The following is a 53,756-nucleotide window of genomic DNA, read 5'->3' as shown; positions in this document are numbered from 1 at the left end:
CTTCGGCGCGGTCTTGCCGGTGAGCGCGTCGAACACCCGCAGGAAGATGTTACGCATGTCGTCGGTCTCCATCAGGATCTCGTGGTAGGCGCCGGGCACGGTGATCAGGCGCCCCTGGGGCAGGTTGCGGGCCGCCGCCGCCTGGGCGGCGTTGTCGACCAGCTTGTCCTCGGCGGCCGAGACGATCTCGACCGGGATGGTCACGCCGCGCAGCCGCTCGGGCCGGGCGAGGAAGGCGGTGGCCGACAGCGCGAAGTCGAGCCAGCCCCACGTCGGCCCGCCCAGGGCCAGGTCGTTGTTGGCCTTCAACTGCGCGTGGTAGCGGGCGAAGCGCCGCGGATCGTGGGTGAGGGGGTTGCCCTCGAAGGTGTCATCGAACGGCGCGCCCGCCTGGCCCAGCATGTAGCGCCCGGCGCGGCCGAACATCAGCGACAGCCGGGTCAGCATCGCCGCCGTCGCGATCGAGTGCTTGCCGAACTGCAGGCCCAGCATCGGCGCCGACAGGCACGCGCCCGAGAACCGCCGCTCGCCGTTGGCCAGCGCCAGCAGGGTCAGGCAACCGCCCATGGAATGGCCCACCGCGATCCACGGCTTCGGCAGCCGGTCCTCGTGGCTGTCGAGCAGGCGGCGGTAATCCTCGAGGAACGGCCTGTAGCCCCGGGCGTGGCCCTTCAGCCGGTCGGCGAGCTCCCGCTGCGACAGCCCCTGCCCGCGCCAGTCGTGCGCCAGGACGACGAAGCCGCGATCCAGGACGTCGCGGATGGTCTCGTAGTATTTCTCGATCGGCTCGGTTCGCCCCCCGGACAGTACGACCGACCCGCGAGCCCGGCCCGGCGGGCGGAACACCGCGGCGCGCAGCTTCGCGCCGCCCTGGCCCACGAACCAGCCCGCCTCGCCGCCGGGCGGGACGGGGGCTTCGGGAATGTCGAGGAGGGGGGCGGGTTCGAACATCGGGAGGCTCTAGACCGCCCGCTCGAAGAGGGCCTGGATCTCGGACGTCAGGCTCATGGCGAGCCCCATGTCCGAGAGCTTCATGCGCCCCGTCATCACCGCGCTCATGGGGTTGAGCTCGCCCTTGCCCAGCTTCACGAGGTCGGCGCGGCTGATGCGGACGGTCAGGTCCGCGGGCGCGGCCGCGTTGGTCACGGTTGCGCCGGCCACGTGGATGTAGCCCTCGCCCTTCAGGTCGAGCGTGACGGAGCGGGAGAGCCCGTCCCCGGACTCCGCGGCGCGGCGGATCCTGTCGGTCAGCTCCTCAAGAGTGGCCATGTCCCCATCGGCTCTCGTGAATCAGGCGAGCTTCGCCGCACGCGTCCCGCGTGTAAACACGTCGTGACCGCCGTCAGTCCGGTTTGACGAACTTCAGCGTCATTCGGTCGCTCTCGCCGATGGCGTCGTACTTCGTGTGGTCGAAGCCCGGGTCGAACGCCGCGCCGCGCGGCGACGAACGGCGCACCGGCGGCAGGGTCCATACGCCGAACGGGTGGTCGCGGGTGTCCTTCGGGTTGGCGTTGATCTCGCTGGTCGCGGCCAGCCGGAAACCCGCCTCCTGCGCCAGCCGGATGGCGTAGGCCTGGTCGACATAGCCGTCCTCGGCCAGCAGGTCGGGCACGCCGCCCGGCGCGGCGCGATGTTCCTCGACACCCAGCACGCCGCCGGGCTTCAGCGCCAGGAAGGCGTCGCGGAACGCCTTCTCCGCGATCCCCGCCGCCATCCAGTTGTGCAGGTTGCGCAGGAAGAGGACGAGGTCGGCGCCGCCCGCCGGCGCGACCGGCCCGCTGGTCGGGCCGAAGGCGGTGAGTTCGATCTTGCCGTAGAGCTTCTCGTCGGCGAAGTGGGTCCGGAACGCCTGCACCACGTCGCGCGCGGAGGCGTCGGCGGCGTCGCCCAGTTGCATGTGCGCGGCATAGAGCCGGCCGTTCGTCGCGGCCAGGAACGGCGCCAGGATCTCGGTGTACCAGCCGGCGCCCGGCCAGAACTCGACCACGGTCGCACCGGGCTTCAGGCCCCAGAACGCCAAGCTCTCGGCAGGGTGACGGAAGCGGTCGCGCGCCCGGTCGGCGGGCGGGCGCCAGGGCCCTGCGACCGCGGCGGCGATCGTGTTCGGCGGCGCGGGCTTCGCGGGCCTGTCCTGGCAGCCGGCCACGGCGACGGCGCCCGTGATGAGCGTGCGGCGGGAGACGGTGATCATGGGCGCGCGAACCCCTCTCGCGAACACCCCCCGCGGCAGGGCTAACCGCTGAGGCCACCCGCGTCAAAGCCCGGAACGCCGCAGGCGTCGTCCGTTTGAACCGCGGAGATCGCGCGCCTCAGCCGGCCTTCACGAAGGTCAGCGTCATGCGGTCGGACTCGCCGATGGCGTCGTACCTGGCGCGGTCGAAGTTGGGATCGGCGGGCTGGCCGCCGGGCGCGCTCTGGCGCGACGGCGGCAGGGTCCACACGCCGAACGGATGGTCCTTGGTGTCCTTCGGGTTGGCGTTGATCTCGGACGTGGAGGCCAGCCGGAAGCCCGCCTTCTCGGCCGCCGCGATCACCGTCGCCGTCGCGACGTAGCCGTTGCTCACGCCCGGCAGTTCGGGCTTCGGGTCCGAGCGGTGCTCCTCGACGGCCAGGACGCCGCCGGGCTTCAGCACGGCGTGGGCGTCCTTCAGCACCTTGTCGAGCATGTTCTGCATCAGGAAGTTGTGGATGTTGCGGGCGGTGATCACGAGGTCGGCGGAGTTCGGGTCGCCCAGGGGGCCGGACCGGGCGCCGAAGTCCACGTACCGGATCGGCCCGTACCGGCCTTCGTCGGCGTACTTCGCCTCGAACGCCGCGCGGCCGCGCCTTGCGCCGTCCGACAGGCTCGGGTTGGCGAGGTCGGCGGCGGTGGCGACATAGGTCCCGCCCGTGGCCTTGGCGTAGGGCGCCAGGATCTCGGTCCAGTAGCCGCCGCCGGGCGAAATCTCGATCACCGTCTGCCGGGGCTTCAGGCCCCAGAAGGTGAGTGTCTCCACCGGCCTGCGGGCTGCGTCGCGGGCCTTGTTCTCGGGCGCGCGCTGGGCGCCCGCCACCACCGACTGCAACTGCGCGTCGAAGGCATGGGCCGGGAGACCGACGGCGACGATCGCGAGGGCGGCGAGGCCGGCCGAGGCGAGGCGGATCATGGGCTTTCCTCCTGGGTGGGCCGGGAACGCTAGGCTGCGCAAACGTCGCGGGATAGCCCTTGAACGCCCGGATCCCGCCACTAACTGATCGGGCGGAGGCGCCGGATGTCCGGGCCTCCTTGGGCTGCCGGCGACGCCGATCTCGGGTCGTCACAGGTCCAACGCAAACAACGCAACCTTGCTTTGCAAGAAGGATGTGAACCCATGCGTACGATCGATTTCGCTCCCCTCTATCGCTCCGTCGTCGGCTTCGACCGCCTGGCGAACCTGCTGGAAACCGCCGCCGCCGATGGCGCCGCGGGCTATCCGCCCTACAACATCGAACGCACCGACGAGAACGCCTACCGCATCGACATCGCGGTGGCCGGCTTCCGTCCGGACGAGCTGAACGTCGAGGTGAAGGAGAACCTCCTCACCGTGACCGGCCGCAAGGCCGCCAACGACGAAGCCCGGAAGTACCTCCACCGCGGCCTGGCCGAGCGCAACTTCGAGCGCCGGTTCCAGCTCGCCGACTATGTGATCGTCACCGACGCGAACCTCTCCGACGGCCTCCTGTCGATCTCGCTGAAGCGCGAGCTCCCCGAGGCCCTGAAGCCCCGCACGGTCGCGATCACCACCGGTGCGCAGAGCACCCTGATCGAAGGCGAAAAGGCCGCGTAGAGCCCTACCTTCCCCGTTCGCGGGGAAGGGGGACCGCGCCCCGCAGAGGGCGTGGTGGAAGGGGCGTGATCATGCTCGGTGCGTGCTTTCGCCCCCTCCCCCGCTCCGCAGGGAGGCAGTGAACCGAGGCGGCGCCCCTTCGCGGGGGCGCCGCCTTCTTCATTTGGGGAAGCTGGCGCCGCGGGTGTCGGCGTCCCGCAGGATGGCGCCGGCGATCTCGGCCCGGTCGAACTTCGCGTAGCGCAGCCGCGCGCCCGTCAGGTCGGCGGGCGTCGAACGGTCCGCCCCGAAGGCCAGGGGCGAGAGGACGGCGTCGGTCAGGTCGGCGCGGGTCAGGTCCGCGCGCATCAGGCGGACACCGCGCAGATCGGCGCCGCGCAGGATCGCGCCCCGCAGATCGCAGCCTTCCAGGTTGGCGCCCTGGAACTGGACGCCGGTGAGGTCGAGGCCGGCGAGGTTCGCGCCCCGGGCGCTGACGGCCGTGAGGCGCAGGCCCTTCAGGGCGTCGCCGGCGGGGCGCAGGTCGGCCTCGTCCAGGCGCGCCGGCCCGCCCTCGGCGCCGCCGGACGTCACCCAGGCCGAGTGGGCGCGGGCCTGTTCGACCAGCCTGACCGAGCGGGCGATGGCGTCGCGGGTCGGCGGCTCGGCCGCGCCGGCCAGCCTGGCGCCGTGGGTCCGGGCGCCGGCGAGCGCGCCGTCGGCGAGGTCGGCGCCGTCGAACCCGGCGTCCTCCAGCAATGCGCCCGACATCGCCGCGCCGGCCATCAGCGCGCCCGTGAAGTTCGCGCCCTTCAGGTTGGCGTCCCGCATCCGCGCGCCCTTCAGCGAGGCGTCGGAGAAGTCGGCGGCCGCAGCATAGAGTCCGTCGAGCTGCGCGCGGTCGAGCGTCGCGCCGGAGAGGTTCGCCCCGTCGATCTCGCCGCTGCGGCGTTCCTCGACCATGGACGGGAACCCCTTGGTCGGGTGCGGGCGGCCGATGACGCCCGGGCGGAAATCGGCCTCGGTGAGGTCGGCGCCGGCAAGATTGGCGGCCTGCAGGCAGGCGCCGCGCAGGTCGGCCTTGCGCAGGTCGGCGCCGCGGAGGTTCGCGCCGCGCAGGTCGCAGCCCGCCAGGATCGCGCCCGCGAGGTCCGCGCCGGCCAGCTCGGCGCCGTCGAACACCGAGCCGGTGAAGTCTGCGCCCGCCAACTGGCGGCCCGCCAGGTTCAGGCCCGAGAAGTCCACGAACGGCAGCGAGGCGCGCTTGCCGCCCCTGCCCGCGAGATGGCGCGCATGGCCGTCGAGCAGGATGGCGAGTTCGCCCTCGGAGAGCTTTCGGCGGCCCGGGAGGAACGGCGCCTTCGACGACGCCTGGAGCCGGACCATCCGCGTCAGATCACGTCGTCGAGGCCGCGGGCCCCTTGGCGGTGGGAGACCCGGCTGAAGTCGGCCTGCTTCAGCATCGCGCCCGTGAAGTTCGAGCGGCTGACGTCGGCGTCGGCGAAGACGGCGTGGCGCAGGTCGGCGTTGCTGAGGTCGGCGCCCTTCACCTGCGCGCCGGTCAGGTTGCACGGCAGGACGCGGTCGGCGCCCAGCAGCAGCGGACCCATCTGGGCCTCGCGCAGGTCGGCGCCCGAGAGCTTCGCGCCCACCAGGCGCGCGCCGCGCAGGTCGGCCCGGCGCAGGACGCAGTTGCGCAGGTCCGCGCCTTCCAGATGCGCGCCCTGGAGCTGCACGCCCTCCATGTCGAGGCCGTAGAAGGTCGCGCCCTTGGCCGAAAGGGCGGTCAGGTTGTAGCCGCGGATCGAGCCCAGGGCCCGCAGGTCGGCGTTGTCGAAGGACGAGGGCTTGCCCTCGCCGCCGCCGGTCTCGCACCAGCGCGCGTGGTCCCTGATCATCTGGTCGTAGGGCAGGTCCGAGAGCGCGCGGCCGGCCGGCTCGTCCGTCAGCGCGCCCGTCAGGTTCGCGTCCGAGACGTTCCAGGCCACGGTCCGCGCGCCCACCAGGATCGCGTCGCGCAGGTCGGCCCCGGCGAGGTCCGCGCCCGACAGGTCGGCGCCCGAGAGGTTCGCACCGGCCAGCGACGCCTGCTTCAGGTTGGCGCGGATCAGCTTCGCGTCCTTCAGGATCGCGTCGGTGAAGTCGGCCCGCACCGCGATGGCCCCGGACAGGCGCGAGCGTTCGAGGTTGGCGCCGGCCAGGGTCGCGCCCTGCAGTTCGCCGAGGTTGGGCGCGCCCGCCTCCAGCTTGCGGAAGCCGAACTGGCGGTCGGCGGCGGCCAGCGTGCCTTCGCGCAGGTCGGCCTCGAAGAGGTCGGCGCCGGTCAGGTTGACGTTGCGCATGCTGGCGCCGCGCAAGTCGGCGCGCCGCAGCGAGGCCTCGCGCATGTCGGCGCTGGTCAGGTCGGCGCAGAAGAGGGTGGCGTTGTCGAGGCGCGCGCCCTTGAAGTCGCAGTCGCTCAGCAGCGCGCCGGTGAAGTCGGCGTCGCAGAGGTTGCGGCCGTGCAGGTCGGTCCCGCTCAGGTCCTTGAACGCGAAGACCGCGCGCGCGCCGCCGGGCTTCGAGCTCCACAGGCGGTCATGCTTGGCGCAGATGACGTCGACCTCGGCCTGGGTCAGGCGGGCCTGGACGAGGGAACGGGTGCTGGCGGCGGCTTGGGTCGACATCGTCCGGCAGGTTTTGGGAAAAGAACCTGTGAACCATGTTAGGGCCGGTCGATTAACGGAGGCTTTCCAAGGGCCTGGCCGGCGCGTACCCGCCCAGGAGCGCGGCGGCCTCCCGGGCCATCAACCCCTGGTCTACGGTGACGCCGGCATCGCTCAACCGCTGCGCGCCGTGACCGCCGGCGAAGACCGACGGGTCGGCGCATGCGAAGACCACGCGGGCCACGCCGGCGTCGGCCAGCCGCGTGCTGCACGGGACGCCGCCGGCCGACCGCCGGGCGCAGGGTTCCAGGGTCACGTAGGCGACGCCGCCGCGCGCCCGCCCGCCGGCCCGGGCCAGCGCCACCTCCTCGGCGTGGGGGCGTCCGCCCTCGCCGGTGACGCCCTCGCCCACCACCTCGCCGCCGTTCACGATCACGCAGCCGACGGACGGGTTCTCGGCTGTCAGGCCGACGTGGGTGGCGGCGAGCGCGATGGCGCGGCGCATGGCGTCTTCATCGGTCATGCGCCGCAACATGAGGCCTGCGGCGCGGGAGGTGAAGTCCGCCGCGACATCGCGCGGAAGGCGTCGGCCGTTCAAGACGTGTCGGCGACTGCAAGAGCGGAAAGAAGCCCGCCAGCGGAGGACACGCCCCCGGTCGGCGTTCAGAGGGGCGGGACCGCGGTGGCCCTTTCGGCGTCGAGGTAGCGCGCGGCCGTCGGCTTCAGGTTCGCGTCCAGCTCGATGACCAGCGGATTGCCGGTGGGGATCTCGACGCCCACGATGTCGTCGTCCGACACGCCGAACAGCAGCTTCACGATGGCGCGCAGCGAGTTGCCGTGCGCGGCCACCAGCAGCGTCTCGCCCGCCTTCAGGCGCGGCGCGATGTCGGCGTTCCAGTAGGGCTCGACCCGCACCAGCGTCGTGGCCAAGCTCTCGGTCGAGGGCAGGTCCAGGCCCGCATAGCGGCGGTCCTTCGAGAAATCGAACGCGCCGCCGGGCGCCATCTCGGGCGGCGGGATGTCGTAGCTGCGCCGCCAGACCTTCACCTGGTCGGCGCCGTGCCGGGCGGCCGTCTCGGTCTTGTTGAGGCCGGTCAGGCCGCCGTAGTGGCGCTCGTTCAGCCGCCAGTCCTTCACCTCGGGCACATAGGCCTGGCCGGCGGCGTGCAGCGCCAGCCACGAGGTGCGGATCGCGCGCGTCAGCACCGAGGTGAACACCCGGTCGATGGCGATTCCGGCGGCCTTGATCAGCTCGCCGCCCTTCTTCGCCTCGGCCTCGCCCTGGGCGGTCAGGTCGACGTCCACCCAGCCGGTGAAGCGGTCCTCCAGGTTCCACTGGCTCTGGCCATGGCGCAGCAGGATCAGGGTCGGCAAGGCGGCGGCTCCTCTGGTCGGGAGCGTCGGGCTAGGGCGCCGGGGCCTACCCCGTCAACCCGGCGCGGGCTATAGCGGGGCGATGTTCGACCGCTTCTACCTGGGCCTGCTCGTCGTCGGCGCGATCGCCGCGGTGGCGCTGGCGCTCGTCTGGCCGCAGGGGCTGGGCGACCGCTCGCCGGCGCCGTTCGGGCACGAGCCGGTCCAGCGCACCGCTGAGATGCAGGCCAGGATGCGCGCCGAGACCGAGGCGGCGCAGAAGCGCGTCGACCAGGCGCGGCAGGCCGTCCGCTCGATCCAGAACCAGGCGATCGCGCCGTCCCAATGACGACCAGGGACACCATCGCCGTCGGCCGCCGCGTGCTGGAGACGGAAGCCGAGGCGCTGGGCCGGCTGGCCGCGGAGCTGGGCGAGAGCTTCGCGCAGGCCGTCGAGGCGCTGTTCACGGCGAAAGGCCGGATCGTCTGCACGGGCATCGGCAAGTCGGGCCACGTCGCGCGCAAGATCGCCGCGACGCTCGCCTCCACCGGCTCGGCGGCCATGTTCGTCCACCCCAGCGAAGCCAGCCACGGCGACCTCGGCATGATCGGCCAGGACGACGTGATCCTGGCGCTCTCGAAGACCGGCGAGACCCGGGAGCTGGCCGACGTCATCGCCTATGCGGCGCGCTTCCATATCCCGCTGATCGGCATGACCGCGGGGCCGGAGAGCGCGCTGGGCCTGGCCGCCGACATCGTCCTGCAACTGCCCGACGCGCCCGAGGCCGCCGACGCGGTGAACGCGCCCACCACCTCGACCACGCTGCAGATGGCGCTGGGCGACGCGCTGGCCGTGGCGCTGCTGGAGCGGCGCGGGTTCCAGCCCAAGGACTTCAGGGTCTTCCACCCCGGCGGCAAGCTGGGCGCCTTGCTGCGCACCGCCGCCGACCTGATGCACGGCCGCGAGGAGCTGCCGCTGGTCGCGCCGGAGACGCCGATGCGCGAGGCGCTGCTGGTGATGAGCGAGAAGCGCTGGGGGATCGTCGGCGTGGTCGATCCCAAGGGCGTGCTGCTGGGGGCGATCACCGACGGCGACCTGCGCCGCCACATCGTGGGCCTGCTCGACCACACCGCCGGCGAGGTGATGACGCCCGGCCCCAGGAAGACCGCGCCGCCCGGCATGCTGGCCGGCGAGGCCCTGGCCCTGATGAGCGATCCCGCGCCCGCCGTCACGGTCCTCTTCGTCGTCGAGGCCGGCAAGCCCGTCGGCATCCTCCACGTCCACGACCTGTTGCGCGCCGGGGTGATGTAGCGCCGGCGGGCGAACGCGTTCGCCCGTTAAGCCTTACGAAGTGGCCTGCGACATATTGGCCCGCTAAAGACAGCCCGACACGCGTACCCCCGGAGTTCCGATGCTGCCCGCCCCCCGCGCCGACCTCGTCGCCAACACCTTCGAGTACGAGAACGCCCCGCTGGTGAAGGCCACGGGCTTCCGCGAATACGATGCGCGCTGGCTGTTCGGGCCCGAGATCAACCTGCTGGGCGTCCAGGCGCTGGGCCTGGGCCTGGGCACGCTGATCCACGAGATGGGCCAGACGCGGATCGTCGTCGGCCACGACTTCCGCAGCTACTCGCTCTCCATCAAGCAGGCGCTGACCATCGGCCTCGTGGCGGCCGGCTGCGAGGTGGTGGACATCGGCCTGGCCGTCTCGCCGATGGCCTACTTCGCCCAGTTCGACCTCGACGCGCCGTGCGTCGCCATGGTCACCGCCAGCCACAACGAGAACGGCTGGACGGGGGTGAAGATGGGCGCGCAACGGCCCCTGACCTTCGGCCCCGACGAGATGGGCCGGCTGAAGGAGATCGTGCTGGGCGGCAAGTGGACGCAGCGCCCCGGCGGTTCGCTGGCGCACATCGACGGCGTCGCCGAGCGCTACATCGCCGACGCGGCGGCGCGGGTGAAGCTGACCCGCCCGCTCAAGGTGATCGCCGCCTGCGGCAACGGCACCGCCGGCGCGTTTGCGCCCGAAGGCCTGCGCCGCATGGGCGTGGCCGAGGTCATCGAGATGGACTGCGGCCTCGACTGGACCTTCCCGAAATACAACCCGAACCCCGAGGACCACCACATGCTCTCCGAGATGGCCAAGGCCGTCCGCGAGCATGGCGCCGACCTCTGCCTGGGCTTCGACGGCGACGGCGACCGTTGCGGCGTGGTGGACGACGAGGGCGAGGAGATCTTCGCCGACAAGATCGGCCTGATGCTGGCCCGCGACCTTTCGGCCCTGCACAAGGACGCGACCTTCGTGGTCGACGTGAAGTCCACGGGCCTCTTCGCCACCGACCCGGTGCTGGCGGCCAACGGCGCCAGGACCGTCTACTGGAAGACCGGCCACAGCTACATCAAGCGCAAGACCGCCGAGCTGGGCGCGCTCGCCGGCTTCGAGAAGAGCGGCCACTTCTTCTTCAATCCGCCGATCGGGCGTGGCTACGACGACGGCCTGGTGGCCGCCGCGGCGATCCTGGCGATGCTCGACCGCAACCCTGGCAAGAAGCTCAGCGACCTGAAGAAGGCGCTGCCGGTCGCGTACACCTCGCTGACCATGAGCCCGCACTGCGCCGACGAGGAGAAGTACGGCGTGGTCGACGACGTGGTCGCCGAGTATGTCGCGCTGGCCGAGGCCGGGGGAACGATCCTGGGCCGCAGGATCGTCGACGTGATCACCGTCAACGGCGTGCGCGTGGCGCTGGAGGACGGCTCGTGGGTGCTGGTCCGCGCCTCGTCCAACAAGCCCGAGATCGTGGTCGTCGTGGAGAGCACGCGCTCCGAGGACGACATGCGCGCCCTCTTCCGCGAGGAGGTGAAGCCGCGCCTCGCCAGGCGCCCGCAGGTCGGCAAATACAACCAGGAGATCTGAGCGGTCGCTGGCGCGGCAGGCCTCAGGCTGTCAGGCTCGCGCGTCTCGTTGAAGGCGCTGAAGTCGACCCTGGGCGGGTCCGGACACCCACTGTTGTCATCCCGGTTTCGCCGCAGGCGAAGACCGGGACCCAACCGTCCGGTGCTCTGAGAAGGTAGGTGGCCCGGATGGCGGGGCCGTGCTGGAAACGCGGAGCACCGGAGGGTTGGGTCCCGGTCTTGGGCTTCGCCCAAACCGGGATGACAGCCGGGAGTGAGGAGGCGAAGGGCCGCGTTCCACCCCTTCACCGAACCTTGTCAGTCTCGGCTGCGGGCCCGCTCAGATCGCGGGCTTCACGTCCGTCTTCGTAAAGTCGTCGCCCTTGAACAGCAGGCCGTCGCCCTCGACCTGGGCCAGGGCATAGGCAAAACAGTCGCCGAGATTCAGCGGGCCCCGACCGGTCCCCTTGCCAAAGCGGGCGAACGCCGCGAGCGCCAAGCGGGCAGCCGGTTCGCCGATCTCAGTTACCTCTATCGATAGGTCGGAGAGTAGACGGCGCGCTTCTGCGACGCCGTCTGCACCGCCGAGCGCGTGGGCCCGCGCCGTGACTTCCCAAAGGTTGACGGGAGAAATTCGTCCGCCGGTGCGCTCGAGCAGCGCCTTGAACTCTGCGGCTTCGGCCTCAAGCAACAGGATGGCGAGAACGGCCGACGCATCCACCGCAATCACCGCGGCATCCCGTCCTCGTCATAGAAGTCATCGTCTGTCAGCATACGGCCGCCATGAGCGCGAACGGCGGCTTGAAACCGCGCTATCGTCGCATCAACGTCTCCCGAGCGATCCCGAAGGCGCTCGCATCGCTGTTCCAGCTCAAGCTCCCTTCGCGCCATCTCCGCGACAATGTCGGTGATAGGCCGACCGCGACGGGCTGCAAGTTCGCGGAGATCGCGAACCGCGTCTTTCCGACGAATTTGGATGGGTCGCATCATGATGGGAAGTGCTTATCATGATCCTTCGATGGCTTGCAAATTGCTGACCCGCGCATCGTCTGTGCCGTTGCGGCGCGCCCGCCTTCCGTGGTGAAAGGCGCGGCTTCCAGGGAGTTCTTGCATGCGCGTGGCGATGATCGGGACGGGCTATGTGGGCCTGGTGAGCGGGGCCTGTTTCGCCGATTTCGGGCACACCGTGACCTGCATCGACAAGGACGCGTCCAAGATCGAGCAGCTCGAGGCCGGCGGCATCCCGATCTACGAGCCGGGCCTCGACCAGCTCGTCGCCTCGAACGTGAAGGCCGGCCGACTGTTCTTCGACACCGACGCGCGCCAGGCGATCGCCGAGGCCGACGCGGTGTTCATCGGCGTGGGCACGCCCTCGCGCCGCGGCGACGGCTACGCCGATCTCAGCTACGTCTACGCGGCCGCCGAGGAGATCGCGACGCTGGTGGACGGCTTCACCGTCGTCGTCACCAAGTCGACCGTCCCGGTCGGCACCGGCGACGAGATCGAGAAGATCTTCAAGCGCGTGCGGCCCGACGCCGACGTGGCCGTGGTCTCCAACCCCGAGTTCCTGCGCGAAGGCGCCGCCATCGAGGACTTCAAGCGTCCGGACCGCGTGGTGGTCGGCACGCAGGACGAGCGCGCCCAGGCGGTGATGCGCGAGCTCTACCGCCCGCTCTACCTCAACGAGACGCCGATCCTCTTCACCAGCCGGCGCACCAGCGAGCTGATCAAGTACGCCGCCAACGCCTTCCTGGCGCTGAAGATCACCTACATCAACGAGATGGCCGACCTGTGCGAGGCGGTCGGCGCCGACGTGCAGCAGGTGGCGCGCGGCATCGGCCTGGACGGGCGCATCGGCGGCAAGTTCCTGAACGCCGGCCCCGGCTACGGCGGCTCGTGCTTCCCGAAGGATACGCTGGCCCTGGTCCGCACCGCCCGCGACGCCGGCGCGCCGGTCGAGCTGGTCGAGACCACGGTGAAGGTGAACGACGAGCGCAAGCGCGCCATGGCCCGCAAGGTGCTGAAGGCGGTCGACGGCGACCTCGACGGCAAGACCGTCGGCGTGCTGGGCCTCACCTTCAAGCCCAACACCGACGACATGCGCGACGCGCCGTCGCTGGCCATCATCCCGGCCCTGCAGGACAAGGGCGCCAGGGTGCAGGCCTTCGACCCCGAGGGCCACGAGGCGGTGAAGATGCTGCCGGGCGTCGACTTCAAGGACGACCCCTACGCCGTGGCCGAGGGCGCCGACGTGCTCGTCATCATCACCGAGTGGGACCAGTTCCGCGCGCTCGACCTCGACCGCATCAAGCTCCTGATGAAGAAGCCGGTGCTGGTCGACCTGCGCAACATCTACAAGCCCGCCGACATGACCGCCCGCGGCTTCGACTACTCCAGCGTCGGTCGCTGAGGGCCGTCAGTGGCCGCCCCCGGGCGGGGCGGCGCGCGTGGGCTTCGGCGCGATCCAGATGACGCTGGCGGCGACGGCGAACACGACCGCCGTGGCCAGGAACATGCGGTTCGTGGAGATCATCACCCCCTGTACCTGCACCAGCGACTCGAGCTGGTGCAGGGCCTGGTCGGGCGAGAGGCCACGCGCGGTCATGGCGTCCAGCGCCCGCTGCGGGTCGGGCAGGGCGCCGGCCAGGATGCTGCGCTGGGCCGACGAGGTGTTGTCCCAGGCCGTGGTCATGATCGAGGTGGCGAAGGCCGCCGAGGTGGTGCGCAGGAAGTTCTGGAGGCCGGCCGCGGCCGCCGTCTCCTCGGGCAGCACCGAGGAGAGCGACAAGCTGGTGGTCGGGATGAAGAAGAACGGCATCGCGAAGCCCAGCACGAACTGCGGGATGGCGATGTCCCAGAACGTCGCGTCGGTGGTGTAGAAGGCCCGCCAGAGCGCCACGCCCGCCATCCAGAAGACACCGAACGAGACCAGCAGGCGCGTGTCGTAGCGCCCGACCAGCCGCGCCACGATCGGCGACATGATCACCGCCAGGACGCCGTTCAGGCAGCCCGCATAGCCGGCCCAGGTGGCCGTGTAGCCCATGGTGGTCTGCAGCCAGAGCGGGATCAGCACCACGCTGGCGAAGAAGGCCCCGAACGTCAGGCTGAGCGTCGTGACCCCGATGACGAAGCCCCGGTGGCGGAAGACGCGCAGGTTCACGATCGGGTTCTGCGACGTGAGCTCCCAGATCAGGAAGGCCGCGAAACCGACGACCGCCACGATCGCCAGGCCCACGATGAAGGGCGAGCCGAACCAGTCCAGCTCCTTGCCCTTGTCGAGCATGATCTGCATCGACCCGACCCAGAGCACGAGCAGGCCCAGGCCCACGTAGTCCACCGGCGCGCGCCGCGTCGCCGCCTCCTGGCCGATCAGCATGCGGTAGGCGCCGAAGCCGACGATCGCGGCCACGGGGATGTTGATCAGGAAGATCCAGCTCCAGTGGGCGTTGTCCGAGATCAGGCCGCCCAGGATCGGCCCGGCGATGGGGGCCACGACGGTCGTCATGCTCCAGAGGCCCAGCGCCTGGGGGCCCTTGTCCTTCGGGAAGATGCCGAGCAGCAGCGTCTGCGACATCGGCATGATCGGCCCGCCGCAGAGGCCCTGGCAGATGCGGAACGCCACCAGCATCCCGAAGCTGGGCGCGAGCCCGCAGAGCAGGGAGAAGAGCCCGAACCCCGCCATCCCGGCGGCGAACACCTTCACCGGCCCGAACCGCTGGGCCAGCCACCCGGTCAGCGGCACGGTGATCGCCTCGGCCACCGAGTAGGACGTGATGACCCACGTGCCCTGGCTGGGCGAGACGGCCAGCGCGCCGGCGATGTGCGGCACCGAGACGTTGGCGATGGTGGTGTCCAGCACCACCATGAAGTTGGCGAGCCCCAGGAGGAGCGCCGCCGTCATCAGCCGCGCGCCGGTCAGCGGCGCGGGGCCTTCAGCGGCCGCGGCGGACATGGGCTCAGCCCCCGACGTCGACGTCGGCCGTCATGGAGAGGCCGACCCGCAGCGGATGCTCGGCCAGCTCCTTCGGGTCGAGCGCGATGCGCACCGGCACCCGCTGCACCACCTTGATCCAGTTGCCCGTGGCGTTCTGCGCCGGGATCACCGCGAACGCCGAGCCCGTGCCGCCGGAGAAGCCCACGACCCGGCCGTGGAACTTCACGCCCGAGCCGTAGAGGTCGCTGGTCAGGGTCACCGGCTGGCCGACGCGCACCTTGCGTAGCTGGCCTTCCTTGAAGTTGGCGTCGACGTAGGCGCGCTGGATCGGCACCACGCTCATCAGCGCCGCGCCCGGCTGCACGCGCTGGCCCACCTCGATGGTGTTGCGGGTGACGACGCCGTCGATCGGCGCGCGGATCACGGTGCGCGCGAGGTCCAGCTCGGCCTGGGCCAGCCTGGCGCGGGCGGCGGCGACCTCGGGGTTGCCGGCCACGTCGCTGCCTTCCACCAGCACGCTGGCGGCGCGCTGCTGTTCGCCGGCGGCGGCGGCGTTGGCGCGGGCCTGCGCGAGCCCGGCGCGGGCGGTGCTGAGCTGGGTCTCGGCGGCGGTCAGCTCGTCGCCGGAGACGGCGCCCTGGCCCGCCAGGCCCTTGCGGCGGCCGTACTCCACCTCCGCGCGGCGCAGTTCGGCGGCGGCGCGGGCGATGTCGGCGGCGCGCGCCGTGGTCTGGGCGGCCAGCGCCCGGTCGTTGGCGAAGTACTGGCGCACCTTGCGTTCGGCCTGGTCGCGGTCGGCGCGGGCGCGGGCGACGGCCAGGCGGTAGTCCGCGGGATCGATCACCGCCAGCACCTGGCCCTTCTTCACCATCAGCGTCTCGTGGATCGGGACCTCGGTCAGCGGGCCGCTCACCAGGGCGGTGATCTGGGCGCTGGAGGCCTGGACATAGGCGTCGTCGGTCTCGACGTGCGTGCGCCCGAGCAGCAGCCAGTAGGCGAACCAGATCAGCGCCGCCGCCGCGACCACGAGGGCCAGGATCGTCAGCAGCCGCTTGCGCCGGCCCTGCGGCGGGTTGGGGGGCGTGTCGGCAGAGGCGGTGGCGGTTGAGGGCGGGGCGTCCGCCTGGTCTCGGGCCATGGTCGTAGCTTTCTGAAGGTCAGGCGCGGAAGCCGCCGCCGAGGGCGCGGACGAGGCTGGCGTCGAGGGTGAGCGCGCGGGCCTCGAGCTGGGCGACCGCGCGGCGTTGGGCGATGACCGCGTCCTCGGCGGTCAGCAGCGTGAGGTAGGAGGTGAGGCCGCCTTCGTAGCGCAGGCGCGCCACGCGGTAGGCCCGTTCGCCGGCGTCCAGGGCGTCGCGCGCGGCGGCGAGCCGGGCCTGGAGCGCGCGCTGGCCGCCGGCGGCGTCGGCCACCTGCCGCAGCGCCGTCACCAGCGTCTGGTCGTAGGCGGCCACGGCGGCGTCGTAGTCGGCGCGCGCGCCGCGGTAGGCGCCGGCCAGTCGCCCGCCGTCGAAGATCGGCAGGCTGATCGCCGCGCCCGCCTGGCCGATGTCGGAGCCCGACTTCGTCAGGTTGTCGAGGCCCAGCGCCTGCACGCCGATGAAGGCGGCGAGGTTGATGTTCGGGTAGAAGCCGGCCTTCGCCACGTCGATCCGCCTGCCCGCCGCCTCGGCGCGCAGCCGCGCCGCCTGCAGGTCGGGCCGCCGGCCCAGCAGGTCCGCGGCGAGGTTCGCCGGCAGGCCGAAGCCGCCGGCCGGCGCCGCCTTGGCCCGTCCCAGGGACAGGCCGCGATCGGGTCCCTTGCCAGCCAGGGCCGCCAGTTCGTGGCGCGCCACCACGAGCTGTTCGTCGAGGCCGGCGAGGTCCTGCCGCGCCGCCGCCGCCGCCGCGCGGGCCTGGTCGGCCTCGCCCGGGTTGGCCGCGCCGCCGGCGACGCGGTGGGCGACCAGGTCGGCCGAGGCCTCGCGGTTCTTCAGCGCCGCATCGGCGGCGTCGCGCTCGGCGATCAGGCGGGCGTAGTCGGCGTAGGCCGCGGCGATGGCGGTGGTCAGCGCCAGCCGCGCCTCGGCGGCGTCCATGCGGGCCGCTTCGGCCTCGGAGGTCGCCGCCTTCAGCGCCGCGCGGTTCCGGCCCCACAGGTCGAGGTCGTAGCCGAGGTCCAGCGTGGCGCGGCCGGCGTCGTTGTAGCCGCGCGGGACGAACGGGGCGGGGATGCCGTTGTTGTAGGACTGCTTGGTCTCGCTGGCCTGGGCGGCGGCGGACAGGCCGGGCAGGGTCGGGGCGCGCGACTGCTGGGCCCGCGCCTCGGCGGCGCGCAGGCGGGCGGCGGCCTCGGCCAGGGTGGGCGAGCCGGCCAGCGCCTCGTCCATCAGGGCGTCGAGCTGCGGGTCGCCATAGGCGCTCCACCAGCGGTCGGCGGGCCAGGCCGCGGCCGGGGCGGCGAAGCTCTGCGCGGTGGCGAAGCCCTCGGCGCCGGCGGCCCTGGGCGCGGCGGGAAGCCCGGGGACGGTGGCGCATCCGGCCAGCGCCACCGCGCCGGCCAGAAGGGTGATGATCTTGCGGGTCATGTCCGCGCCTCGGGGGAGGTTGGCTACGGGGATGGTCTCGGCTGCGACGGTCGGGCCTATTGATCTGACCGTACTGTACGGTCATATATTTTCCGCGACTGGACGCCGTCAAGGCGTGGCCCTGGGAAATTCGGATGTCGGCGGCGGCCACCACAACCAAGCGCGCGGATCGGCGGGAGGTCATCCTCGACGTCGCCCGCGACTGTTTCCTGGCCGAGGGCTTCGCCGCCACCTCGATGTCGACCATCGCCGCGCGGCTGGGCGGGTCCAAGGGCACGCTCTACAACTACTTCAGGAGCAAGGAAGACCTGTTCGCCGCCGTGATGCAGCGCACCTGCGGCGAGTTGCAGGAGACCCTGTTCGACATCGGCCCGGACGCCGGCGACACCCGGGCCCGGCTGACCCACCTCGCCCGCGGGTTCCTGGCCCACCTGATGACCGCCGAGACGCGGGCGATCCAGCGGCTGGTCGTCTCGGAGAGCGAGCGTTTCCCCGAACTGGGCCGCGTCTTCTACGAGAGCGGGCCCCAGGTCGTGCTGGGCCGGATCGGCGACTACCTGAGCGAGCGGATGACGGCCGGCGTGCTCCGGCGCACCGACCCGCTGGTGGCCGCCCAGCACTTCAAGGACCTGGCGATCTCGGGGGTCTACTGGCCGCGCATGTGGGGCGTGGCCGCCGACCTCACCCCGCGCGAGGTCGAGGAGCAGGTCGAGCGCGCCGTCGACACCTTCCTGCGCGCCTACAAGCCCTGAACGCCATGGCGCCGCGGCTCTTCCACGTCAGCGAAGAACGGGACATCGCCCGCTTCGCGCCGCGGCCCTCGCCGTCGTCCAATACGACGCTGGGCACGTGCGTGTGGTCGATCTGCGAGGCGCACCTGCCGAACGACCTGCTCCCGCGCGACTGCCCGCGGGTCTGTTTCCGCCGCGGCCCGCAGACCACCGAGGCGGACGCCAGGCGGTTCCTGGGCGGCGCGGAGCACGTGGTCGCCTTCCCGGCGACGTGGCTGGAGGCGGTGCGGCGCGCGCGCCTGGCGCTCTAAGAGATGCCGCCGCAGACGTTCTTCGAGGCCGACGCCGAGGCCGGCTACTGGATTTCGCGCGACGAGGTCCGACCGCTGGGCGTCCGCGTCGTCGACGATGCGCTGGGCGCCCTGGTCGATGCGGGCCTAGAACCCGCTGCCGGCCAGCCGCAGGAAGGTTTCGCCGATGTAGACGGCGCCCGCCCAGAAGGCCGCGCCCATCAGACCTACGAACGCGAGACAGGCGATACAGCGCACGGGCCGCTCCGCCTGCCGCGCGACGCCCGAAAGGGCGAATTCGCGCCGCATGTAACCTCCCAAACCAGTCTTCTCTCTACGAGCCCGCCGGGTCGAGCCGGCGGATTGTGTCGAGCGTGACACAGTAATCATCGTTTGGCGACCCCTTCGGTCGCCGCCGCCGCGACCTGCCGCGTCGCCCGGGCCTTCAGATAGTCGTGAAGCCGGCCGATCTCGGCGTCGGACCAGCCCTTGAAGCGGCGGGGCGCGATGTCGCTCATCAGGCCCGCCTTGCGGTCCCCGGCCGCGACGCCGGTGTGCAGCAGGCGGACGAAGTCCTCCCGGTCATAGGACGCCGCGATGCCGAGATCCGGCGTCTTCAGCACCGACTGCGACCCCTCCAGCGCGAAGCCGTGGCATTCGACGCAGGCGCGGGCGAGAGCGCGGCCGGCGGCGTACTGCGGGCCGAGGTCGGGAAGCTGCCGGTTCTCGTGCGCCTGGATCGCGGCGGCCTCCGAGTGGAACTGGCCCAGCACGATGCCCACGCGAGCGATGGGCCCCAACTTCATGTGCGGCTGCTCGGGCCCGCTCCCGGGCCGGCTGCGCAGATAGGCGATCAGGTCGGCCATCTCGGCGTCCTTCAGGTCGGCGAAGGCGGCCGAAGGCATGATCCACAGCGGCCGGCCGTCGGAGCCCACGCCGTGGCGGATCGCGCGGTCGAGGTCGGCGTCCGACTGGCGGGCCACGGCGCGGGTCAGGTTCGGCGCGTAGAGCGTGGCGAGGTTCGGGATGTCGTCGAACATCCGCCCCTCCAGGTTCGCCCCATGGCAGTCGTTGCAGCCCATGGCGCGGGCGAGCCGCTGACCCCGCGCCACCGCGCCGGGGTCGGTCGCCGCGACCACGCGCGTCGCCGGCTTGGCCTGAGGCCATCGGTACATCGCCTCGCTGGCGGCCATCCCGCCCCCGACCGCCACCGCGGCCACGCCCGCGAGACCGGCCAGGCCGTAGCCCGCCCACTTCAGAACCCGCTTCATCCACACACACCCTCTTGCAGGGGGCGCGGCGTCTCACGCGCCGTCACCCGTTCGGAGGCGGCGGAATTAAGGATCCCGGCAAAGCTCCACAATCCGCGGGTTTGCAGGGCGGGTCTGCGGTTCCGCGGCGCCTCCAGACGGCGGTTTCACGAGTATCCGGGGGGCGCGTTGCGCCTGGGGGCTGTTCGTGGCTGCGGCGGGTCGGTGAGAGCGGCGAAGCCCTCTCCCCCTTGCGGGGAGAGGGTTTGGGAGTGGGGGTGTCGGCGCAGCGATCGAAGGCGAGCACCCCCACCCCTGACCCCTCCCCGCAAGGGGCAGGGGACGCGGTGAGAGATGTCCATGGTTTCGCCGCCTGATTGAGGCGCATGGGCGCCGTCTGACGGACTCCCGGTTCCTGGCAGTCTCTAGGCTGCGGCCTTCTTCACGGCCCCGGCGATCTCCTTGACCAGCTGGTCGACCAGCTTCTCGTCGTCGCCTTCGGCCATGATGCGGATCAGCGGTTCGGTGCCGGAGGCGCGGACCACGAGGCGGCCCGTGCCGTTCAGCCGCTGTTCGGCCGCCGCGAGCACGGCCTTGACCTGGTCGCTCTCCAGCGGCTTGCCGCCGGCGAAGCGCACGTTCTCCAGAAGCTGCGGCACCGGCTCGAACTGGCGGGCCAGCGCGCTCATCGGCTTGTCCCCCTCCTTCAGCACCGCCAGCACCTGCAGCGCGCAGAGCAGGCCGTCGCCGGTGGTGGAGAAGTCGGAGAGGATGATGTGGCCCGACTGTTCGCCGCCGACGTTGTAGCCGGCCTCGCGCATCCGCATCATCACCGCGCGGTCGCCCACCGCGGTCCGCTCCAGCTTGAGCTGGCGCTCGGCCAGGAACCGCTCCAGGCCGAGGTTGGAGTAGACGGTGGCCACGACGCCGCCGCCCCGAAGCCGCTCGCGCCGCGCCCATTCGGCGGCGATCAGCGCCATGATCTGGTCGCCGTCGACGATCTGGCCCTTCTCGTCGCAGATCACCAGGCGGTCGGCGTCGCCGTCCAGCGCGATGCCGATGTCGGCCCGGTACTCCTTCACCGCCTTCTGCATGGCGGCGGGGTGGGTGGAGCCGCACTCCTCGTTGATGTTGGTCCCGTTCGGGGCCACGCCCACCGTGATGACCTCGGCGCCCAGCTCATAGAGGGCGGCGGGGGCCACCTTGTAGGCGGCGCCGTTGGCGCAATCGATCACGATCCGCATGCCCGACAGGTTCAACCGGCGCGGGAAGGTGGCCTTGGCGATCTCGATGTAGCGCGCCTGGCTGTCGTCGATCCGCTGCACGCGGCCCAGCGCGTCGGCGGCGCAGAGGTTCTGCTGCAGCCCCTCGTCCATCCGCGCCTCGATGGCCAGTTCCTGCTCGTCGGACAGCTTGTAGCCGTCGGGCCCGAACAGCTTGATCCCGTTGTCGGTGTAGGCGTTGTGCGAGGCCGAGATCATCACGCCCAGGTCGGCGCGCAAGCTGCGCGTCATCATCGCCACGCCCGGCGTCGGCAGCGGGCCGAACAGGCGCACGTCCATGCCGACCGACGTGAAACCCGCCACCAGCGCCGGCTCGATCATGTAGCCCGAGAGCCGCGTGTCCTTGCCGATCACCACCAGGTGGCGGCGCTCGTCCTTCGACATGAAGAGCTTGCCGGCGGCCATGCCGACCCGGAGCGCCACCTCGGCGGTCATGGGGTGGCGGTTGGCCTCGCCGCGGATGCCGTCGGTGCCGAAGTAGGCGCGTTTGCTCATGTGGAGGGCTCGTCGAAGACCGGAAACGTTCCGAAACAGACTTTTAGTGGGTGGGACCTTAGCTGATGCTAAAGCGCCGCGTGATCCGGCGACCCACCGGATTCGCCTCTATCACAAAGGACGCTCCAGCCACATGTGCGGCATCATCGGCATCGTCGGGACGCAGCCCGTCCAGGATCGGCTGATCGAGAGCCTGAAGCGGCTGGAGTACCGCGGCTACGACTCCGCGGGGATCGCCGGCGTGACGGACGGCAGGGTCGTGCGCCGCCGGGCGGAGGGGAAGATCAAGGCGCTGGAGGAGGTGCTGGCGGCCGATCCGCTCGTGGCCTCCGTCGGCATCGGCCACACCCGCTGGGCCACCCACGGCGCGCCCAGCGTCCGCAACGCCCACCCGCACGCCCAGGGCCGCGTGACCCTGGTCCACAACGGCATCATCGAGAACTTCGCGGAGCTGCGCGAGCGCCTGCAGCACGCCGGCCACAGCTTCGGGAGCGACACCGACACCGAGGTGATCGCCGCCCTGCTCGACAGCGAGCTCGCCACCGGCCGGCCGCCCCTGGAGGCCCTGAAGGCCACCCTGGACCAGCTCACCGGCGCCTATGCGCTCGCCGTGCTGATCGAAGGCGAGGACGCGACGATCCTGGGCGCCCGGCGCGGCAGCCCGCTGGTGGTCGGCTACGGCGAAGGCGAGATGTTCCTGGGCTCGGACGCGCTGGCCGTCGGCCCCTTCACGAACCGGGTCTGCTACCTGGACGAAGGCGACTATGTCGCCATCCGCCACGACGGCGCGGCGATCTTCGACGCCGCCGGCAAGCCCGCCCGCCGCGCGGTCAAGACCGTCGCCGCCTCGGCCGCCCTGGTCGAGAAGGGGAACTACCGCCACTTCATGGAGAAGGAGATCCACGACCAGCCCGAGGGGTGCCAGCGCACCATCGCGGCCTATGTGGACGCCCTGACCTCGGCGACCGCCATCCCCGGCGGGATCGACTTCGCGGGGCTCGACCGCATCCAGATCGTGGCCTGCGGCACCTCCTACATCGCCGGCCTGCTGGGCAAGTACCTGATCGAGCAACTCGCCGACCTGCCCGTGGACGTCGAGATCGCCTCGGAGTTCCGCTACCGGCAGCCGGCGCTGCGGGCGGGCTCGCTGGTGGTCGCCATGTCGCAGTCGGGCGAGACGGCCGACACGCTGGCCGCGCTGCGCTACTGCCAGGCCAGGGGCATGACGAGCGCCGCCATCGTCAACGCGACCGAGTCGACCATGGCCCGCGAGGTCGACGTGGTCTGGCCGATCCACTGCGGCCCCGAGATCGGCGTCGCCTCCACCAAGGCCTTCACCGCCCAGGTCGCGGTGCTGACCGCGCTGGCCGTGGCCGCCGCCCGCGCCCGTGGCCGCATCGACGCGGCGGAGGAGGGCCGCAGCGTCCGCGTCCTGCTGGAAGCGCCGCGCCTGATCGCCGAGTCCATCGAGCTGGAAGAGGCCGTCCGCGCCGTCGCCCAGCAGATCGCCCAGGCCCGCGACGTGCTCTTCCTGGGCCGCGGCCCGATGTATCCGCTGTCGCTCGAAGGCGCGCTGAAGCTGAAGGAGATCAGCTACATCCACGCCGAGGGCTATGCGGCCGGCGAGCTGAAGCACGGCCCCATCGCGCTGGTGGACGACAGGACGCCCATCGTGATCCTGGCGCCCTCGGACAGCTACTTCGAGAAGTCGGCGTCCAACATGAACGAGGTCATGGCCCGCGGCGGCCAGGTGGTGTTCGTCACCGATCCGGAGGGCCAGGAACACGCGCCGGAGGGCGCCCGCGTCGTGGTCACCGCGCCCCGCTGCGACCCGCTGATCGCGCCGCTGGTCTACGCGCCCCCGATCCAGCTCCTCGCCTACCACGTGGCCGTGCTGAAGGGCGCCGACGTCGACCAGCCGCGGAACCTGGCGAAGTCGGTGACGGTGGAATAGCGCATAAAGAAAAACGGCCGCCCCAGGGGCGGCCGCTTTCCCAGCAATCTCGCTGAAGGAGAAGGCTACTTCTTTTCCGGCTCGGCCGGCGGCGTGGCGGCCATCGAGCCTTCGGCGGCCGGAGCGGCGGCGGCGTCAGCAGCCGGAGCCGCGGCGTCGGCGGGCGGGGCGGCCGGCATGGCGTCGGCGGCCGGAGCCGTGGCGGCGTCGGCGGCCGGAGCGGCCGGGGCCTCTTCCTTCTTCTGGCAGGCAGCCAGGCTCAGCGCCATGACACCCGCGGCGGCAACGGTCAGAATGCGAAGCTTCATTGAGTAGGCTCCCCTTGGGGGTGAATCCCCGAGCGGGCAAAGCCTACACAACTTCGTGCGATCTCAAAATCGTGATCGTTGTTCCGGCGCGAAAATTCCTCGGCCTGCCTCGCGGAACGCATTAGGGACGTCGCGACAGTCCGGAGGGCGTGAGCGTATGAGCAGGCGGGTGACCAAGGCGGTGCTGCCGGTGGCGGGGCTCGGGACCCGGGTGCTGCCCGGCGCCAAGACCACGCCCAAGAACCTGCTGAACGTCGTGGACCGACCCATCCTCAGCTACATCGTCGAGGAGGCCCGCGCGGCGGGGATCGAGCACTTCGTCTTCATCGTCGGCCGCGGCCAGGCGGCGATCGAGGACTACTTCGACAGCATTCCCGAGATCGAGCAGACGCTCGAGGCCAAGGGCAAGCTCGACATCCTGGCCGACGTCCGCCGCGACCTGCCCCAGCCCGGCCAGATGAGCTTCATCCGCCAGATGGCGCCGCTGGGCCTGGGCCACGCGGTCTGGTGCGCCCGCCATGTGGTCGGCGACGAGCCCTTCGCGGTGATCCTGCCCGACATGCTGATGAAGGCCGACCCGCCCGCGCTCAGCCAGGCCGTCGCCGCCTACGAGAAGGCCGGCGGCAACATCGTCGTCGTCGAGCCCGCCCCGCCCGGCGAGGCGCACAAGTACGGCATCGTGGCGCTGGACGGCCAGGACGGCCGGCTCAACCGCATGACCGGCATGGTCGAGAAGCCGCCGCCGGGGACCGAGCCCTCGAACCTCTTCATCTCGGGCCGCTACATCCTGCAGCCGGAGATCTTCGGGATCCTGGAGACCCAGGAGCGCGGCGCGGGCGGCGAGATCCAGCTCACCGACGGGATGTTCAACCTGATGAAGTCGCAGGACTTCCACGCCCTGGAGTACGAGGGGACCACCTACGACTGCGGCGACAAGATCGGCCTGCTCCGCGCCAACGTCGCCTTCGCGCTCGCCCGCCCCGACCTCGCCGACGCGGCCCGCAAGGCGATCGGCGAACTGCTCTAGCGCGGTGCGCCTCTTCCTCTTCGGCTACGGCTTCACCGGGCGGGCGCTGGCGCGGCGGCTGGGGGCCGAGGGCTGGAGCACGGCCGCCACCTGGCGCGATCCCGCGACCCGCGACGCCATCGCCGCCGACGGCGCGATCCCGCTGGACCTCGCCGACCGCGACGCGATCACCGAGGTCCTGGGTGAGACCACGGCGCTGCTGGTCACCGCCCCGCCCGGACCGCAGGGCTGCCCCGGCCTGAACAGCCTCGTCGGCCCCCTGGCCGAAGCCGGCGCCTTCCCGGACTGGACCGGCTACCTCTCCACCACCGGCGTTTACGGCGATCGGGGCGGGGGCTGGGTGACCGAGGACAGCCGGCTGGCCGCCCAGTCCGTGGAGGCCGCCCGCCGCGTCGGGGCCGAGCGCGACTGGCTGGAGGTGGGCCGCGGCATGGGCCTGACGGTGGCGCTCTTCCGCCTGCCCGGCATCTACGGCCCGGGACGCTCGGCCCTGGACCGGCTGCGCGCGGGGACCGCCCGGCGCATCGCCGCGCCGGGCCAGGTGTTCTCCCGCATCCATGTGGACGACCTGGCCGCCGGGCTCGCCGCCTCGATCGCCCGCCCCCGCGCCGGCGCCGCCTACAACCTCTGCGACGACGAGCCGACGCCGAACAGCGACGTCATCGCCTGCGCCGCCGGCCTGCTGGGCGTGGCGCCGCCGCCTGAGGTTCCGCTGTCCGACGCCGCCCTGTCCCCCGCCGCCCAACGCTTCTACGCCGAGAGCAAGCGTGTCTCGAACGCCCGCGCCAAGGCCGAACTCGGTTGGCGGCCACGATACCCGACCTACCGCGAGGGCCTGGCGGCGATCCTGGAGGCCGAGCGCGCGGGCGAGTAGGGACACACACCATTTTCCGGCGGCGCCGAGCGCGGGTCGTCCCGCGGGGACGGAGAATGGTGTGTGTCCCGACTTCAGCTCACCTCCTCGACCGCCGCGATGATGCGGGCGATGTCCTGCGGCCGCGAGAGGCGATGGTCGCCGTCCTTGATCAGCGTGAAGACCACGTCGTCGCCCTTCAGGGCATGGGCCAGCTCCAGGGCGTGGCGCCACGGCACATCCGGGTCGGCGCCGCCCTGCAGGATGCGGACGGGCGCCTCGATCGGGATCGGCGCCTCGCCCAGGATCGACCAGCGGGCGCCGTCCTCCAGCAGGGCGCGGGTGATCGGGTAGGGCTCGCCGTATTCGCTGGGCCGCAGCCACACCCCGTCGCGTTCGAGCTGCGCCAGGCCCTCGGGCGGAATCTCCGGCTTCATCAGCGTCTCGGTGAAGTCGGGCGCCGGGGCGATCAGCACCATGGCCTGCACCCGGGGCTTCAGCGCCAGCGCCGCCAGGCAGGCGATCCAGCCGCCCATGGACGAGCCCACCAGCACCAGCGGCCCGGCCGTCAGCTCGTTCAACACCGCGATGGCGTCGTCGCGCCAGCGGGTGATCGTGCCGTCCGCGAAATCGCCGGAGGACGCGCCGTGCCCGAAGTAGTCGAACCGCACGTAGCCCCGGCCATTGGCCGCCGCCCAGTCCGCCAGCGCCTGCGCCTTCGTGCCCGTCATGTCCGACTTGAAGCCGCCCAGCCACACGACCGTGGGGCCCGCGCCCTCCACCATCCGCCATGCCAGCCGCGCCCCGCCTTCGTGGGTCATGGGCGGCCGGTCCAGAAATCCGCTCAGTTCGCTCATGCGCGCCTCTTAGCAGCGGGGGCCAACTCAGTTTAGAGAAGGCGCGTGCCTTTACCCCCCGATTTCACGCTGCTGCAGGTCATCCCCGAACTGGAGACCGGCGGCGCGGAGCAGAGCACCATCGACGTGGCCCAGGCCGTCGTCCGCGCGGGCGGCACGGCCCTCGTCGCCACGCGCGGCGGCCGCATGGTCTCGCGCCTCGAGGCCGACGGCGGCCGCATGGCCCAGATGCCGGTGCAGACCAAGAACCCGCTGGTGATCCTGGGCAACGCCGCGCGGCTGGTGGCGCTGATCCGCCAGGAGAAGGTCTCGGTCGTCCATGCCCGCAGCCGGGCGCCCGCGTTCTCGGCGCTCTGGGCGGCCCAGGCCACCGACACGCCGTTCGTCGCCACCTACCACGGGGTCTACAAGGCCCGCTCGGCGCTCAAGCGCTGGTACAACGCCGTGATGACCCGCGGCGACCTCGTGATCGCCAACTCGGACTACACGCGCGACCACGTGCTGGCCGAGCACCGGATCGACCCGGCGAAGCTGGTCACCATCCCGCGCGGGGTGGACCTGGACCGCTTCGACCCCGCCTTCGTCACCCCCAACCGCGTCGAGGCGCTGCGCCGGGCCTGGGGCGTCGCCGACGACGACCACCGCACGCGCATCCTGCTCGCGGGCCGGCTCACCCGCATCAAGGGCCACCTGCCGATCGTCGAAGCGGCGCGCAGGATGGCCGCGGAGGGCCGCCGCGACGTCCTGATCCTCTTCGCGGGCGACGACCAGGGCCGCACCGGCTACTCGGCCGAGCTGCAGGGCGCGATCGACGCCGCGGGCCTCGCCGACACCATCCGGCTCGTCGGCCATTGCGACGACATGCCCGCCGCCTACCTGCTCGCCGACGTCGCGATCCTGCCGACCAGCGTGCCCGAGAGCTTCGGCCGCGCGGCGGTCGAGCCGCAGGCGATGGGCCGCCCGGTCATCGCCTCGGCCCACGGCGGCGTCACCGAGACCGTGGTCGACGGCGTCACCGGCTGGCTCGCGCCGGTGGACGATCCCGACGCCTGGGCCGCGGCGCTCATCCGCGCCGTCGACCTCGGCCCCGCCAGGCGGACGGAGATGGGCGAGGCGGGCCGCCGGCGCGCGCGCCAGCTCTATTCGGTCGACGCCATGTGCGCCCAGACGCTGGCGGCCTACGAGCAGGTGCTGGAGGCCCGCGCGTGACGCCCCCCGCCACGCCAGGGCCTCGCGGGGCTTGCGATCCTTCGAAGCGCCCGAGAGGCGCGAAGTAGGATGCCCCGTAACGTCGAACGCATCCTGGTGATCAAGCTCTCGGCGCTGGGCGACTTCGTGCTGGCGATGGCCGCCATGAAGAGGATCCGGCAGGCGCACCCGAAGGCGCACATCACGCTCCTGACCACGCCGCCCTTCGAGGCGCTGGCCAGGATCTGCCCCTACTTCAACGCCGTCGACACGGGCGGCCGCCCCGAGGGCTTCCCCGAGTGGATGGCGCTCCGCAAGCGGATCAAGGACGCGGGCTACGACAAGGTCTACGACCTGCAGACCTCGGCCCAGTCGAACCGCATCTTCCAGCTTCTGCGGCCCGCGCCGCCGCCGTGGTCGGGCGTCGCCTTCGGCTGCTCGCTGCCGCACAGGAACCCGCTCCGGAACGGCATGCACACCCTGGAACGCCAGGCCGACCAGCTCATGTACGCCGGCATCTGGGAGGATGCGCCGACCGAGCCGGGCAGCGCGCCGCCGCCCGACCTCTCCTGGATCGCCAGGGCGCGGCCGCCCGAACGTCCGGTGGCGGGCGCCAACAGGCCCCGGCCCTATGTGATCTTCGTCCCCGGCGGCTCGGCGCACCGCATGGACAAGCGCTGGCCGGTGGAGAAGTACTCGGAACTCGCCCGCATCCTCTATGGCCGGGGCTTCGACATCGTGATCGTGGGCGGCCCGCAGGAGACCGGCCTGGCGCACGAGATCCAGCGCGCCGTGCCGCGCGCCCGCGACCTCACCGGCCGCACCGACTTCGCCTCGGTCGCGCTGCTGGGCGCGAAGGCGGCGCTGGCGGTCGGCAACGACACGGGCCCGCTGCACCTCGCGGCCGCGGGCGGGGCGCCCACCATCGTGCTCTTCTCCAGGGCGTCGGACCCCGGGCTGTCGGCTCCGCGCGGCCGGGTGGCGATCCTGCGCGCGGAAAACCTCGCCGAGCTGCCCGTGGCGCAGGTGGCGCAGGCGGCGAACGCGCTCGCGCCGGCCCCTTCCGGCTGAGGCGCCGGCCCGACGCCGGCCCCGCGGGGGCCGCGAACGAAGGGATTCCTTGAACGGAAGGTGTCCTGACGGCATATACTTGCCGAGACGGCCGGAGCGCTTCGCGCGTCCCGGCGTTTTTTGCGTATTCACAGCTCCGGAGCACTGCCTATTCGCCGCCCCATGCAAGCGCCGCCCGTCAAGGAAGGGCCGCGCATGAACGAAGATATCCGCGTTCCCCGAGTCCTCCTCATCGACCAGCACGGTGAGAAGCAGGGCGTCATGCCCACCTCCGCCGCCATCGAGGCGGCCGAGGAGGCCGGGCTCGACCTCGTCGAGATCGTGCCCAACGCGGACCCGCCCGTCTGCAAGATCCTGGACTACGGCAAGTTCAAGTTCCAGGAGCAGAAGAAGAAGAACGAGGCGCGGAAGAAGCAGAAGGTGGTGGAGCTCAAGGAGATCAAGCTCCGTCCGAACATCGACATTCACGACTACGAAGTGAAGCAGAAGTCGATGCATCGCTTCTTCGAGGAAGGCGACAAGGTGAAGATCACCCTGCGCTTCCGCGGCCGCGAGCTGGCTCACCCGGAACTGGGGATGAAGCTCCTCCAGAAGGTCAAGGCCGACTTCGAGCCCGTCGCCAAGGTCGAGTACGAGCCCCGCATGGAGGGCCGCCAGATGATCATGATCCTGGCGCCGCGCTGAGTGGGCCGGACGACCGCCACGCTCTTCGGAACGGCCGCTCTCGCAGCGGCCGTTTTCGCATCGCCGGCCCTGGGCCAGGATCCGTCGAACTGGGCCGACCCGGTCAAGCCGTTCAGGATCGGCGAGGGGCTCTACTACGTCGGCTCCACCGACCTGACGGCCTACCTCTTCGTCACCAAGGCCGGGCTGATCGTGCTGGACGGCGGCGAGGCCAGGACCGGCCGCCAGGTGGTCGCCAACATCCGCGCCCTGGGTTTCGACCCGGCGCAGGTGAAGATCCTGCTGAACACCCACCAGCACTACGACCATGCCGCGGGCCTGGCCGAGATCAGGAGGGCGGCGCCGGGCGCCAGGCTCTACGCCAGCGCCGCCGACGGGCCGATCATCGCCGCGGGCGGCAAGGGCGACCCCTTCCTCAAGGGCGCCGCCTATGAGTACGAACCGGTCCCGGTGGCGCACACGCTGAAGGACGGCGAGAAGGTCACCCTGGGCGGCTGGACGCTCACCGCCCACGTCACCGGCGGCCACACCGCCGGCTGCACCACCTGGACCTTCCCGGTGACCGTGGCCGGCCGGGTGCGCCAGGGCCTGGTCCACTGCTCGTCCAGCGTGCTGCCGGGCTACAGGCTCGGCAGGACCGAGACCTACCCGGGCATCACCGCGGCCTACGAGAAGAGCTTCGCCACCTGGAAGGCCCTGCCCTGCGAGGTCTTCCTGGGCTCCCACGGCCGCTTCTTCGGCCTGGCCGCCAAGCGCGCCGCCCTGGACGCCGGCAAGGCCGACGCCTTCGTCGACCCCGCCGGCTGCAAGGCCTTCTACGCCCAGCAGGAAGCCCTCTTCCGCACCGAACTGAAGAAGCAGAACCCGTAACTTCCGCTCGACGCCGGTTCTATATTTGTTCCATAATGAACGTCATCCCGCGACTTGTTCGCGGGACCCATGAACTCCGCGCTTCCGGTGGAGAGCAGGAGCGGCGACGACGCGCCCCACCTCGTTCTCCTGTGTTCCTGGGTCCCGCGAACAAGTCGCGGGATGACGAGCGGAGGGAGCGAAGGTGAGTGCGGTCTACATGATGGCGAGCCGCAAGCACGGCACGATCTACATCGGCGTCACGAGCGACCTGCTCCTTCGGGTCTCGCAACATCGCGAAGGCGTCCACGACGGCTTCACCCAGCGCTACGGCGTGAAGCGCCTCGTCTGGTTCGAGTGGTATGAGCAGATCGAGCCGGCGATCCATCGCGAGAAGCGGCTCAAGGAATATCCGCGCCAGTGGAAGATCAACCTGATCGAGCGGGACAACCCGCATTGGCAGGACCTCTTCCCCGGCTTCTTCCGCGAAGACGGCCCGCTGTCCCACCTGCAGGAACCTGTGCCCGCCATGTGACTGTGCGCCGCTGAACACACCCCCGCCGCTCGCCCAGCCTTGCCCGCGTCACATACGGCGCTTAACACCGTTCACATGTCAGACACGCCGCCGAAGGAGGCGACGCCGCCTCCGTGGGCGGCGCTGTCGCTGATCGGCATCATCTTCCTGAACATGCTGGGCTTCGGGATCATCGTCCCGTTGCTGCCCTTCTACGCCAAGTCGTTCGACGCGCCGCCCTGGCAGATCGCGCTGATCTTCTCGGCCTTCTCGGTGGGGACCTTCTTCGGCGAGCCCTACTGGGGCCGGCTGTCGGACAAGTACGGCCGCAAGCCGCTGCTGGTGTTCACCATCCTCTCCAACGGCCTCTGCTACCTGGCGCTGGCGTTCGCGCCCAACGCCTGGGCGGCCTTCTTCATCCGCCTGGCCGGCGGGCTCTTCAGCGGCAACGGCTCGATCATCCAGGGCTACATCGCCGACGTCACCCCGCCCGAGCGCCGCACGCGCTCGATGAGCTGGATGAGCGCGGCGTGGAACGTGGGCCTGATCGTCGGGCCGTTCCTGGGCGGCGTCTTCGCCAAGCCGTCGCTGGGCCACGTGGGCTTCCAGTTGCCGCTCTTCATCTCGGCGAGCCTGTTCGCGGCCTCGTCGCTGGCCATCGCGCTCTTCATCCGCGAGAGCCGCCAGCGCGACGAGACCAACACCTTCCGGCCCAGCCGCTGGGCCGCCACCGGCGAGGCCGCGCGCCATCCGGTGATCGGCCGGCTGATGCTGGTGACCTTCCTGGTGGGCTTCGCCTTCACCGGCATCGAATCGATCTTCGGCCTCTGGACCGAGGCGCGCTACGGCTGGGGGCCGCGCGAGATCGCCTACGCCTTCATGTTCGTGGGCGTGGCCTCGGCCGTCACGCAGCTCTTCCTCACCGGCCCGCTGTCGGAGCGGTTCGGGCAGGCGACCATGCTGGCCATCGGCATGGCGATCACGGTCGTCTGCATCGGGCTGCAGCCCTTCTCGACCGGCGGCCCCATGACCATCGCGCTGATGAGCCTCTCGGCCATCGGCCAGTCGGTGGCCTGGCCCAACGTCTCGGCGCTGATCTCCGAGACCGCCGATCCGCACCGCCAGGGCCAGATCCTGGGCGTCAACAACGCCATGGGCGCGCTCGCCCGGGTGATCGGACCGTTCTGCGCCGGCCTCACCTTCCCGCTCACCATCGACGCCCCGTTCATCCAGGGCGCGATCGTCGTCATACCCGCCGTCTTCCTGGCGATGGCGGCCGGGCGGAAGGCCCAGGCCTGGCGGCTGGCCGGACGGGTCCCGTGACCCTCGCCCTGCCGCCGGGCCCGTCCGCCCGGGGAGGCGCGAGCGGGCCGTGATCTCAGCGGCGTTGACGACGCACCCGGAAAGCTGCGCAGTGGCGGACCTGCGCGGGTGGCCATGGCTTCAGACTCCGAACTCGTCATCGAGACGCTCGGCCGGATCGCGGCCGACCCGGCCAGTTGGGACGCGCTGCTCGACCTGCTGCCCGAGGACGACGGCGCGCCCGTCTCCGGCGCAGGGGGCGAGGCCGCCGTCGCGTGGGCGCAATCCGCCGCCCTGGCGCAGCATCGCCGCGGCGACGGCGATCCCCAGGCGGCGGCGACGGAAGCGGGCTGGATCGTGCTGTCCGAGCGCGACCGGGTCGTCTCGTTCAACCCCCAGGCGGCGGCGGCGTTCGAGCCGCTGGGCCGGCTCGCGCTGGACCGGCCGCTGGACTGGGCGCGCGAAGCCAACGCCGTCATCGCCGGCGCCGCCCTGCGCCGGGTCCGGGCCGGCGAGCGCCAGTTGATCGTGCGCCTCGAGACCGGCGACGGCGCCCCGCGCTTCGCCTTCGCCAGCGCGGTCGGAAGCGTTCCCCTGCCGCCGGGCGCCGACGCGGGGGGCGCGCTGGCCGGGCTCGTCTTCCCGGCGGTGGACGAGGGATCGCGGCTGTGGGGCGTGGTCCGCGACAGCTTCGGCCTGACCGAGGCGGAGGTGCGCGTCGCGCGGCTCCTGCGCGACGGCCTGTCGATGCAGCAGATCGCCGAGCGGCTCGACGTCTCCGCCCGCACCGTGCGCAACCAGCTCCAATCGGTGTTCGCCAAGCTGGGGGTGCAGCGGCAGAGCGACCTGGTGCGCGCCCTCACCGAGCTGGCGGGCGTGAACCGCGCGCTGCACGGGCCGGGCTTCGGCGAGGCCTCCGCCGGCGCCTTCGCCGACGCGCCGCCCGTGCTCGGCGCCACCCTGGCCGACGGCCGCACCCTCGCCTACCGCGAGTACGGCGCGCCTTCGGGCCGGCCGGTCCTGATCCTGCACGGCACGCCGGGCTCCAGCCTCCTGCCCTCGGGCACCGACGCGCGGGCGCGCGCGCTCGGCCTGCGCCTCGTCGCGCCCGACCGGCCCGGGTTCGGGCTTTCGTCGCCGTCGCCCGACTACAGCTTCGCCGGCGTGGCCGCGGACATGGTCGCCCTCGCCGACCACCTGGGCCTGGAACGGCTGGCCGTGGGCGGGGCGCACTCCGGCGCCGCGTTCGCCCTGCACGTCGCCGCCCGGCTGGGCGCGCGGGCCACGCTGGTCATGGCCTCGTCCGGCCGCGCGCCAGGGCCGCCGCCGCGCGACCGCAACCGGCTCGCCCGCATGCGCCGCCGCATGGAGGCCCAGCCCTGGGTCGCCGAGGCGCTGTTCGGCATCGTGCGCCTGCGCCACACGCCGCAGCTCACGCGGCGGCTGCTGGGCAAGGCCGCCGCGCACTCCCCCGGCGACGCCGCCTTCCTCGCCGCCAGCCCCTGGGTCGTGGACTATGTGCATGGCTACGCCGCCGAGGCCCTGGCCCAGGGCAGCCGCGGCGCCGCCGCCGAGATGCAGGCCTTCCGGACCGCGGCGCACGAGGCCCCGGAGCTCGCGTGCCCGCTGATCCTCTGGTCCGGCGCGGAGGATGCGATCATCCCGGCGCGCAGTTTCGCCGACTACGCCCGCGTCCGCCCCACCGAGGCCCGCGTCATCGAGGGCATCGGCCACTACATGCCGATGAAGCACTGGTTCGAGATCCTGGAGCGCCTCGCCGCGCCTCCCCCGCCGCCGTAGTACGTTCGGCTCATGCGCCGCACCGCCGCGCGCCCCACACTCCCGGCATTGGGCGGAGACGCCCGCGGGGGGTGAATACGGATGTCTCGTACGCGTAACCTGGCCGTCGCCGGCGCGGCCTTGCTGGCGACCGCGGCCGCGCCATCCCACGCCGCGACCCTGGTGGTCGACGCGGCGCACGGCGTGGCGATCGACTTCGATATCCTGGGCGAAGGCGAGTACTACCGCTTCGCCTTCGGCGAGATGCAGTTCTTCATCGCGGGCCTCGATCCCGGCGAGGGCTATCGCGTCAGCCTCTACGACACCAACGGCGACCTCTGGGCGCACGCGCCCGACTCCACGACGGTGACCGACCTCTTCATCCCGCCGAAGACGCTGAACGGCGTCGGCCCGGTGCGGGTGCGCGCGACGCTCACCGCCCTCGGCGCCAGCAGCTTCACCTTCGACGACAGCTACAGCGTGTCGAACATCTTCGGCCAGATCAGCGAGCCCGACCTGCCGCGCCGCGTCGGCAACCGGGGCGTGAACGGGACCATCTCGGGCTTCGAGGTCGCGCCGCCGCCCGTCACGCCGCCGGTCACGCCGCCGACGGTCGTGCCGGAGCCGGCGACCTGGGCGCTGATGATCGCCGGCTTCGGCCTGGCGGGCGCGGCGCTGCGGCGGCGTCGAAGCGGCATCGCCTGAGGCGGGAGTCGGCCTATGCTGCGGGCGTGCATGACCTTCGCGCCCGCATCGAGGGCCACCTCGCCCGCTTCGACCGCATCGCGCTCCCCCACGAGGGCAGGCGTCTTGCGGCCGTGGCCATCGTGGTGGCGCCGACCGACGCGGGGCCGGCGTTCCTGCTGACGCGGCGCGCGATGCACCTGCGGCGCAACGCCGGCAACTACGCCCTGCCCGGCGGCGGGCTCGATCCCGGCGAGGACGCCGTCGCCGCCGCCTGCCGCGAGACGCGGGAGGAGGTCGGCGTCGACCTGGGCGCCGAGGCGGCGCTGGGCCTGCTGGACGACTTCGCGACCCTGGGCGGCCACGTCGTTACGCCGGTCGTGCTCTGGAGCGCCGAGCCGCTGCATCCGGTCGCCAACCCCGACGAGGTCCACGTCGTCTGGCAGGTCCCGCTCGGCGACCTCGACCACCCCCGCGCCCCGCGGCGCGAGAAGCATCCGGACGGCGGCCCGCCGATCCTGCGCATGTTCGCCCGCGGCGGCTGGGTGAACCCGCCCACCGCCGCCTTCCTCTGGCAGTTCCGCGAAGTCTGCCTGCACGGCCGCGCCGCCCGCACCGACCAGATCGGCCAGCCCACCTGGACGGCGAGGTAACACGCCAAAAGCTGTCATCCCGGTCTTCGCCGGCGGCGAAACCGGGATGACAATCGGTGGGGTTAGGGGCGCACCGTCTCGTTGATCTGCGCCTTCGGGCGCGAGGCCGGGACCACCGGGATCTCGTCGTCGGCCAGCGGCGTCATCCAGCGCTTCCGGGCCATGGCGGCCTCGATGTAGGGGGCGAGCGCCCTGGCCTTCACGGCCTCGCGCTCGGCGACCTCGGCCTTGAACTCCGGCATCACCTCGGCGGCGAACAGTTCCAGCGACTGGCAGATGTGGTCGTGCCGGTTGCGGCCCGCCTGCTGCAGGAAGATCACCTGGTCCACGCCCGCGGCCTGGAAGCCGCGGATATGCTCGCGGATGTCGTCGGGCGTGCCGATGCCGTTGGCGTTGTACTTGGCGGCCCGGCGCGCGGCGATGATCTCGTCGTCGCTGGCCGCGCGGCTCTTCCGGAAGTCCTCGAACAGTTGCGAGCGGCCGGGGTAGACGTCGTGCGCCACCAGGGCGTTCACGGCGTAGGAGAAGAACTCGAACCCTTCCTGCCCGCGCCGGATCGCCTCGTCGCGGTCGTGATGCACCGAGAAGTTCGAGACCATCGCGAGGTTGGCGTTCACGGCGTGGCCGATCGGCACGCAGTCCTCGGACCTGATGATGCCGTAGTAGATCTCGGACCAGGTCTCGGCCTCCTTCGGATCGAGGAAGGAGAAGGCGAGCGCCCCGATGCCGTTCTGGGCGGCGATCTTGATCGTGTCGCGGTTGGTGCAGGCCATCCACATCGGCGGATGCGGCTTCTGCATCGGCTTCGGCAGTACGTTGCGGCAGGGGAACGAGAAGCCCGGGCCCTCGTAGCCGGGGTAGGGCGCCATCACCATCATGTTGGCGATCTGCTCGGCCGCCTCCAGCGCCAGCGCCCGCTTCTCCCGCGCCGGGATCCTGAAGCCGCCCAGCTCCAGCCGGGTCGCGCCCTCGCCGATGCCGAAGTCGAGCCGGCCGCGGCTGACGATGTCGAGCGTGCCCAGCCCCTCGGCCGTGCGCGCCGGGTGGTTGTAGTGCGGGATCACCTGGCGGATGCCGTGGCCGACCCGGATGGTCTTCGTCAGCGCCGCGCAGGCGGCCAGGAACACCTCGGGCGCGGAGGAGTGCGAGTACTCTTCCAGGAAGTGGTGCTCCACCTCCCAGGCGTAGTCGTAGCCCAGGCGGTCGGCGAGCACGACCTGCTCCAGGGCGTCGTGGAACAGCCGGGCCTCGTCGCCCTCGTTCCAGGGCTTCGGCAACTGGTGCTCGTAGAAGATCCCGAACCGCATGATCTACCTCCGCTCATCCCGGCGAACGCCGGGACCCAGATCGAATGACGAAAGAGCCTGCTGGAAGAGCACCGCGCTCATCGAGCCCACCCCGGCGTGCGCCACCTGGGTCCCGGCGTTCGCCGGGATGAGCGGGAGACAGGGCACGGGCGCTCCTCTTCCTGTTGGCGTCACCATCCCGCCCGGCCGCCGCGGAAGGCAAGAGGCGGCGCCCTCCAGCTTGGCCGCCCGCGCGACTCGGCGGCCTCATCCCCGGCCCATGGCCGCCCATCCCTACGCCGAACTGCTGAAGGACCGGACGCTGCGCGCGTTCTGGGCGGGGATCACCCTGTCGGCGGTCGGCAGCGAGCTCTACCGGGTGGGCGCGATCTGGATCGCCGCGACGCTGGCCGGGCCGAACGCGGCGTTGCTGGTGACCGCGCAGTCGGCGGCGATCGTGGCCGTCAGCCTGCTGGCCGGCCCCGCCGTCGAGGCCTGGCCGCGGCGCACGTTCCTGGTGGCCACCGAGGTCGCGTGCGCGCTGATCGCCGCGGCCGTCGTCGTGGCGGGCCTGGGCGAAGGGCTGACCTTCCCGCTGCTGGTCGCCGCGGGCGTCGCGCTGGCGGCGATCCAGGCGATGGCGCGGCCGGTGTTCCTCTCAGGCCTGCCGACGCTGGCGCCCGGCAAGGTGCGCGAGGTCAACGGCCTCTTCGATTCCAGCGTCCGCATCGCCCAGGCGGCGGGGCCGTTCCTCGCCGCGGGCCTCCTGAAGGCGATGCCCGCGATCCACCTGCTCACCGCCAACACGCTGACCTTCCTCGCCTCGGCCGCCGCCTGCTTCGCGGTGGGGGACCGGCTGGACGGCGGCCGCGTCCCGCCCGCCCGCGAGCCGATCCTGCGCCGGCTCGGCCGCGGCGTGCGCGCGGCCAACGGCTGTCCGGGGGTCTGGAGCGTGCTGATCGCGACGGGCGTCCGCGGCGGCGCCTATGCGCTGGGCTACACCGTCGCCGTGCCGCTCCTGTTCGTCGAAGGCGCGAAGGCCGGGGGCGGCGGGCTCTCGGACCTCGCCATCGTGGTCGGCGTCGGCGCCACGGCCGAGATCGTGTCCACGCCGCTCCTGGTGCTGACCAGCCCGCGGCGGCCGCTGCGGCGGCTGTTCGCGGGCTACGTGATGATCGGGACCAGCCTGGCGCTGATGGGCGCGGCGGCCGTCCTCGCGCCGGCCGGATGGCGCGTCCCGGCGCTGGCGGCGGCGGCGCTGCTGGTGGGCGTCGGCAACAGCGTGGCCACGCTGCAGATCACCACCTTCTTCGCGACCTGCCTCGCCGGCGACGACTACGCCGCCCTGCTGCGCCTGCGCCTCGTCACCATCATCGGCTCGATCATGCTGGCCACCGCGCTCGGCCCGCCGATCCTGTCGGCGCTCGGCCCCGCGGCGACGATCCTCGCCTGCGGGGTCGTGGCGACCGCCTCCGCCCTCGCCGGCCTCGCGATCGCGCCGACCCGCCGCTACGGCCCCGGCTTCGAAAGCGCCCAGAGCCCTCGACGGTTCGCTTGAACCGTCGAGGGCTCAAGACCTTGCTTTAAGAATAGACCATTCGGCTTCCCGGCCTCGGACCGACCCAAGCGCCGAATGGTCTAGCCGCGGTCGCGCGAAGCTGGTTTCGTGGGCGCCACGGAGGCCCACCCATGGACGACGCCAGCCACGATCTCGCCAACCGGACCGACATGTCGGCATTCTGGATGCCGTTCACCGCGAACCGCCAGTTCAAGGCCGCGCCGCGCATGGTCGTCTCGGCCAGCGGCATGTACTACCGCAGCGACGACGGCCGCGAGATCCTGGACGGCACCGCCGGCCTCTGGTGCGTCAACGCCGGCCACGGCCGCCCCGAGATCGCCGCGGCGGTGCAGCACCAGTTGATGACCCTCGACTACGCGTCCTCGTTCAACGCCGGCCATCCGCTGGCCTTCGATTTCGCCAACCGCCTGGCGAAGATCGCGCCGCCGGGGCTCGACCGGGTGTTCTTCGTCAACTCCGGTTCGGAAGCCGCCGACACGGCGCTGAAGATGGCCATCGCCTACCACCGCGCCCGCGGCGAGGGGCAGCGCGTCCGCCTCGTCGGCCGTGAACGCGGCTATCACGGCGTGGGCTTCGGCGGCATCTCGGTGGGGGGCCTCGTCAACAACCGCCGCGTCTATCCGCTGCTCAGCTCGGACCACCTGCGCCACACCCATGACCCGGCCCGCAACGCCTTCTCCCGCGGCCTGCCCGAGCACGGCGCGGAATGGGCCGACGAGCTGGAGCAGCTCGTCGCGCTGCACGGCGCGGAGACCATCGCCGCGGTGATGATCGAGCCGGTGGCCGGCGCGGGCGGCGTGCTGCCGCCGCCGAAGGGGTACCTGGAGCGCCTGCGCGCGCTCTGCGACAAGCACGGCATCCTGCTGATCTTCGACGAGGTGATCACCGGCTTCGGGCGCACGGGCTCGGCCTTCGCGTCCACCCTGTTCGGCGTGACGCCCGACATCATGACCACGGCCAAGGGCATCACCAACGCCGCCATCCCCTGCGGCGCGGTCTTCGCCAGCCGCAAGGTCCACGACACGGTCATCGCGGGCGGGGCCGAGGGCGCGGTGGAGTTCTTCCACGGCTACACCTACTCGGGCCACCCGGTGGCGATGGCGGCGGGCCTGGCCACGCTCGACATCTACGACCGCGAGGGCCTGTTCGCCCACGCCGCGGCCATGTCGCCGGTGTGGGAGGCGGCGCTGCACGGCCTGCGCGACATCCCCGTCATCACCGACATCCGCAACCTCGGCCTGATGGGCGCGATCGACCTGGCGCCGCGTCCCGGCGCGCCCGGCGCGCGCGGCTACGAAGCGATGGTGAGGTGCTTCGATCAGGGCCTGACGGTGCGCATGGCCGGCGACTTCGTGGCGCTCTCGCCGCCGCTGATCATCGACGAGGCGCAGATCGGCCAGATCGCCGACACCCTGCGCCGCGTCATCGCATCTCTGGATTGACCATCCGCGCCAGCCGGTCGACCAGCGGATGAAACGGAACGGCGCGCCCGTCCAGCCGCGCCACGCGCCGCACGCCCGTCAGGCTGTTGGTCAGGAAGACCGGCGCGTCCTCCAGCACCACCGGCCGCGCGCCGCGCACGACCCGCACCTTCACGCCCGACCGCCGCGCGGCCCTGAGCACCTCGGCGCGCATGATCCCCTCCAGCACCCCGGCCTCGGGCGCGGGCGTGTAGAGCACGTCCTCGACGATCCAGAAGACGTTGGCGGCGGCCGCACACGCGATCTTGCCGCGGCTGTTCAGCATCAGCGCCTCGTCGGCCCCGGCCTTCCGCGCCTCGCCGCGGGCGATGACGTTGTCGAGGTAGCTCAGCGTCTTCAGCCGCGAGGCCGGCGAGCGGTCGTTGCGCCGCGTCACCGCCGTGACCATCGACGCGGGGCCCGGCGTCGGGCCCAGCTTCGCGGCGCTCGCGCTCAGCATCGGCTCGAACCGCGACGGCGGGTCGAGGCCGCGGTCGCCCGCTCCGGCGCTCCAGTTCAGCCGCACCGCCGCGCGGTGCGGCCGGTCGGCGACCTCCAGCGCCGCCTCCACCACGTTGCGGCAGGCGATGCGGTCCGGGACCGGCAGGCCCAGCACCTTGCAGCCGCGCGCCAGCCGGTCGAGGTGGGCGTCCCAATGGCCGGGATGGTGGTCGTTCCAGAGGATCGTCTCGAAGAGGCCGTGGCCCAGCGCGAAGCCGCGGTCGTCGGGCGCGATCGCCTTCACGACAGCGCCCCCAGGATGGCGGCCATCTTCGCCGTGGTCTCGGCGACCTCGGCGGCCGGGTCGCTGTCGGCGACGACGCCGCCGCCGGCGCGGGCCTCGAAACGCCAGCCACCCGCATCCTCGCTCAGCGCCACCGTCCGGATCAGCACGCTCGCCTCCAACGCCCCGTCGCACCCCGCCCAGAACAGGCTGCCGCAGTAGGGTCCCCGCGGCGGCTCGTGGCGGGCGATCACACGCATCGCCTGCAGCTTGGGCGCCCCCGTCACCGAGCCCGGCGGGAACGCCACCAGGAAGGCATCCCACGCCGTGCGCCCTTCCGCCAGCCTGCCGCGCACGCGGCTGACCAGGTGGTGGACGTTGGCGTAGCTGCGCAGGCCCCACAGTTCGGGAACCTCGACGCTGCCCGGCGCGCAGACGCGGGCGAGGTCGTTGCGCATCAGGTCCACGATCATCAGGTTCTCGGCCCGGTCCTTCGCCGACGCGGCCAGCTCCGCCGCCAGCGCGGCATCCTCGGCCGCGTCGCGACCGCGCGGCCGCGTGCCCTTGATCGGATGGGTCTCCACCACGTCGCCGCGCACCGACAGGAACCGCTCCGGCGAGTTCGAGACCAGCGCCCGGCCGGGTAGCCGCAGGTAGGCCGCGAACCCCGCCGCGCTCCGCCGCGCCAGCCGCGCGAACAGGTCGTACGGCCGGGCCGTGAGCCGGCCCCGCCAGGGCCGCGCCAGGTTCGCCTGGAAGATCTCGCCCCCCGCGATCCGGCCCACCGTCGTGGCCACCGCCGCGGCATGATCCGCATCCGACGTCGCAAGCGCGACGCCGGCGCCCAGCACGCCCTCGGCCGGCGCGCGGCGCGGGAGATCGAGCCACGTCAGCGCCTCGTCCGCCCGCTCGGCCGCCCGCCGCGGATCGGCGCCGCGCCCGATGGCGAACGCGCGCGCCGTCCTCGCGTGGAACGCCAGCAGCGCCGGGTAGCGCAGCATCACGAGGTCGGGCCAGTCGCCACGGGCCTGCGGCGCGCTCGGCTCCAGCACGGCCGACAGCTCGTAGGCCGCCAGTCCCACGACCCCGCCCTGGAACGGCGGCCCGTCGGGATGGATGTCGCCCGCGCCCAGCAGGCCCGGCAGGTCCAGCTCCTCGCCCCCGTTCACGACCGCGTCGGGCGCCCGCAGCACGTACGACCAGCCCCCGTCGCCCGACAGCAGCACGCAGGCGAAGTCCTCGTCGGCGAACGCCGACCCCACCGCCACGGGATCGGCCCAGGCGGTCGCCCGCGCCGCCACGCAGGCGAGGTCGCGCGGCGGGGGCGCGGAACGGCGGGCCGGCAGGCTGCTCACGGCGGCGTCAACCCGGCGCCGGCGCCGGCTCGCCCCAGAAGCCGCGCTGCGGGGGATAGAGCACGCCCCGCTCGATCCGGCATCCGCCAGGGCGGTCCTTCTCCAGCCACCACGGCCCGTCCAGGTCCACCGCGTCCGCCAGCGCGCCGACCCACATGGCGGGCGCGATCGAGAGCGAACTCGCGACCATGCAGCCGGCCAGCACGCCCAGCCCCAGGTCCCGCGCCTGCTGCACCATGCCGAGCGCCGCGGTGAGCCCGCCGGCCTTGTCCAGCTTGACGTTGACGCTCTGGTAGCGGCCCAGCAGCCGGCCCACGTCGCCGGCCACGTGCGCGGACTCGTCGGCGCAGATCGGCGCCGGGTACCGCAGCCCCTTCAACGCCATGTCGTCGTCGGCCGGCAGCGGCTGCTCCACCAGGATCACGTGCAGGCGCTCGACCAGGTCGGCCATCAGGTCCAGCGTGGCGATGGTCCAGCCCTCGTTGGGGTCGACGATCAGCCGCGCCTCGGGCGCCGCGTCGGCCACCGCCAGCAGCCGCGCGCGCGGGTCCGTGTCGTCCAGCTTCACCTTCAGCAGCGGCGCATCGGCGATGGCCGCGGCGGCCGCGTGCATCGCCTCGGGGGTGTCCAGGCTGACCGTCACCGCCGTCGCCAGCCGCCCGGGCCGCGGCCGTTGCAGCCGCTCCGCCACCGAGCGCCCGCCGCACCGCGCCGTCAGGTCCCAGAGCGCGCAGTCGAGCGCGTTCCGCGCCGCGCCGGGAGGCATGGCGTCCACGACCTCGCCCGCCGGCTGGCCGCCCGCCAGCGCCTGCGCCGCCTGCGCCAGTCCGGCCTCGACCGACTCCGTCGTCTCGCCGTAGCGCGGATAGGGCACGCCCTCGCCGCGGCCCGTCGCGCCGTCGTCGTCGCGCAGTTCCACCGTCACCACGTCGGCATGGGTCTTCGCCCCGCGCGAGATGCGGAAGGGCGCCGAAAGCGCGAGGCGTTCAGCCCGGATGTCCAGATCGAGGCTCACCTCGACCGTTGTCCCGCAAACAGCGCCCCGCGTCGACTACAGATGCTCCCCCAACGGGCAGGGCCATCGCATAGGGATTGTGGGCGGCCGAAAGGCCGTCATTCGAACCGCGGAGATCGCGGAGATACGCGGAGGATTCCGATGCATCCTCGAGCTCTCTGCGTATCTCCGCGATCTCTGCGGTTCATGAATCGGGCGGCCAAGCCCTCCACAATCCATATGCGATGGCCCTGCCCGTGAAGGGGGGAAGGACCTTCACCCCCTGTCGAACTTGTCCTTCCGGCGGCGGCCGAACAGCATCTGGCTCTCCAGGCGGCCGCGGAGCGCGGCGTAGTAGGCGTTGAGGAAGGTGCGGTCGGCGATGTCGGCGGGGCCGTCCCAGCCGATCTTGGCGCGGATGCGCGAGGCGACCTCGGCCATCGCCTTGCGGTCGCCGACGCGGATCACGTCCTCCAGCACGTGCAGCTCCTTGATCCCGTAGGCGTCGAGCTGGGCGGGCGTGAAGGCGACGCCGCGGCTGGCGCTGCGCTCCGTGTCGGCGAGGTCGACCTGCAGCAGTTTCTTCGGCGTCTTCACCACCATGGTCCCGGCGGCCAGGTCGCCCAGCCGCCGGCGGTCGCGGTTGAACAGCGGGAAGATTACGAAGACCCCGCTCCAGATCGCGCCCAGGGTGATCAGCGCGGCGTCCACGCCCTCGCCCCGCGAGAACAGGAAGGCCAGCGGCAGGAAGACCTCCACCTCGCGCATGGCGTTGCGGGCGAAGACGGCGTCCGAGGTCAGCGCCCCGCCGTCGGCGGCGATCACCCGCAGGCCCATGGCCCGCTTGCCCGGCGTCGCCCCGCCCGGCCGCGCCTCGAACAGGAAGAAGTAGAAGTTGCGCCCGACGAAGGTGACCAGCAGCCAGACCACCCCCAGCGCCTCGGTCAGCCACTGGGCCTTGGTGGCCGCGTAGACTCCGAAGACCACCAGGCTGAACGCCGCCATCGACCCGAACAGGATCAGGAAGTCGAGCAGGAGCGCCACGAAGCGCTCGGTGTAGGCGCCCACCTTGAGCTGCAGGTCGACGCCCTCGGGCGTGACGAACTCGCGCCAGCCCTTGTCCGGCGCCCTGGCGCGCTTCGCCGTCGCCGCCTTCACCCGCCGCGTGAGCCCCTGGACGCTCATGGCGCGGGCCGCCGCGGCCAGTAGAAGTAGACGAGCCAGCCGGTCAGCATCGCCGAGCCGATGGCGTAGCGGGCGAGGTCCACGGTCACGAGCTGCCGCGCGAAGCCTTCCAGCAGGCCCGCCACGAACAGCATCACCACCACGCCCGCCATCACCGTCGCCGCCCGCCGGCCCGCCTCGGCCGCCGCGTCGACGCGGCTGCGCTCGCCCGGGAAGGTCACCGCCCAGCCGATGGAGAAGCCCGCGGCGCCCGACAGGACGATCGCGAACACCTCGGTCGAGCCGTGCACGAACAGCCAGCCGTTGGCTTCGTAGGCCAGTCCCCGCATCGCGAAGAGCGCCATGAAGGCCCCCATCATCCCGCCGTTCAGCACCATCAGCGCCGCTGTCGGCAGGCAGAGCGCGAACCCCAGCGCGAAGGCGAACAGCGCGATCTGGGCGTTGTGGGTGAACAGGAACGCCGACAGCCCGGAGAGCCCCTGCACCACGTCGGGCTGGCTGTAGAGCGTGTCGCGCAGGGAGGCCGTCGTCGCCATCGGGTCGCGCCCGCCCGCCAGCTCGGGATCGACGAAGCTGTAGAACCAGTCCGGGTCGCGCCGCACCAGGATGTAGGCCGTCACGACCGAGGCGACGGTCAGCAGGAACGACACCGCCGTCTCGCGCCACAGCGCCTGCACCGCCGCCGGCCAGTCCCGCACGAAGAACCGCGCCACCCGCTCGCCCCAGCGCGACCGCTGGCCGTAGACGAAGAAGTAGCCGCGCGTGCAGAGGCTCTCGAGGTAGCCCGTCAGGCTCTGGTCCAGCGAGATCGACCGCGCCACCGAGAGCGACGACAGCGCCTGGCGGTAGAGCAGCGGGATCTCCAGCAGCTCGTCGCGCTTCAGGCCCGCCGCGCCCGCCTTCTCGGCCTTGGCCAGCAGGGCGTCCAGCCGGCGCCAGTCGGCCTCGCGCTCGGCCCGGAAGCGGGCGCTCTTGAGCATTAGCTCGGCCATCAGACGAGCCCCCGCCGCTTCACGTCGAGGTAGCCGTTGAGCAGCGCCGTCCCCAGGCTCTCGGCGGGCGCGTCGACGATCTGCGCGCCCATCCGCTTCAGCCGCGCCGAGACGGCCTCGCGCTGGCGCAGCATCCGCTCGGCGATCACCGCGCGCGAGACGTCGTCGGCCGTCTCGGGCTCACGCGCGACAAGGCTCTCCAGCTCCTCGTCGCGGAACACCACGAACAGCACCAGGTGCGTCCGCATCAGCCGCGCCACGTTCTCGATCATCAGCTCGGCCGAGGTGGCGTCGGCGAAGTCGGTGAAGACCACCACCACGGCGCGGCGGTCCAGCCGGCCGGACAGCGCCGTCAGCCCCAGGGTGAAGTTGGTCTCCTCGGTGGAGTAGTCGATGGACGCCGCCAGCTTCTGCAACAGCGGGAACGCCTGCGACCCGGCCGCCAGCCCGCTGGCCAGCCGGGGCCGCGCGTCGAACGCGAACAGGCCCACCCGGTCGCCGAGCCTGAGCGACACGAACGCCAGCAGCAGCGCCGCGTTGATCGCCCGGTCCAGCTTCGGCAGGCCCGCCGCGGGCGCGCTCATCAGCCGGCCGGTGTCGATGGCCAGCAGCACGTGGTGGTTCCGCTCGGTGCGGTACTCGCGCCCGATCAGCTTGCCGTGGCGCGCCGACTGCTTCCAGTCGATGTCGCCCAGGTCCATGCCGGTCTGGAACTCCTTCAACGCGTGGAAGTCGCTGCCCTCGCCGCGGTCCAGCAGCGGCTTGGCCCCCAGCGGCGCGTCGCGGGCGAACAGGCGCAGCGCCTCCTCCTTCACCGCCGCGATGTCGGGCGTCACCGCCACCGCCGGGCCCTCCGGCGCCTGCCGCTGCAGCCAGACCAGCCCCAGCGGCCCGCGCCAGCGCGCCCAGACGCCCTCGATCCGTCCTTCGCCCCGCCGCACGGGCGAGAGCGTCACCGCCGCCTCCGCCGCCCCGCCGGCGGTCTGCGCCGTCAACCGCTCCGGCTCGGCGGCCAGCCGCGCGTTCACGCCCACCGCCAGCTCCACCTGCGGCGGCGCGCGCCCCGCGAACCGCGCCGAGAGCCGCGCCGTCTCGGGCCGCCCCACGCCCATGACGCGCGGCGCCGCGGCCTCGATCGTGACGCTCCGGGGCGGCGCGGCCAGCGCCACGTCGGCCAGCATCAGCCCCACCGCCAGCACGATCCAGGCGGCCGCCGCGGTCCACAGCCCGGGCGCGGCGACGGCCACCGCGAGCGCCGGCGCGGCGCCCACGGCCATCAGCGCGATCGCCCGCCGTGTGGGGTAGACCCTCATCGGCGCTTTCCGCCCTCTGGGACGTGGCGTCTGGACCGGAACGTCTTGCGCGCTCCCCTCCCCCTTGCGGGGAGGGGCTGGGGGTGGGGGTGCATGCCCGGGTGCGCGGCGTCGACACCCCCACCCCAGACCCCTCCCCGCAAGGGGGAGGGGAGCCTTTGGCCAGTGCGCAGGACGTTCATCTGGGCGCCGCCGCCACGTCGACCAGGCCTTGCAGGATCTGGTCGGGCCGGCGCCCGTCGATCTCCGCCGCCGGCGACAGGATCACCCGGTGGCGCAGCGCCGGCAGCGCCAGGGCCTTCACGTCGTCGGGGATCGCGTAGTCGCGCCCGTCCAGCGCCGCGCGCGAGCGCGCCGCCAGCGCGAGCTGCGCCGCGGCCCGCGGCGAGGCCCCGCTGGAGAGGTCCGGCGTCTCCCGCGTCGAGCGCACGAGGTCCAGCACATAGCCCACGATCTCGTCGGTCAGCCGCACCTCGGCTACCGCCGCGTGCGCCTCGCTCAGCAGCTTGGCCGTCACCACCCGCGAGACGCCGCGCGCGGCCGGGTCGGAGTGGCCGCTCTGCATCCCGTACTCGGCGACGATCTTCCGCTCCTCCTCCCGGCTCGGATAGCCCAGGGTCTGCTTGAACAGGAACCGGTCGAGCTGCGCCTCGGGCAGCGGATAGGTGCCCTGCTGCTCCAGCGGGTTCTGGGTCGCCACCACCATGAAGTGGTCCGAGAGCTGGCGCGCCTTGCCGTCGATGGTGACGCGGCGCTCCTGCATCGCCTCCAGCAGCGCGGCCTGGGTCTTGGGCGGCGTGCGGTTGATCTCGTCGGCCAGCAGCAGCTCGCAGAACAGCGGCCCCTCGGTGAGCGAGAAGGTCGAGGTCTGGAAGTTGAAGACGTTGGCCCCGATGATGTCGGCCGGCATCAGGTCGGGCGTGAACTGGATGCGGCCGAAGTCGAGCCCCAGCGTGCGCGCGAAGCACTGCGCCAGGTAGGTCTTCGCCACGCCGGGCGGCCCCTCCAGCAGCACGTGGCCGCGGGCGAACAGGGCCGTCAGCAGCAGGTCGACCGTGTCGCCCTGACCCACGATGGCCTTGGCCACCTCGGCCCGCACCCCGTCGGCCAGCGCCTTCACCTCAGCGACGTTCACGCGTCATCTCCCCTCGCCACTCGTAGATCCTGCGCGCGAACGACAGGAGGTCGTCGCGCGTCTTCGTTCCCTCGGCCTCGGCCGCCAGCTCGGACGGCTGCGCCGCCCCGCGCCGCGCCGCCAGGTCGTCGAGCCAGCGCGCCTCGTTGGCGTGGCCGCCGGCCGCCCGGGCCACCAGGGCCCGCATCAGCGCCGCATAGGCCGGCGCCAGTTCGTGCTCCTTTCGCGCCGTGCGCACCAGCGCGGCCGAATTGTCCACCAGCGCCCGCGCGCCCAGCGCGATCGTGCGGCCCTTGCGCCGCGGCCGGCCGAACCGCGCCAGGGCGTGCAGCCCCATCAGCACGCCGGCCATCGCCCCGATCAGCGTCGCGGCCAGCCACGGCGGCTCCAGCATCAGCCGCCAGAGGCCGCGCCCGCGCTCGTATCCGTTCAGCGTCACGTCGAAGATCAGCGGCAGCTCGCCGTACGCGCTCGCCGCGTCCAGGATCGCCGCGCCGGCGCGGGCGTTGGCCAGCGCCTTGAGGCCCTGGTTGTTCAGCAGGTCCGGCTCGGCCAGCAGCCAGACGTTCCGGTGTTTGGTGGAATAGGCGAGCACCGCGCGGCCCTGTTCGTCGACCAGCGCCGGCGCCCAGCCCTCGCCCGACACCGTCTGGAGCCCGTCGATCTTGCCGAGGGGAAGCACCGTGCCCGCCGCGAAGATGCTGTCGCCGACCCCGCGCAGGACCGGCTGCGTGACGCCCTTCCGCACCGTCGTGGCCGTCGTCTTCGACCAGTCCGCCAGCAGCTTCGAATAGCGCGGGCCGCCGGGGATGACGCCGACCTTGCGCACGAAGCCCGGACGGATCGGGTCGCGCGCCGCCTGCCACTTGGGCAGCACGATCAGCAGCGTCCCGGCCTCGGCGAACGGCTTCAGCACCCTGGCCTGCATCGTCTCGTCCGGCGTCAGCACGACCGCGGCGTCGGCCACCGAATGCGGCCGCACGCGGCTCACCACCACCTGCCGGCCCAGACCCTTCATCAGGATCGGCGCGCCGGCGAAGCCGATGGCCGACTTCGACAGTGCATGGCCCCGGCCGTCCTGGCCGGTCCGCAGCTCGGGCGCGAAGGCCGACAGCACCGCCAGGCCCGCGAAGGCCACGACGCCCACGATCACCAGCGCCAGCACCGCGCCCGGCGAGAACGCCGGCGCCGGCCGCGACGCCCCGCCCGCGTCGGCCACCGCGCTCATCGCCAGCCCTCGGCGAAGGCGAAGGCCTCGTAGTCCGCCCGCGCCGCGCCGAACTCGTCGGCCCCCGCCGGCCGGCCGCCGAAGAAGGTCCGCTCCACCGCCTGCGCCAGCCGCGCGAAGGCCTCGCGCGCCGGGGGCGGCAGCACCGACAGCCCGGCGATGTCGCGGCTGGTCAGCGCCGGGCGCACGTGCCCCGGGCGCCGCGCCGCCAGGTCGTCGATCGAGCGGAAGAGGAGCATGTGGATCGCCTCCTCGAACCGCCCCGCCGCCGCCAGCGCATCGGCGTCCTCCAGCAGCGCCCGGGCCTTCCCGGGTTCGGGCCGCCAGTCGGTGGCGGCGGCCACGGTCCGCTTGCCGCGCAGCCAGCGCTCCGGGACCACCTCGCGCAGGATGAAGTAGAGGATGAGCAGGCCGCCCGCGATCACCCCGCCCCAGAAGACGGGGACCAGCACCGGCCCGGCCGCCTGGAAGAAGTCCAGCAGCCATTGCGGCAGCCTCGCGGGCTCCTCGACCTTCGCGCCGGTGAAGTCGAACTGCAGGCCGCGGGTCTCGAGCAGCGCCTTGTGCGCCGCGGCGAGCTTCTGCTCCGCCGTTCCCGCCTCTACGCTCGCCACGCACGCCCCCGAGTTGCGCAACCGAGCCTAGCCCACGCCCGCGCGCCCGCAAGGGTCGAAACCGTTTGCTTGACCCGCCCGGGCTTCGGCGCGACGACCTCGGGATGACCGACCTCTCCGCCTTCATCCGCGGTCTGCCCAAGGCCGAGCTCCACCTGCACATCGAGGGCAGCCTCGAGCCCGAGCTGATGTTCGAGCTGTCCCGCCGCAACAAGGTGGCGATCCCGTTCGGGAGCGTGGAGGAGGTGCGCGCCGCCTACGCCTTCTCCAACCTGCAGGACTTCCTCGACATCTACTACCAGGGCGCCGCCGTCCTCCTGACCGAGCGGGACTTCCACGACATGGCGATGGACTACTTCCGCCGCGTGGCCGCCGACGGCACGCGGCACGTCGAGCTCTTCTTCGATCCGCAGACCCACACCGACCGCGGCGTGCCCTTCGCCGTGGTCGCCGACGGGCTGCTGGCCGGCATGGCCGAGGCCGGGCGCGAGTTCGGGATCACCTCCAGCCTGATCCTCTGCTTCCTGCGCCACCTCGACGAGGACGCCGCCTTCGCCACCCTGAAGGCCGCCGAACCCTGGCTCGACCGCATCGCGGGCGTGGGCCTCGACTCTTCCGAGGTCGGCCACCCGCCGTCGAAGTTCGCCCGCGTGTTCGCCGCCGCCGGCGAGCGCGGCCTGAAGCGCGTCGCCCACGCCGGCGAGGAGGGCCCGCCCGAATACGTCTGGGAGGCGCTGGACCTCCTGAAGGTCGACCGCATCGACCACGGCAACCGCGCGCTGGAGGACCCGGCGCTGGTGCAGCGCCTCGCCGCCGAGGGCATGACGCTGACGGTCTGCCCGCTCTCCAACCTGAAACTCTGCGGCGTCAGCGACCTCCGGCTCCACCCGCTGAAGAAGATGCTCGACCTGGGCCTCAGGCCCACCGTCAACTCCGACGACCCCGCCTACTTCGGCGGCTATGTCGGCGAGAACTACACCCGGATCGCCGACGCCCTCGCCCTCACGAAATCCGACCTCGTCACCCTCGCCAGGAACAGTTTCACCGGCTCGTTCCTGCCCCCGGCCGAAGTGGCGAAGCACCTCGCCGCCATCGACGCCTACGCGAGCGCCAGCTAAGCCCAGCGCTCAAGAAAGCCCCGCACTCAAAAAGTACGTCATGGCCCGGCTTGTCCGGGCCACCCATTAGGCTGTGACTCGGTGATGATGTGCGGCTTCCCCGCCGCGGGCCACCGATGCCTCACAGCCCAATGGGTCCCCCGGACAAGCCGGGGGATGACGTTCAAAGAGAGGCGCGAGGAGGGCGCATCGACAAGTTTGGCTCCGAGCCGACCTCATGTTCTCCTGACGTTCCAATGTCGCTCTTCGACCTCACCGACGCCGATGCGCAAGGGCTCGACGCCCTGGCTGCCGCGCAACTGCGCCTCGCGCTCCGCTTCGCCGAGCGGGCCGAGGCCGCCGAGGACGACGATGCGGCCTGCAAGCTCGCCCGCACCTCGGAGCGCGCCGCCCGCAGCTACCGCCAGATCCTGCTGATCAAGTCGAAGCTGAGGCGCGACCTCGACGCCGCTGCGCACGAGCCGGCCGCCCCCGCTGCGCCCGACCCTCAGGCGCAGCAGCGCATCAACAAGCGCCAGCGCGTGCTCTACGAGGCCGTCGAACGCCTGGTGATCGAGGACTTCCCGGACGACCGGGATACCGCCGAGTTCGTCCTCGACATGGTCCATCACGCCATCGACGACATGGCCCGCGAGCCGGGCTTCGCCGACGCCGATCTCGCCTCGCAGATCGCCGAGGTCCGCGAGGCCGTCGGCTTCGACGACGCCCCTCCGGCCGATCGTGCGTCCGCCGAACCCGTCGACTCCTCCTAGGCTCAGTCCTCGTCGTCCAGGTTGTGGACAACCATCTCAGACCCCTTGAACCGGCGGCTCTCGTAGAGCCCGCGGGCCTCGACGTTGTCGAGCTCGGCGCCGAGCCATGCGTACGATCTTCGTGTCCATGCGCGGGAGCTTAGGGGTTGCGTGACGCTCGTGAACAGCGGCAGGCTTCGAAGTCGAACGGGGCGTCATGACCCTGTGGGAGGCTTCCATGATCCGCTTCGCCCTCGCCCTTTGCGCCGCCACCGCGCTCTGCGCCGCCGCGAACGCCAGGACCCTCGCCGTCGCCCCCGGCCCGGACGCGCAGGAGCGCATCCAGACCGCGTTGCTCGACGCCAAGCCGGGCGACGTGGTGGCGCTCGCCGCCGGCCGCTACGACCTGACCGACGGCCTCTCGCTCGACGTCGACGGCGTGACCGTGAAGGGCGCCGGCCCCGACAGGACCATCCTCTCCTTCAAGGGCCAGAAGGGCGCCGGCGAGGGCCTGCTCGTCACCTCCGACAAGGTCACCGTCCGCGACCTCGCCGTCGAGGACACCCGGGGCGACGGCGTCAAGTCCAAGGGCTCGGACCAGATCAGCTTCCTGAACGTCCGCGTCGAGTGGACCGGCGGCCCGAAGGAGACCAACGGCGCCTACGGCGTCTATCCCGTCTCGTCCTCGAACGTGCTGATCGACCAGGTGGTGGTGAGGGGCGCCTCGGACGCCGGCATCTACGTCGGCCAGTCGAAGAACATCGTGGTCAAGCGCAGCCGCGCCGAATTCAACGTGGCCGGCATCGAGATCGAGAACTCGATGAACGCCGACGTGTTCGACAACGTCGCGACCCACAACGCCGGCGGCATCCTGGTGTTCGACCTGCCGAACCTGCCGGTCATGGGCGGCCACTCGCACCGGGTGTTCAGGAACCAGGTGGTCGACAACGACACCCAGAACTTCGCGCCCAAGGGCAACATCGTGGCCAATGTGCCCACCGGCACGGGCGTCATGATCATGGCCAACCGCGACGTCCACGTGTTCGAGAACGTCATCGACGGCAACAAGAGCGCCGCGGTGATGCTGGTCGCCTACGTCCAGAAGTTCGACGACAAGACCTACAACCCGCTGCTGCGCGACGTGGTCGTGCGCGACAACAGGATCGGCCGGAACGCCTGGGACCCGCAGTTCGCCGGCGGCCCGATCGTCAAGGCGATGCTGGGCGGCGCCGTGCCGCCGATCATGTGGGACGGCGTCACCGCCTATCCGGGCATCGCCGACACCGTGAAGGTGCGGATCACGGACGGCCCGATCCTCAACCTCAACCTGCCCGCGCCGGGCGAGTTGGAGAAGGCCCGGCCGGTCGTCGCCAAGACCATCGGCGACGTCCAGGTCGCCGAGCCCAAGGCCGTCGTCCTGCCGAAGCCCCAGGCCGACCTCGGAGCCTGATGCGCCTCCGGCGACGCCCCCTCCACCGCTTCGCGGTCCCCCTCCCTCGCTTCGCAGGGGAGGTACGTCGAACCGCGAACCTCCCCCATTCATGGGGGAGGGGGACCACGAAGGGGTGGAGGGGGCGCTGGGCTCGCACCGTCGCGCCGCTGTTCGCTATCGCGTGCCTTGGCGCGGCGCCCGAACCGCCGGCCGTGTCGCTGGAGACGCTGCTGGCCGAGACGCCCGCGCCGAAGCTCGCCGACTACCGCCTGTTCACCGACGCCGCCGGCCGCCGGCCCAACGCGGGCCTGACGCCCTACGCGCTGAACACGCCGCTCTTCTCCGACTACGCCGAGAAGTTCCGGATGCTCTACCTGCCGCCGGGCAAGGCCGCCGCGTACCGCCCCGACGGCGTCCTCGACTTCCCCGTCGGCGCGACCCTGGTGAAGACCTTCGCCTACCCCGCCGATCTCCGCCGGCCCGACGCCCAGGTCCGCTACCTCGAGACCCGCCTGCTGATCCGCAAGGCGGAAGGCTGGGTCGCGCTGGCCTACGTCTGGAACGCCGAGCAGACCGAGGCGGTGCTGAAGCGCGCCGGGACGCGCCTCGACGTCGGCTTCACCGACGCCGCCGGCCAGGCGCGCCACGTCGACTACGCGGTCCCCAACCAGAACCAGTGCAAGGAGTGCCACCAGCTCGACAAGGCGCTGCTCCCGATCGGCCCCAAGGCCCGCAACCTCAACGGCGCCTTCGCCTACGCCGAGGGACCGGAGAACCAGCTCGCCCACTGGAGCCGCCTGGGCCTCCTCACCGGCGCGCCGAACCCCGCGCAGGCGCCGCGCACCGCCCGCTGGGACGATCCCGCAGAGCCCCTGGAGGCCCGCGCCCGCGCCTACCTCGACACCAACTGCGCCCACTGCCACAACCCGCGCGCCGTGGCCTCCAACTCGGGCCTGTTCCTGGACCTGGAGGAGACGCGTCCCGCCCAGCTCGGCGTCGGCAAGGGCCCGGTCGCCGCCGGCCGCGGCGCCGGGAACCTGAAGGTCGGCCTCTCGCCGGGCCACCCGGACGAGTCCATCCTCGTCTACCGCATGGCCTCCACCGAGCCCGGCGTGATGATGCCCGAGCTCGGCCGTTCGCTGACCCACGACGAGGGCTTGGCGCTGATCCGCGAGTGGATCGCCCGGATGCCGCCCAGGTGAGCCTCACCCGCCGCGCGACGCTCGCCGCCGGCCTCGCCGCCGCCGCGCCCGCGGCCGCCGCCGACACGATCGGCATCGACGACGGCGTTGCCGCCGATACAACCGAGGCGATCGAGCCGGAACGCGGCGAAAACGATGCATGACGCTCGACCGCGCCGGGGCTAAGCTTCGCGCCATGCCCTCTTTCGCGCCAGCTACTGCCGGCACGGCCGCTTCCTCCGCCCGACTCGATCATGCCGGCGGGCGGGCCTGGGTGTTCGGCGACAACATCGACACCGACGTTTTGGCGCCCGGCCTCTACATGAAGGGCTCCATCGCCGAACTGGCCCGGCATTGCCTGGAGACCGTCGATCCACGCTTCGCCCAGGAAGCCAAGCCCGGCGACGTGGTGGTGGCCGGCGACAATTTCGGCATGGGGTCTTCGCGCGAGCAGGCGGCGATGGCGCTGAAGGCCCTCGGC

At 72.1% G+C, this 53,756-nt stretch carries 54 protein-coding genes and 1 pseudogene; 27 read left to right on the top strand and 28 right to left on the bottom strand.

What is annotated here, in order from left to right:
• From KF737_RS19370 to KF737_RS19355, 4 genes are all read right to left on the bottom strand, one after another.
• The coding region (locus KF737_RS19370; RefSeq protein ID WP_296458974.1) for an alpha/beta fold hydrolase at positions 1–951 on the bottom strand (951 nt) is incomplete at its 3' end.
• 9 nt (positions 952–960) lie between these two features.
• Complete coding sequence (locus tag KF737_RS19365) at positions 961–1,269, bottom strand: SCP2 sterol-binding domain-containing protein (RefSeq protein ID WP_296458971.1); 309 nt, start codon at positions 1,267–1,269, stop codon at positions 961–963.
• 73 nt (positions 1,270–1,342) lie between these two features.
• A complete protein-coding gene (locus KF737_RS19360) occupies positions 1,343–2,191 on the bottom strand; it encodes a methyltransferase (protein WP_296458968.1) in 849 nt (282 codons plus the stop codon).
• A 118-nt stretch (positions 2,192–2,309) separates the two neighbouring features.
• A complete protein-coding gene (locus KF737_RS19355) occupies positions 2,310–3,146 on the bottom strand; it encodes a class I SAM-dependent methyltransferase (protein ID WP_296458965.1) in 837 nt (278 codons plus the stop codon).
• A gap of 204 nt (positions 3,147–3,350) precedes the next feature.
• Between KF737_RS19355 and KF737_RS19350 the strand changes: the two genes are divergently transcribed.
• Positions 3,351–3,806 (top strand): Hsp20 family protein, encoded by a 456-nt coding sequence (locus tag KF737_RS19350; RefSeq protein ID WP_296458962.1) that lies wholly within the window; start codon positions 3,351–3,353, stop codon positions 3,804–3,806.
• Between the two features lie 159 nt (positions 3,807–3,965).
• On the opposite strand, the gene KF737_RS19345 is transcribed toward KF737_RS19350, so the two are convergent.
• The 4 genes from KF737_RS19345 to gpmA all read right to left on the bottom strand — a co-directional run bounded on the left by KF737_RS19345 (position 3,966) and on the right by gpmA (position 7,804).
• Positions 3,966–5,171, bottom strand: a complete 1,206-nt coding sequence (locus KF737_RS19345) for a pentapeptide repeat-containing protein (protein ID WP_296458959.1) — start codon at positions 5,169–5,171, stop codon at positions 3,966–3,968.
• Between the two features lie 5 nt (positions 5,172–5,176).
• Positions 5,177–6,451: a pentapeptide repeat-containing protein gene (locus KF737_RS19340; RefSeq protein ID WP_296458956.1), complete on the bottom strand. Its 1,275-nt coding sequence runs from the start codon at positions 6,449–6,451 to the stop codon at positions 5,177–5,179.
• A 52-nt stretch (positions 6,452–6,503) separates the two neighbouring features.
• Positions 6,504–6,953: a deaminase gene (locus tag KF737_RS19335; protein ID WP_296458953.1), complete on the bottom strand. Its 450-nt coding sequence runs from the start codon at positions 6,951–6,953 to the stop codon at positions 6,504–6,506.
• 140 nt (positions 6,954–7,093) lie between these two features.
• The gene (gene gpmA / locus KF737_RS19330; protein WP_296458950.1) at positions 7,094–7,804 is read right to left on the bottom strand and encodes a 2,3-diphosphoglycerate-dependent phosphoglycerate mutase; all 711 of its coding nucleotides are present in this window, start codon (positions 7,802–7,804) and stop codon (positions 7,094–7,096) included.
• An 82-nt stretch (positions 7,805–7,886) separates the two neighbouring features.
• On the opposite strand from gpmA, the gene KF737_RS19325 reads away from it, so the two are divergent.
• From KF737_RS19325 to KF737_RS19315, 3 genes are all read left to right on the top strand, one after another.
• Complete coding sequence (locus tag KF737_RS19325; RefSeq protein WP_296458947.1) at positions 7,887–8,132, top strand: hypothetical protein; 246 nt, start codon at positions 7,887–7,889, stop codon at positions 8,130–8,132.
• A complete protein-coding gene (locus tag KF737_RS19320) occupies positions 8,129–9,094 on the top strand; it encodes an SIS domain-containing protein (RefSeq protein WP_296458944.1) in 966 nt (321 codons plus the stop codon). The genes KF737_RS19325 and KF737_RS19320 overlap by 4 nt, the downstream gene beginning before the upstream one ends.
• 100 nt (positions 9,095–9,194) lie before the next feature.
• The gene (locus KF737_RS19315) at positions 9,195–10,697 is read left to right on the top strand and encodes a phosphomannomutase/phosphoglucomutase (RefSeq protein ID WP_296458941.1); all 1,503 of its coding nucleotides are present in this window, start codon (positions 9,195–9,197) and stop codon (positions 10,695–10,697) included.
• A gap of 318 nt (positions 10,698–11,015) precedes the next feature.
• On the opposite strand, the gene KF737_RS19310 is transcribed toward KF737_RS19315, so the two are convergent.
• Both KF737_RS19310 and KF737_RS22505 read right to left on the bottom strand, forming a co-directional pair.
• Complete coding sequence (locus KF737_RS19310; RefSeq protein WP_296458938.1) at positions 11,016–11,405, bottom strand: type II toxin-antitoxin system VapC family toxin; 390 nt, start codon at positions 11,403–11,405, stop codon at positions 11,016–11,018.
• Positions 11,402–11,662: a type II toxin-antitoxin system VapB family antitoxin gene (locus KF737_RS22505; protein WP_367273251.1), complete on the bottom strand. Its 261-nt coding sequence runs from the start codon at positions 11,660–11,662 to the stop codon at positions 11,402–11,404. The genes KF737_RS19310 and KF737_RS22505 overlap by 4 nt, the downstream gene beginning before the upstream one ends.
• 124 nt (positions 11,663–11,786) lie before the next feature.
• Here KF737_RS22505 and KF737_RS19300 point away from each other — a divergent pair, with 124 nt between their 5' ends.
• Positions 11,787–13,085 carry a UDP-glucose/GDP-mannose dehydrogenase family protein gene (locus tag KF737_RS19300; RefSeq protein WP_296458932.1) on the top strand — a complete coding sequence of 433 codons (1,299 nt, stop codon included), beginning with the start codon at positions 11,787–11,789 and terminating at the stop codon, positions 13,083–13,085.
• A gap of 6 nt (positions 13,086–13,091) precedes the next feature.
• Here KF737_RS19300 and KF737_RS19295 read toward each other — a convergent pair whose 3' ends face one another.
• From KF737_RS19295 to KF737_RS19285, 3 genes are read right to left on the bottom strand one after another with little or no spacing between them, the layout of a single operon-like run.
• Positions 13,092–14,627, bottom strand: coding sequence for a DHA2 family efflux MFS transporter permease subunit (locus KF737_RS19295; RefSeq protein ID WP_296458930.1), 1,536 nt, complete (start codon positions 14,625–14,627; stop codon positions 13,092–13,094).
• A 4-nt stretch (positions 14,628–14,631) separates the two neighbouring features.
• A complete protein-coding gene (locus KF737_RS19290; RefSeq protein ID WP_296458927.1) occupies positions 14,632–15,747 on the bottom strand; it encodes an HlyD family efflux transporter periplasmic adaptor subunit in 1,116 nt (371 codons plus the stop codon).
• Positions 15,748–15,766: 19 nt separating this feature from the next.
• Positions 15,767–17,176 (bottom strand): efflux transporter outer membrane subunit, encoded by a 1,410-nt coding sequence (locus KF737_RS19285; protein WP_296458923.1) that lies wholly within the window; start codon positions 17,174–17,176, stop codon positions 15,767–15,769.
• Positions 17,177–17,310: 134 nt separating this feature from the next.
• Here KF737_RS19285 and KF737_RS19280 point away from each other — a divergent pair, with 134 nt between their 5' ends.
• Entirely contained in the window at positions 17,311–17,928 is a 618-nt protein-coding gene (locus tag KF737_RS19280) for a TetR/AcrR family transcriptional regulator (protein ID WP_296458920.1), read from the top strand.
• A 5-nt stretch (positions 17,929–17,933) separates the two neighbouring features.
• Positions 17,934–18,218 (top strand): DUF6886 family protein, encoded by a 285-nt coding sequence (locus KF737_RS19275; RefSeq protein ID WP_296458917.1) that lies wholly within the window; start codon positions 17,934–17,936, stop codon positions 18,216–18,218.
• Positions 18,219–18,344: 126 nt separating this feature from the next.
• Here the strand turns inward: KF737_RS19275 and KF737_RS19270 are convergent, their stop codons facing one another.
• The 3 genes from KF737_RS19270 to glmM form a co-directional block, all read right to left on the bottom strand.
• Positions 18,345–18,506, bottom strand: a complete 162-nt coding sequence (locus KF737_RS19270) for a hypothetical protein (protein ID WP_296458913.1) — start codon at positions 18,504–18,506, stop codon at positions 18,345–18,347.
• Between the two features lie 77 nt (positions 18,507–18,583).
• Positions 18,584–19,468, bottom strand: a complete 885-nt coding sequence (locus KF737_RS19265) for a cytochrome c (RefSeq protein ID WP_296458911.1) — start codon at positions 19,466–19,468, stop codon at positions 18,584–18,586.
• 404 nt (positions 19,469–19,872) lie between these two features.
• Positions 19,873–21,225: a phosphoglucosamine mutase gene (gene glmM, locus KF737_RS19260; protein ID WP_296458908.1), complete on the bottom strand. Its 1,353-nt coding sequence runs from the start codon at positions 21,223–21,225 to the stop codon at positions 19,873–19,875.
• A gap of 133 nt (positions 21,226–21,358) precedes the next feature.
• On the opposite strand from glmM, the gene glmS reads away from it, so the two are divergent.
• A complete protein-coding gene (glmS, locus tag KF737_RS19255; RefSeq protein WP_296458906.1) occupies positions 21,359–23,179 on the top strand; it encodes a glutamine--fructose-6-phosphate transaminase (isomerizing) in 1,821 nt (606 codons plus the stop codon).
• A gap of 65 nt (positions 23,180–23,244) precedes the next feature.
• On the opposite strand, the gene KF737_RS19250 is transcribed toward glmS, so the two are convergent.
• Positions 23,245–23,487 (bottom strand): hypothetical protein, encoded by a 243-nt coding sequence (locus tag KF737_RS19250; RefSeq protein ID WP_296458903.1) that lies wholly within the window; start codon positions 23,485–23,487, stop codon positions 23,245–23,247.
• A 157-nt stretch (positions 23,488–23,644) separates the two neighbouring features.
• On the opposite strand from KF737_RS19250, the gene KF737_RS19245 reads away from it, so the two are divergent.
• Together KF737_RS19245 and KF737_RS19240 are read left to right on the top strand one after the other, a co-directional pair.
• Entirely contained in the window at positions 23,645–24,514 is an 870-nt protein-coding gene (locus tag KF737_RS19245) for a UTP--glucose-1-phosphate uridylyltransferase (RefSeq protein WP_296458899.1), read from the top strand.
• Between the two features lie 4 nt (positions 24,515–24,518).
• On the top strand, positions 24,519–25,388 hold the full coding sequence (locus tag KF737_RS19240) for an SDR family oxidoreductase (RefSeq protein ID WP_296458896.1): 870 nt from the start codon (positions 24,519–24,521) through the stop codon (positions 25,386–25,388).
• Between the two features lie 74 nt (positions 25,389–25,462).
• Here KF737_RS19240 and KF737_RS19235 read toward each other — a convergent pair whose 3' ends face one another.
• Positions 25,463–26,224, bottom strand: a complete 762-nt coding sequence (locus KF737_RS19235) for an alpha/beta hydrolase (protein WP_296458893.1) — start codon at positions 26,222–26,224, stop codon at positions 25,463–25,465.
• Between the two features lie 45 nt (positions 26,225–26,269).
• Here KF737_RS19235 and KF737_RS19230 point away from each other — a divergent pair, with 45 nt between their 5' ends.
• The 9 genes from KF737_RS19230 (at position 26,270) to KF737_RS19190 (ending at position 34,948) form a co-directional block, all read left to right on the top strand.
• Positions 26,270–27,433: a glycosyltransferase family 4 protein gene (locus tag KF737_RS19230; protein WP_296458888.1), complete on the top strand. Its 1,164-nt coding sequence runs from the start codon at positions 26,270–26,272 to the stop codon at positions 27,431–27,433.
• Positions 27,434–27,502: 69 nt separating this feature from the next.
• Positions 27,503–28,483 (top strand): glycosyltransferase family 9 protein, encoded by a 981-nt coding sequence (locus tag KF737_RS19225; protein ID WP_296458881.1) that lies wholly within the window; start codon positions 27,503–27,505, stop codon positions 28,481–28,483.
• A 162-nt stretch (positions 28,484–28,645) separates the two neighbouring features.
• Complete coding sequence (gene infC, locus KF737_RS19220) at positions 28,646–29,167, top strand: translation initiation factor IF-3 (RefSeq protein ID WP_296458879.1); 522 nt, start codon at positions 28,646–28,648, stop codon at positions 29,165–29,167.
• Positions 29,168–30,037: a subclass B3 metallo-beta-lactamase gene (bla, locus tag KF737_RS19215; protein ID WP_296458876.1), complete on the top strand. Its 870-nt coding sequence runs from the start codon at positions 29,168–29,170 to the stop codon at positions 30,035–30,037.
• A gap of 184 nt (positions 30,038–30,221) precedes the next feature.
• Positions 30,222–30,551, top strand: a complete 330-nt coding sequence (locus KF737_RS19210) for a GIY-YIG nuclease family protein (protein ID WP_367273250.1) — start codon at positions 30,222–30,224, stop codon at positions 30,549–30,551.
• 75 nt (positions 30,552–30,626) lie between these two features.
• On the top strand, positions 30,627–31,853 hold the full coding sequence (locus tag KF737_RS19205; protein ID WP_296458873.1) for an MFS transporter: 1,227 nt from the start codon (positions 30,627–30,629) through the stop codon (positions 31,851–31,853).
• Between the two features lie 114 nt (positions 31,854–31,967).
• On the top strand, positions 31,968–33,632 hold the full coding sequence (locus tag KF737_RS19200) for an alpha/beta fold hydrolase (protein ID WP_296458870.1): 1,665 nt from the start codon (positions 31,968–31,970) through the stop codon (positions 33,630–33,632).
• An 81-nt stretch (positions 33,633–33,713) separates the two neighbouring features.
• Positions 33,714–34,316: a PEPxxWA-CTERM sorting domain-containing protein gene (locus tag KF737_RS19195; RefSeq protein WP_296458867.1), complete on the top strand. Its 603-nt coding sequence runs from the start codon at positions 33,714–33,716 to the stop codon at positions 34,314–34,316.
• A 26-nt stretch (positions 34,317–34,342) separates the two neighbouring features.
• Complete coding sequence (locus KF737_RS19190) at positions 34,343–34,948, top strand: CoA pyrophosphatase (protein ID WP_296458863.1); 606 nt, start codon at positions 34,343–34,345, stop codon at positions 34,946–34,948.
• Positions 34,949–35,010: 62 nt separating this feature from the next.
• Here KF737_RS19190 and KF737_RS19185 read toward each other — a convergent pair whose 3' ends face one another.
• Complete coding sequence (locus KF737_RS19185; RefSeq protein ID WP_296458860.1) at positions 35,011–36,255, bottom strand: LLM class flavin-dependent oxidoreductase; 1,245 nt, start codon at positions 36,253–36,255, stop codon at positions 35,011–35,013.
• A 259-nt stretch (positions 36,256–36,514) separates the two neighbouring features.
• Here KF737_RS19185 and KF737_RS19180 point away from each other — a divergent pair, with 259 nt between their 5' ends.
• Together KF737_RS19180 and KF737_RS19175 are read left to right on the top strand one after the other, a co-directional pair.
• Complete coding sequence (locus KF737_RS19180; RefSeq protein ID WP_296458858.1) at positions 36,515–37,792, top strand: MFS transporter; 1,278 nt, start codon at positions 36,515–36,517, stop codon at positions 37,790–37,792.
• A 131-nt stretch (positions 37,793–37,923) separates the two neighbouring features.
• A complete protein-coding gene (locus KF737_RS19175; protein ID WP_296458855.1) occupies positions 37,924–39,255 on the top strand; it encodes an aspartate aminotransferase family protein in 1,332 nt (443 codons plus the stop codon).
• Here the strand turns inward: KF737_RS19175 and KF737_RS19170 are convergent.
• From KF737_RS19170 to KF737_RS19130, 9 genes are all read right to left on the bottom strand, one after another.
• On the bottom strand, positions 39,236–40,018 hold the full coding sequence (locus KF737_RS19170) for an aminotransferase class IV (RefSeq protein ID WP_296458852.1): 783 nt from the start codon (positions 40,016–40,018) through the stop codon (positions 39,236–39,238). The two genes, KF737_RS19175 and KF737_RS19170, sit on opposite strands and share 20 nt — an antisense overlap.
• On the bottom strand, positions 40,015–41,352 hold the full coding sequence (locus KF737_RS19165; RefSeq protein ID WP_296458850.1) for an anthranilate synthase component I family protein: 1,338 nt from the start codon (positions 41,350–41,352) through the stop codon (positions 40,015–40,017). Before KF737_RS19165 ends, KF737_RS19170 begins: the two co-directional genes overlap by 4 nt.
• 7 nt (positions 41,353–41,359) lie before the next feature.
• The gene (gene dgcA / locus KF737_RS19160) at positions 41,360–42,367 is read right to left on the bottom strand and encodes an N-acetyl-D-Glu racemase DgcA (protein ID WP_296458848.1); all 1,008 of its coding nucleotides are present in this window, start codon (positions 42,365–42,367) and stop codon (positions 41,360–41,362) included.
• A gap of 255 nt (positions 42,368–42,622) precedes the next feature.
• On the bottom strand, positions 42,623–43,531 hold the full coding sequence (locus tag KF737_RS19155; protein WP_296458845.1) for an RDD family protein: 909 nt from the start codon (positions 43,529–43,531) through the stop codon (positions 42,623–42,625).
• Positions 43,528–44,523 (bottom strand): stage II sporulation protein M, encoded by a 996-nt coding sequence (locus tag KF737_RS19150; protein ID WP_296458842.1) that lies wholly within the window; start codon positions 44,521–44,523, stop codon positions 43,528–43,530. Before KF737_RS19150 ends, KF737_RS19155 begins: the two co-directional genes overlap by 4 nt.
• Complete coding sequence (locus KF737_RS19145; protein ID WP_296458839.1) at positions 44,523–45,836, bottom strand: DUF58 domain-containing protein; 1,314 nt, start codon at positions 45,834–45,836, stop codon at positions 44,523–44,525. The genes KF737_RS19150 and KF737_RS19145 overlap by 1 nt, the downstream gene beginning before the upstream one ends.
• A gap of 178 nt (positions 45,837–46,014) precedes the next feature.
• Positions 46,015–46,971, bottom strand: a complete 957-nt coding sequence (locus KF737_RS19140; RefSeq protein ID WP_296458837.1) for a MoxR family ATPase — start codon at positions 46,969–46,971, stop codon at positions 46,015–46,017.
• Positions 46,958–48,199, bottom strand: a complete 1,242-nt coding sequence (locus KF737_RS19135; protein WP_296458834.1) for a DUF4350 domain-containing protein — start codon at positions 48,197–48,199, stop codon at positions 46,958–46,960. The genes KF737_RS19140 and KF737_RS19135 overlap by 14 nt, the downstream gene beginning before the upstream one ends.
• A complete protein-coding gene (locus KF737_RS19130) occupies positions 48,196–48,813 on the bottom strand; it encodes a DUF4129 domain-containing protein (protein WP_296458831.1) in 618 nt (205 codons plus the stop codon). Before KF737_RS19130 ends, KF737_RS19135 begins: the two co-directional genes overlap by 4 nt.
• A 104-nt stretch (positions 48,814–48,917) precedes the next feature.
• Here KF737_RS19130 and KF737_RS19125 point away from each other — a divergent pair, with 104 nt between their 5' ends.
• From KF737_RS19125 to KF737_RS19100, 6 genes and pseudogenes are all read left to right on the top strand, one after another.
• On the top strand, positions 48,918–49,931 hold the full coding sequence (locus KF737_RS19125; protein WP_296458828.1) for an adenosine deaminase: 1,014 nt from the start codon (positions 48,918–48,920) through the stop codon (positions 49,929–49,931).
• Positions 49,932–50,167: 236 nt separating this feature from the next.
• Positions 50,168–50,683, top strand: coding sequence for a hypothetical protein (locus tag KF737_RS19120; protein WP_296458825.1), 516 nt, complete (start codon positions 50,168–50,170; stop codon positions 50,681–50,683).
• A 217-nt stretch (positions 50,684–50,900) separates the two neighbouring features.
• Positions 50,901–52,112 carry a parallel beta-helix domain-containing protein gene (locus KF737_RS19115; RefSeq protein WP_296458822.1) on the top strand — a complete coding sequence of 404 codons (1,212 nt, stop codon included), beginning with the start codon at positions 50,901–50,903 and terminating at the stop codon, positions 52,110–52,112.
• A 194-nt stretch (positions 52,113–52,306) separates the two neighbouring features.
• Positions 52,307–53,296, top strand: coding sequence for an SO2930 family diheme c-type cytochrome (locus KF737_RS19110; RefSeq protein WP_296458819.1), 990 nt, complete (start codon positions 52,307–52,309; stop codon positions 53,294–53,296).
• Positions 53,293–53,439, top strand: a complete 147-nt coding sequence (locus tag KF737_RS19105) for a hypothetical protein (protein ID WP_296458816.1) — start codon at positions 53,293–53,295, stop codon at positions 53,437–53,439. Before KF737_RS19110 ends, KF737_RS19105 begins: the two co-directional genes overlap by 4 nt.
• A pseudogene (locus tag KF737_RS19100) lies at positions 53,436–53,756 on the top strand (hypothetical protein); the annotation flags it as partial. The gene KF737_RS19105 and the pseudogene KF737_RS19100, both read left to right, overlap by 4 nt.

Source organism: Phenylobacterium sp. (genome assembly GCF_019636135.1).
In the GTDB taxonomy this organism is placed as follows: Bacteria; Pseudomonadota; Alphaproteobacteria; order Caulobacterales; family Caulobacteraceae; genus Phenylobacterium.
Note: the sequence above shows the minus strand (reverse complement) of the source record. Positions and strands in the feature narration are given on the sequence as shown.

Bases quoted from the DNA above. Each gene is read 5' to 3' on its own strand.
- KF737_RS19280 (WP_296458920.1), top strand. From the start codon at position 17,311: ATGTCGGCGGCGGCCACCACAACCAAGCGCGCGGATCGGCGGGAGGTC.
- KF737_RS19245 (WP_296458899.1), top strand. From the start codon at position 23,645: ATGAGCAGGCGGGTGACCAAGGCGGTGCTGCCGGTGGCGGGGCTCGGG.
- KF737_RS19125 (WP_296458828.1), top strand. From the start codon at position 48,918: ATGACCGACCTCTCCGCCTTCATCCGCGGTCTGCCCAAGGCCGAGCTC.
- KF737_RS19270 (WP_296458913.1), bottom strand. From the start codon at position 18,506: ATGCGGCGCGAATTCGCCCTTTCGGGCGTCGCGCGGCAGGCGGAGCGG.
- KF737_RS19335 (WP_296458953.1), bottom strand. From the start codon at position 6,953: ATGACCGATGAAGACGCCATGCGCCGCGCCATCGCGCTCGCCGCCACC.
- glmM (WP_296458908.1), bottom strand. From the start codon at position 21,225: ATGAGCAAACGCGCCTACTTCGGCACCGACGGCATCCGCGGCGAGGCC.
- KF737_RS19290 (WP_296458927.1), bottom strand. From the start codon at position 15,747: ATGGCCCGAGACCAGGCGGACGCCCCGCCCTCAACCGCCACCGCCTCT.
- KF737_RS19150 (WP_296458842.1), bottom strand. From the start codon at position 44,523: ATGGCCGAGCTAATGCTCAAGAGCGCCCGCTTCCGGGCCGAGCGCGAG.
- KF737_RS19155 (WP_296458845.1), bottom strand. From the start codon at position 43,531: ATGAGCGTCCAGGGGCTCACGCGGCGGGTGAAGGCGGCGACGGCGAAG.
- KF737_RS22505 (WP_367273251.1), bottom strand. From the start codon at position 11,662: ATGCGACCCATCCAAATTCGTCGGAAAGACGCGGTTCGCGATCTCCGC.
- KF737_RS19265 (WP_296458911.1), bottom strand. From the start codon at position 19,468: ATGAAGCGGGTTCTGAAGTGGGCGGGCTACGGCCTGGCCGGTCTCGCG.
- KF737_RS19195 (WP_296458867.1), top strand. From the start codon at position 33,714: ATGTCTCGTACGCGTAACCTGGCCGTCGCCGGCGCGGCCTTGCTGGCG.
- KF737_RS19135 (WP_296458834.1), bottom strand. From the start codon at position 48,199: ATGAGCGCGGTGGCCGACGCGGGCGGGGCGTCGCGGCCGGCGCCGGCG.
- KF737_RS19295 (WP_296458930.1), bottom strand. From the start codon at position 14,627: ATGTCCGCCGCGGCCGCTGAAGGCCCCGCGCCGCTGACCGGCGCGCGG.
- KF737_RS19320 (WP_296458944.1), top strand. From the start codon at position 8,129: ATGACGACCAGGGACACCATCGCCGTCGGCCGCCGCGTGCTGGAGACG.
- KF737_RS19120 (WP_296458825.1), top strand. From the start codon at position 50,168: ATGTCGCTCTTCGACCTCACCGACGCCGATGCGCAAGGGCTCGACGCC.
- KF737_RS19300 (WP_296458932.1), top strand. From the start codon at position 11,787: ATGCGCGTGGCGATGATCGGGACGGGCTATGTGGGCCTGGTGAGCGGG.
- KF737_RS19365 (WP_296458971.1), bottom strand. From the start codon at position 1,269: ATGGCCACTCTTGAGGAGCTGACCGACAGGATCCGCCGCGCCGCGGAG.
- KF737_RS19145 (WP_296458839.1), bottom strand. From the start codon at position 45,836: ATGAGGGTCTACCCCACACGGCGGGCGATCGCGCTGATGGCCGTGGGC.
- KF737_RS19185 (WP_296458860.1), bottom strand. From the start codon at position 36,255: ATGCGGTTCGGGATCTTCTACGAGCACCAGTTGCCGAAGCCCTGGAAC.
- KF737_RS19225 (WP_296458881.1), top strand. From the start codon at position 27,503: ATGCCCCGTAACGTCGAACGCATCCTGGTGATCAAGCTCTCGGCGCTG.
- KF737_RS19315 (WP_296458941.1), top strand. From the start codon at position 9,195: ATGCTGCCCGCCCCCCGCGCCGACCTCGTCGCCAACACCTTCGAGTAC.
- KF737_RS19180 (WP_296458858.1), top strand. From the start codon at position 36,515: ATGGCCGCCCATCCCTACGCCGAACTGCTGAAGGACCGGACGCTGCGC.
- KF737_RS19340 (WP_296458956.1), bottom strand. From the start codon at position 6,451: ATGTCGACCCAAGCCGCCGCCAGCACCCGTTCCCTCGTCCAGGCCCGC.
- KF737_RS19175 (WP_296458855.1), top strand. From the start codon at position 37,924: ATGGACGACGCCAGCCACGATCTCGCCAACCGGACCGACATGTCGGCA.
- glmS (WP_296458906.1), top strand. From the start codon at position 21,359: ATGTGCGGCATCATCGGCATCGTCGGGACGCAGCCCGTCCAGGATCGG.
- KF737_RS19275 (WP_296458917.1), top strand. From the start codon at position 17,934: ATGGCGCCGCGGCTCTTCCACGTCAGCGAAGAACGGGACATCGCCCGC.
- KF737_RS19325 (WP_296458947.1), top strand. From the start codon at position 7,887: ATGTTCGACCGCTTCTACCTGGGCCTGCTCGTCGTCGGCGCGATCGCC.
- KF737_RS19345 (WP_296458959.1), bottom strand. From the start codon at position 5,171: ATGGTCCGGCTCCAGGCGTCGTCGAAGGCGCCGTTCCTCCCGGGCCGC.
- infC (WP_296458879.1), top strand. From the start codon at position 28,646: ATGCAAGCGCCGCCCGTCAAGGAAGGGCCGCGCATGAACGAAGATATC.
- KF737_RS19205 (WP_296458873.1), top strand. From the start codon at position 30,627: ATGTCAGACACGCCGCCGAAGGAGGCGACGCCGCCTCCGTGGGCGGCG.
- KF737_RS19200 (WP_296458870.1), top strand. From the start codon at position 31,968: ATGGCTTCAGACTCCGAACTCGTCATCGAGACGCTCGGCCGGATCGCG.
- KF737_RS19235 (WP_296458893.1), bottom strand. From the start codon at position 26,224: ATGAGCGAACTGAGCGGATTTCTGGACCGGCCGCCCATGACCCACGAA.
- KF737_RS19360 (WP_296458968.1), bottom strand. From the start codon at position 2,191: ATGATCACCGTCTCCCGCCGCACGCTCATCACGGGCGCCGTCGCCGTG.
- KF737_RS19350 (WP_296458962.1), top strand. From the start codon at position 3,351: ATGCGTACGATCGATTTCGCTCCCCTCTATCGCTCCGTCGTCGGCTTC.
- KF737_RS19285 (WP_296458923.1), bottom strand. From the start codon at position 17,176: ATGACCCGCAAGATCATCACCCTTCTGGCCGGCGCGGTGGCGCTGGCC.
- KF737_RS19355 (WP_296458965.1), bottom strand. From the start codon at position 3,146: ATGATCCGCCTCGCCTCGGCCGGCCTCGCCGCCCTCGCGATCGTCGCC.
- KF737_RS19115 (WP_296458822.1), top strand. From the start codon at position 50,901: ATGATCCGCTTCGCCCTCGCCCTTTGCGCCGCCACCGCGCTCTGCGCC.
- KF737_RS19250 (WP_296458903.1), bottom strand. From the start codon at position 23,487: ATGAAGCTTCGCATTCTGACCGTTGCCGCCGCGGGTGTCATGGCGCTG.